This is a genomic window from Roseovarius sp. BRH_c41 (genome assembly GCF_000961715.1).
GTDB lineage: Bacteria > Pseudomonadota > Alphaproteobacteria > Rhodobacterales > Rhodobacteraceae > Roseovarius.
Map to the genome: position 1 here is coordinate 112,443 of NZ_LADY01000050.1, position 49,951 is coordinate 162,393.

The 49,951-nt window shown below is 61.0% G+C and carries 52 protein-coding genes, 2 pseudogenes and 2 riboswitches (1 of these 56 running past the window's edge); of the genes and pseudogenes, 7 read left to right on the top strand and 47 right to left on the bottom strand.

Going from position 1 to position 49,951, the window contains the following annotated elements; translation table 11 throughout:
- The 12 genes from VR71_RS14880 to VR71_RS14935 all read right to left on the bottom strand — a co-directional run.
- Positions 1–282, bottom strand: partial view of a DUF6878 family protein gene (locus VR71_RS14880; RefSeq protein ID WP_045685374.1) — the 5' portion only. It extends 105 nt beyond the left edge of the window; 282 of the gene's 387 nt are visible here — the first part of the coding sequence; its start codon is at positions 280–282; its stop codon lies off the left edge, out of view.
- 122 nt (positions 283–404) lie between these two features.
- Positions 405–4,667, bottom strand: a complete 4,263-nt coding sequence (locus VR71_RS14885; protein WP_045685377.1) for a strawberry notch family protein — start codon at positions 4,665–4,667, stop codon at positions 405–407.
- Between the two features lie 357 nt (positions 4,668–5,024).
- Positions 5,025–5,381: a YnfA family protein gene (locus tag VR71_RS14895; protein WP_037275584.1), complete on the bottom strand. Its 357-nt coding sequence runs from the start codon at positions 5,379–5,381 to the stop codon at positions 5,025–5,027.
- Between the two features lie 32 nt (positions 5,382–5,413).
- Entirely contained in the window at positions 5,414–6,652 is a 1,239-nt protein-coding gene (locus VR71_RS14900; protein WP_037275586.1) for an MFS transporter, read from the bottom strand.
- Complete coding sequence (locus VR71_RS14905) at positions 6,649–7,317, bottom strand: cytochrome c biogenesis protein CcdA (protein ID WP_037275588.1); 669 nt, start codon at positions 7,315–7,317, stop codon at positions 6,649–6,651. The genes VR71_RS14900 and VR71_RS14905 overlap by 4 nt, the downstream gene beginning before the upstream one ends.
- Before the next feature lie 129 nt (positions 7,318–7,446).
- Positions 7,447–8,799 (bottom strand): NAD(P)/FAD-dependent oxidoreductase, encoded by a 1,353-nt coding sequence (locus VR71_RS14910; RefSeq protein WP_037275590.1) that lies wholly within the window; start codon positions 8,797–8,799, stop codon positions 7,447–7,449.
- A 23-nt stretch (positions 8,800–8,822) separates the two neighbouring features.
- A complete protein-coding gene (gene merA, locus VR71_RS14915) occupies positions 8,823–10,253 on the bottom strand; it encodes a mercury(II) reductase (protein WP_037275592.1) in 1,431 nt (476 codons plus the stop codon).
- Position 10,254: 1 nt separating this feature from the next.
- Complete coding sequence (locus VR71_RS25110; RefSeq protein WP_157057501.1) at positions 10,255–10,392, bottom strand: hypothetical protein; 138 nt, start codon at positions 10,390–10,392, stop codon at positions 10,255–10,257.
- Positions 10,389–10,775 (bottom strand): mercury resistance system transport protein MerF, encoded by a 387-nt coding sequence (gene merF / locus VR71_RS14920; protein ID WP_037275593.1) that lies wholly within the window; start codon positions 10,773–10,775, stop codon positions 10,389–10,391. The genes VR71_RS25110 and merF overlap by 4 nt, the downstream gene beginning before the upstream one ends.
- Positions 10,772–11,026 (bottom strand): hypothetical protein, encoded by a 255-nt coding sequence (locus tag VR71_RS14925; RefSeq protein ID WP_045685387.1) that lies wholly within the window; start codon positions 11,024–11,026, stop codon positions 10,772–10,774. Before VR71_RS14925 ends, merF begins: the two co-directional genes overlap by 4 nt.
- A 17-nt stretch (positions 11,027–11,043) precedes the next feature.
- Positions 11,044–11,349 carry a heavy-metal-associated domain-containing protein gene (locus tag VR71_RS14930; protein WP_037275594.1) on the bottom strand — a complete coding sequence of 102 codons (306 nt, stop codon included), beginning with the start codon at positions 11,347–11,349 and terminating at the stop codon, positions 11,044–11,046.
- Positions 11,350–11,364: 15 nt separating this feature from the next.
- Positions 11,365–11,772 (bottom strand): mercuric transporter MerT family protein, encoded by a 408-nt coding sequence (locus VR71_RS14935; protein WP_045685390.1) that lies wholly within the window; start codon positions 11,770–11,772, stop codon positions 11,365–11,367.
- Positions 11,773–11,848: 76 nt separating this feature from the next.
- On the opposite strand from VR71_RS14935, the gene VR71_RS14940 reads away from it, so the two are divergent.
- Positions 11,849–12,262: a helix-turn-helix domain-containing protein gene (locus VR71_RS14940; RefSeq protein ID WP_172794922.1), complete on the top strand. Its 414-nt coding sequence runs from the start codon at positions 11,849–11,851 to the stop codon at positions 12,260–12,262.
- 269 nt (positions 12,263–12,531) lie between these two features.
- Here the strand turns inward: VR71_RS14940 and VR71_RS14945 are convergent, their stop codons facing one another.
- The 9 genes from VR71_RS14945 to VR71_RS14985 form a co-directional block, all read right to left on the bottom strand.
- Positions 12,532–13,050 (bottom strand): type II toxin-antitoxin system YhaV family toxin, encoded by a 519-nt coding sequence (locus VR71_RS14945; protein WP_045685393.1) that lies wholly within the window; start codon positions 13,048–13,050, stop codon positions 12,532–12,534.
- Positions 13,047–13,373: a type II toxin-antitoxin system PrlF family antitoxin gene (locus VR71_RS14950; protein ID WP_005668772.1), complete on the bottom strand. Its 327-nt coding sequence runs from the start codon at positions 13,371–13,373 to the stop codon at positions 13,047–13,049. Before VR71_RS14950 ends, VR71_RS14945 begins: the two co-directional genes overlap by 4 nt.
- A gap of 125 nt (positions 13,374–13,498) precedes the next feature.
- Positions 13,499–14,152, bottom strand: a complete 654-nt coding sequence (locus tag VR71_RS14955) for a hypothetical protein (protein WP_045685395.1) — start codon at positions 14,150–14,152, stop codon at positions 13,499–13,501.
- Between the two features lie 103 nt (positions 14,153–14,255).
- On the bottom strand, positions 14,256–14,849 hold the full coding sequence (locus tag VR71_RS14960; RefSeq protein ID WP_045685499.1) for a hypothetical protein: 594 nt from the start codon (positions 14,847–14,849) through the stop codon (positions 14,256–14,258).
- Positions 14,850–14,925: 76 nt separating this feature from the next.
- Positions 14,926–16,908, bottom strand: coding sequence for a ParB/RepB/Spo0J family partition protein (locus tag VR71_RS14965; protein ID WP_045685398.1), 1,983 nt, complete (start codon positions 16,906–16,908; stop codon positions 14,926–14,928).
- A gap of 156 nt (positions 16,909–17,064) precedes the next feature.
- Positions 17,065–17,454, bottom strand: a complete 390-nt coding sequence (locus VR71_RS14970; protein ID WP_045685400.1) for a DUF3768 domain-containing protein — start codon at positions 17,452–17,454, stop codon at positions 17,065–17,067.
- Between the two features lie 88 nt (positions 17,455–17,542).
- Positions 17,543–17,752 carry a DUF6330 family protein gene (locus VR71_RS14975; protein ID WP_005617043.1) on the bottom strand — a complete coding sequence of 70 codons (210 nt, stop codon included), beginning with the start codon at positions 17,750–17,752 and terminating at the stop codon, positions 17,543–17,545.
- 23 nt (positions 17,753–17,775) lie between these two features.
- Positions 17,776–18,717 (bottom strand): zincin-like metallopeptidase domain-containing protein, encoded by a 942-nt coding sequence (locus VR71_RS14980; RefSeq protein WP_045685409.1) that lies wholly within the window; start codon positions 18,715–18,717, stop codon positions 17,776–17,778.
- A gap of 40 nt (positions 18,718–18,757) precedes the next feature.
- On the bottom strand, positions 18,758–19,228 hold the full coding sequence (locus tag VR71_RS14985) for a hypothetical protein (RefSeq protein WP_274561124.1): 471 nt from the start codon (positions 19,226–19,228) through the stop codon (positions 18,758–18,760).
- A gap of 352 nt (positions 19,229–19,580) precedes the next feature.
- Here VR71_RS14985 and VR71_RS14990 point away from each other — a divergent pair, with 352 nt between their 5' ends.
- On the top strand, positions 19,581–19,874 hold the full coding sequence (locus tag VR71_RS14990) for a hypothetical protein (RefSeq protein ID WP_045685415.1): 294 nt from the start codon (positions 19,581–19,583) through the stop codon (positions 19,872–19,874).
- Positions 19,875–19,902: 28 nt separating this feature from the next.
- Here VR71_RS14990 and VR71_RS14995 read toward each other — a convergent pair whose 3' ends face one another.
- The 11 genes and pseudogenes from VR71_RS14995 to VR71_RS15040 all read right to left on the bottom strand — a co-directional run bounded on the left by VR71_RS14995 (position 19,903) and on the right by VR71_RS15040 (position 27,887).
- Positions 19,903–20,319: a hypothetical protein gene (locus VR71_RS14995; protein ID WP_274561254.1), complete on the bottom strand. Its 417-nt coding sequence runs from the start codon at positions 20,317–20,319 to the stop codon at positions 19,903–19,905.
- On the bottom strand, positions 20,312–20,566 hold the full coding sequence (locus tag VR71_RS15000) for a type II toxin-antitoxin system prevent-host-death family antitoxin (protein WP_233128170.1): 255 nt from the start codon (positions 20,564–20,566) through the stop codon (positions 20,312–20,314). Before VR71_RS15000 ends, VR71_RS14995 begins: the two co-directional genes overlap by 8 nt.
- Before the next feature lie 77 nt (positions 20,567–20,643).
- Entirely contained in the window at positions 20,644–20,772 is a 129-nt protein-coding gene (locus VR71_RS25115; RefSeq protein WP_274560804.1) for a hypothetical protein, read from the bottom strand.
- A gap of 495 nt (positions 20,773–21,267) precedes the next feature.
- Positions 21,268–21,405, bottom strand: a pseudogene (locus tag VR71_RS15005) (helix-turn-helix domain-containing protein); the annotation flags it as partial.
- A gap of 278 nt (positions 21,406–21,683) precedes the next feature.
- Positions 21,684–22,457 carry a precorrin-6A synthase (deacetylating) gene (gene cobF, locus VR71_RS15010; protein WP_045685423.1) on the bottom strand — a complete coding sequence of 258 codons (774 nt, stop codon included), beginning with the start codon at positions 22,455–22,457 and terminating at the stop codon, positions 21,684–21,686.
- Between the two features lie 66 nt (positions 22,458–22,523).
- Complete coding sequence (locus VR71_RS15015; RefSeq protein ID WP_045685426.1) at positions 22,524–23,195, bottom strand: energy-coupling factor ABC transporter permease; 672 nt, start codon at positions 23,193–23,195, stop codon at positions 22,524–22,526.
- A 32-nt stretch (positions 23,196–23,227) separates the two neighbouring features.
- Positions 23,228–23,448: riboswitch (cobalamin riboswitch) on the bottom strand.
- Between the two features lie 63 nt (positions 23,449–23,511).
- Entirely contained in the window at positions 23,512–24,231 is a 720-nt protein-coding gene (gene cobA, locus VR71_RS15020) for a uroporphyrinogen-III C-methyltransferase (RefSeq protein WP_045685429.1), read from the bottom strand.
- On the bottom strand, positions 24,228–25,571 hold the full coding sequence (locus VR71_RS15025; protein WP_274560798.1) for a cobyrinate a,c-diamide synthase: 1,344 nt from the start codon (positions 25,569–25,571) through the stop codon (positions 24,228–24,230). The genes cobA and VR71_RS15025 overlap by 4 nt, the downstream gene beginning before the upstream one ends.
- Positions 25,568–26,347: a precorrin-4 C(11)-methyltransferase gene (gene cobM, locus VR71_RS15030; protein WP_045685432.1), complete on the bottom strand. Its 780-nt coding sequence runs from the start codon at positions 26,345–26,347 to the stop codon at positions 25,568–25,570. The genes VR71_RS15025 and cobM overlap by 4 nt, the downstream gene beginning before the upstream one ends.
- Positions 26,344–26,712, bottom strand: a complete 369-nt coding sequence (locus VR71_RS15035; RefSeq protein ID WP_045685435.1) for a cobalamin biosynthesis protein — start codon at positions 26,710–26,712, stop codon at positions 26,344–26,346. Before VR71_RS15035 ends, cobM begins: the two co-directional genes overlap by 4 nt.
- Entirely contained in the window at positions 26,709–27,887 is a 1,179-nt protein-coding gene (locus VR71_RS15040) for a bifunctional cobalt-precorrin-7 (C(5))-methyltransferase/cobalt-precorrin-6B (C(15))-methyltransferase (protein ID WP_045685438.1), read from the bottom strand. The genes VR71_RS15035 and VR71_RS15040 overlap by 4 nt, the downstream gene beginning before the upstream one ends.
- Between VR71_RS15040 and VR71_RS15045 the strand changes: the two genes are divergently transcribed.
- Positions 27,886–28,644 (top strand): cobalt-precorrin-6A reductase, encoded by a 759-nt coding sequence (locus VR71_RS15045; protein ID WP_045685505.1) that lies wholly within the window; start codon positions 27,886–27,888, stop codon positions 28,642–28,644. The genes VR71_RS15040 and VR71_RS15045 overlap by 2 nt on opposite strands.
- On the opposite strand, the gene cobJ is transcribed toward VR71_RS15045, so the two are convergent.
- From cobJ to VR71_RS15080, 7 genes are read right to left on the bottom strand one after another with little or no spacing between them, the layout of a single operon-like run.
- Positions 28,605–29,354: a precorrin-3B C(17)-methyltransferase gene (gene cobJ, locus VR71_RS15050; RefSeq protein ID WP_045685441.1), complete on the bottom strand. Its 750-nt coding sequence runs from the start codon at positions 29,352–29,354 to the stop codon at positions 28,605–28,607. The genes VR71_RS15045 and cobJ overlap by 40 nt on opposite strands.
- A complete protein-coding gene (locus VR71_RS15055; protein ID WP_045685444.1) occupies positions 29,351–30,115 on the bottom strand; it encodes a precorrin-2 C(20)-methyltransferase in 765 nt (254 codons plus the stop codon). Before VR71_RS15055 ends, cobJ begins: the two co-directional genes overlap by 4 nt.
- Positions 30,116–30,117: 2 nt before the next feature.
- Positions 30,118–30,747 (bottom strand): precorrin-8X methylmutase, encoded by a 630-nt coding sequence (locus VR71_RS15060; protein ID WP_045685447.1) that lies wholly within the window; start codon positions 30,745–30,747, stop codon positions 30,118–30,120.
- On the bottom strand, positions 30,747–31,892 hold the full coding sequence (cobG, locus tag VR71_RS15065; RefSeq protein ID WP_045685450.1) for a precorrin-3B synthase: 1,146 nt from the start codon (positions 31,890–31,892) through the stop codon (positions 30,747–30,749). Before cobG ends, VR71_RS15060 begins: the two co-directional genes overlap by 1 nt.
- Positions 31,889–35,131, bottom strand: a complete 3,243-nt coding sequence (gene cobN, locus VR71_RS15070; RefSeq protein ID WP_045685452.1) for a cobaltochelatase subunit CobN — start codon at positions 35,129–35,131, stop codon at positions 31,889–31,891. Before cobN ends, cobG begins: the two co-directional genes overlap by 4 nt.
- Before the next feature lie 9 nt (positions 35,132–35,140).
- Entirely contained in the window at positions 35,141–36,175 is a 1,035-nt protein-coding gene (gene cobW, locus VR71_RS15075; protein ID WP_045685454.1) for a cobalamin biosynthesis protein CobW, read from the bottom strand.
- A gap of 1 nt (position 36,176) precedes the next feature.
- On the bottom strand, positions 36,177–36,533 hold the full coding sequence (locus VR71_RS15080) for a DUF1636 domain-containing protein (protein ID WP_045685507.1): 357 nt from the start codon (positions 36,531–36,533) through the stop codon (positions 36,177–36,179).
- A 94-nt stretch (positions 36,534–36,627) separates the two neighbouring features.
- Positions 36,628–36,865: riboswitch (cobalamin riboswitch) on the bottom strand.
- Between the two features lie 42 nt (positions 36,866–36,907).
- On the opposite strand from VR71_RS15080, the gene cobO reads away from it, so the two are divergent.
- Both cobO and VR71_RS15090 read left to right on the top strand, forming a co-directional pair.
- Positions 36,908–37,561, top strand: coding sequence for a cob(I)yrinic acid a,c-diamide adenosyltransferase (cobO, locus tag VR71_RS15085; protein WP_274560780.1), 654 nt, complete (start codon positions 36,908–36,910; stop codon positions 37,559–37,561).
- Between the two features lie 6 nt (positions 37,562–37,567).
- Entirely contained in the window at positions 37,568–39,013 is a 1,446-nt protein-coding gene (locus VR71_RS15090) for a cobyric acid synthase (protein WP_045685457.1), read from the top strand.
- A gap of 108 nt (positions 39,014–39,121) precedes the next feature.
- On the opposite strand, the gene VR71_RS15095 is transcribed toward VR71_RS15090, so the two are convergent.
- The 3 genes from VR71_RS15095 to VR71_RS15105 all read right to left on the bottom strand — a co-directional run bounded on the left by VR71_RS15095 (position 39,122) and on the right by VR71_RS15105 (position 41,912).
- Positions 39,122–40,036 (bottom strand): hypothetical protein, encoded by a 915-nt coding sequence (locus VR71_RS15095; protein WP_045685460.1) that lies wholly within the window; start codon positions 40,034–40,036, stop codon positions 39,122–39,124.
- Positions 40,037–40,105: 69 nt separating this feature from the next.
- The gene (locus VR71_RS15100; RefSeq protein WP_045685462.1) at positions 40,106–41,464 is read right to left on the bottom strand and encodes an ISKra4 family transposase; all 1,359 of its coding nucleotides are present in this window, start codon (positions 41,462–41,464) and stop codon (positions 40,106–40,108) included.
- A 13-nt stretch (positions 41,465–41,477) separates the two neighbouring features.
- The gene (locus tag VR71_RS15105) at positions 41,478–41,912 is read right to left on the bottom strand and encodes a hypothetical protein (RefSeq protein WP_274560519.1); all 435 of its coding nucleotides are present in this window, start codon (positions 41,910–41,912) and stop codon (positions 41,478–41,480) included.
- Between the two features lie 292 nt (positions 41,913–42,204).
- Between VR71_RS15105 and VR71_RS15110 the strand changes: the two genes are divergently transcribed.
- A complete protein-coding gene (locus tag VR71_RS15110; RefSeq protein WP_045685466.1) occupies positions 42,205–43,407 on the top strand; it encodes a Fic family protein in 1,203 nt (400 codons plus the stop codon).
- A gap of 212 nt (positions 43,408–43,619) precedes the next feature.
- On the opposite strand, the gene repC is transcribed toward VR71_RS15110, so the two are convergent.
- The 4 genes from repC to VR71_RS15130 form a co-directional block, all read right to left on the bottom strand.
- The gene (gene repC, locus VR71_RS15115; RefSeq protein WP_045685468.1) at positions 43,620–44,675 is read right to left on the bottom strand and encodes a plasmid replication protein RepC; all 1,056 of its coding nucleotides are present in this window, start codon (positions 44,673–44,675) and stop codon (positions 43,620–43,622) included.
- 238 nt (positions 44,676–44,913) lie between these two features.
- Entirely contained in the window at positions 44,914–45,882 is a 969-nt protein-coding gene (gene repB, locus VR71_RS15120; protein ID WP_274560524.1) for a plasmid partitioning protein RepB, read from the bottom strand.
- Positions 45,882–47,081 (bottom strand): plasmid partitioning protein RepA, encoded by a 1,200-nt coding sequence (repA, locus tag VR71_RS15125; RefSeq protein ID WP_045685473.1) that lies wholly within the window; start codon positions 47,079–47,081, stop codon positions 45,882–45,884. Before repA ends, repB begins: the two co-directional genes overlap by 1 nt.
- A gap of 341 nt (positions 47,082–47,422) precedes the next feature.
- The gene (locus VR71_RS15130) at positions 47,423–48,331 is read right to left on the bottom strand and encodes a recombinase family protein (RefSeq protein ID WP_045685476.1); all 909 of its coding nucleotides are present in this window, start codon (positions 48,329–48,331) and stop codon (positions 47,423–47,425) included.
- Positions 48,332–48,575: 244 nt separating this feature from the next.
- Between VR71_RS15130 and VR71_RS15135 the strand changes: the two genes are divergently transcribed.
- Positions 48,576–49,625, top strand: a complete 1,050-nt coding sequence (locus tag VR71_RS15135; RefSeq protein ID WP_045685478.1) for a hypothetical protein — start codon at positions 48,576–48,578, stop codon at positions 49,623–49,625.
- 173 nt (positions 49,626–49,798) lie between these two features.
- On the opposite strand, the pseudogene VR71_RS25120 reads toward VR71_RS15135, so the two are convergent.
- Positions 49,799–49,951 (bottom strand): annotated as a pseudogene (locus tag VR71_RS25120) (MFS transporter); the annotation flags it as partial.

Consider the following 49,951-nt stretch of genomic DNA (forward strand, 5'->3'; position numbering starts at 1 on the left):
CTCATTGTTCTCGAACCCCGGGTGATGGTGATAGGCGAGCGACCAGGCGAAGTCGCCAACCTCTGTGGCAAGTGGCTCCGGCAGGTTGACCTCTGCAGGCTGCACCGTCACATCCTCGACATTGCCGGAGTCGCCATAGCCTTCGTATTCGGCAGTGACCTCGCTGATGCCAAGCGCACGTAGTTGCGCGAGCAGCTCCGTTCGGGATGCCTTCAAGGTGGTTTCGCGCTCCGCGCGCCACTGAGCCGCCATTGTGGCATAATCGATCTGGGGATTGGTCATGGGTCTGTCCTCTCGTCTGAATTTGGGGGGACCGGGCGTGGCATTGGTCTGCACGCGCCCGGAAAGCGCAGACCGGTGAAACCCAGATCCGCGACGCCCGACCGGAAGCCCGCTTTGACTTTTCAGGCGGCTTGTTCTGCCGCTCTGGCGGCTCCCTGCCCGACGATCAGAGCCAGAATGCCGGCTGTGTCGATCCCGTCTCCGTGCGGCAGGAACACCCGCAACTGGAAGGCGATGATCTCGGTGAAGCAGCCGAGGGCCTTGAGGCCGTCGATCATGCCCCGATCCGCACCGCCCAACTCAAGGCGCATCTCGCCTGCGACCCGGCGACGGGTCAGGGTGAGACCCCGGCCCAGATCGACAGGTGCGGTGGTGCCGAGGGCGGCGGTCAGCATCTCCTGCGCTGTTTGCGGGTTGGACACGAGGAAGCGGGCGCGCAGCGCTGCCGCCCCTTCCTCGCTCAGCGTGCGCCCGATCATCGCCGTCGCCCCGTCAGGCGTGACCCGGTAGATGCGTTCATTGGTGGTCGGAATGTCCTTCCAGATCGGCAACAAGAGCCCGGTCAGCAGGTAGAGCTTGGTTGTGGTGGTTTTTGGCAGGGACGCTGCCTCGGCATCCCAAAGCTTTGCAAACTCGGGCCTTTCGATGTCTTCCCAGGCCGAAGACGTGAACCGCGCCTCCTCCAGGTAGCTCGACCCGTTTGGCCGCACAACCTTGCGCATCAGCGTGACGATGTCTTCGTCATACATCTGCATCGGGCGTGCCGAGATGAGCGCCGCGCGACCGGAGGCGCGATTGACCATCGGCAGCTTATCCGGATTGCGCGATATGGCCTCTTCAGCGCCCAAGACATGGACCGGGTCCGTCACCTCGAGCCCGATGATCCGCGTCACGGCGCCGGATTTCGGGCAGGTCCAGAGATCCTCTGTGGAGACCTGTTCGATCTTTTCGCCGCGCAGGGTTTCCACGCCGAGATCGAGTGTGCCCGCCGCGCGCGCCCGTTCGGTCTGATCAGCGATCCGGCGCATGAACTCGGCAAAGAGCGCGTTCTGCATATGGATGGGCAGGGCCAGAACCCGGTTGAGAAACCGCTGGATCGGCGGCAGCTCTTCGAGCAGCACCCCGTCCTTGTCGATCAGCCGCAGGGCTGTCCAATCGGTGAAACTCTCGTAGCTCATCGCCTCAGCGCGCCCGGCGGCAAGATCGGCGAAATACCCACGCAGCGCAGACCGGGCGATCGGGCTTTCGAGATTGTCCTCCTCACGGAACATGCCCTGCGAGCCGGTCTCGCGCTGGCCCTTGGTCAGGGCCCCCAGCTGGTCGAGGCGCTTGGCTATCGTCGAGGTGAAACGCTTCTCGCCATGCACATCCGAGGTGCAGACCCGGAAGAAAGGCGCGCTGACCTGGGCCGAGCGATGGGTGCGCCCAAGCCCCTGGATTGCCGCATCGGCGCGCCAGCCGGGTTCCAGCAGGTAGTGCCGCCGCCGCTTCTGGTTTTTCGCCGTCTTTGCGGCATGATAGGAACGGCCCGTCCCGCCCGCATCGGAGAAGATCAGGATATCCTTTTCGCCGTCCATGAAGGCCTGGGTCTCGGAGGAATTGCTGCTGGCGGCGCGCTTTTCGATGAAGAGATGGCCGTCCTCGGCCTTGAGGGGCCGGATCGATCGGCCCGTGACTTCTGCGACGGCCTCGTCGCTAAAGGCCCAGAGGATCTGGTCGAGCGCTGCGGGGATCGGGGCCAGCGTCATTAGCTCCATCATGGCCGCGTCACGCAGAGCGAGCGCCTCGCGCGAGACGACCAGCGCGCCAGTTTCATCGCGGAGCGGCTCGGCCACCATATTGCCGTCGATCTCGACCAGCTTTTGCGCATGGATTGGGAAGGCCTGTTCGAGGTAGCCAAGCACATAATCACGCGGCGTCAAGGCACCCTCAACGAGCTCATCCTCGGGGTCCATCGTTTCAAGCCGGCGTTTCAGCAGGCTCTCGCCTGTCGAAACCACCTGGATGACGCAGGCGTTGCCCGCCGCCAGATCATCCTCGATCGCGCGGATGATGGTCGGGGCCTTCATGCCCATCAGGAGATGGTTGAAGAAACGCTGCTTCGTGCTCTCGAAGCGGGACTTGGCCGAGGCGCGAGCGGCCGAGGCATTGGTCTCGCCAGAGGCGTCGTTGACGCCGGTCGCCGTCAGCGCGGCTTCGAGATTGTGGTGGATCGTCCGAAACGAAGCCGCGTATGCGTCGTAGATCTCGATCTGGGCCGGAGTGAGCGCGTGTTCGAGCACGTCATACTCCACCCCATCAAAACTGAGGGCGCGCGCCGTGTAGAGCCCGAGCGTCTTGAGATCACGGGCGACCACTTCCATCGCCGCGACACCGCCCGCCTCCATCGCCGAGACGAAGCTCTCGCGGCTTGGACATGGGTATTCGGGCCCCTGCCCCCAGAGACCGAGACGCGCGGCATAGGCCAGGTTGTGCACGCTCGTGGCGCCGGTAGCCGAGATGTAGAAGACGCGAGCGCGGGGTGCGGCGAGTTGCAGACGCAGGCCCGCAAGGCCCTGCTGGGAGGGTTTGACCCCCCTGCCCTGCTCGGACCCAGCCGCGTTCTGCATGGCATGGGCTTCATCAAAAGCCAGCACGCCATCAAAGTCTCCGCCCATCCAGTCGAGAATCTGGCTGAGCCGCGTGGTGCCGCATTTGCCCGCGGACCGCAGCGTGGCGTAGGTGACGAAGAGGATCCCGTCGCCCATCGGGACGGGCTGGTCCGGTTTCCATTTGGAGAGCGGCTGGATGTCGGCTGGCGAGCCGCCGAGATCGGTCCAGTCGCGGATGGCGTCCTCGATAAGCGTGGCGGATTTGGAAACCCAGATCGCCTTCCTGCGCCCGGAAAGCCAGTTCACGAGAATGAGCCCCGCGCATTCGCGGCCCTTGCCGCAACCGGTGCCGTCGCCGAGGAAATAACCAAGGCGATAGGCCCGTGCGTCTGGATCATCATCGGCGCGCGTCGGCTTGGTCTGGTCGTCATCGATGGTAAACCGACCGGGCAGATCACGCCCATGGGCATCATGCGCCATGATGATGGTCTCGAGCTGCGCCTCGGAGAGATGTCCCTCCTCGATCAACCGTGCGGGCAGGCGCAAGTCATCACTGCCCGTGTTTGAGGGCATGGGCGGGGCAACCGAGGCCATGGCGATGCTTTCGACCAGCGGCGTGGGATGTTCCTGCGCACCCGCGATCTCGATCCGCTGCGGACGGTAGCGCGCATAGATGTCCGAGATCGGCATGTTGTCGCGCGGGATATCAAGGCTCGTGAAAACTAGCGGGACAACGGCATTGGCCCTGGCTGTGGGGGCGGTGATAACACCGGCAGCGGTCTTGCGCGGGACAGATGATCGAACGGTCGGCCGAGCATGAGGGATCGCTTCAACCCGTTGGGCCGGGCTCATCTCGGTCCGTGTTGCGGCCACAGCATCGACATATGCCAAGGCTTCATCCAGATCCCGCACAGGGACGCGGATCATTTCGCCGTCCTCCTGCACCTTGTCGAAGACCATGAGCTGGGTTTCGACAGAGGTGCCGAGCTTGCGGTAGACCTGCCCCGGCATCGTCAGCGCCAATCGTGGCGTCAGGAGACCGCAGGCGCGGGACCAATGCGCGGCATCGCGTTCGGGCGTGAACCCCGGCGGCATGATCGCCACAAGCCGCCCGCCGGGTGCCAGACGCTTTGCAGCCGCGATGAGATGCTTGGCGGCGATGTGTTTGTCCCGGGCGCGATCGACCGAGGAGGCGAAGGGCGGATTCATCACCACGACGTCGGGTAGAACCGGCGTTTGCAGCAGATCATCGATATGCTCGCCGTCATGGCCTGTGACCTCGCCGCCGAAAACCGCGCGCAGGAGGCGCTGGCGAAAGGGGTCGATTTCATTGAGCACAAGCGTGGCACCGGCCCGGGCAGCGAAAGCGGCCAGGGCACCAGTGCCAGCCGAGGGTTCCAGCACGGTCTCGCCCTTGCGGATCGCCGCCGCCCGTAAGACCAGCGCCGCGAATGCCAGCGGCGTGGAAAACTGCTGGAGCCGGATTTGCTGCTCTGACCGGCGCGTTTCCGTCAGGAGCCGTGAGGCAAGCAGCTTTGCAGCGGCCATGTCACCTGCCGCGCCGTCCCCACGCAGCAGCACCTGGACAGCCGCGGCCTGCATCAGGTCATATGCCATGCGCCAGTCCCAGGCACCGCCGGCATCGCTGCCATGAAACGTCTCGCGCATGATGCGCGCGAGCGCTGAGCTGCGCAGGGGTTGGTGGTCGACCTCCGCGCCGATCTGCGCGATGGCAGAGACGAGATCAGTGTCGGAGATTGGGAATGCCGGGTTTGCCGGATTGGGCTTGGTCATGGGGGTTTCCTTTGGATCAGGGTCTGAGTTCCAAAGGACAAAAAGCCCGCTTTCGCTTTTCAGGGGATCCGGCCCAAAAGCTATTAAGAAGGGCGGGCCGTCAACGCAATCCGCCCTCCTCAGCAACAAAGAGAAAGCCACGCAGCAAAACCGCCGAACTTGTTGATCAATAAAGCCGACATTGAGGCGGCGCGCGGCGACCGGCCGCTAGGAGCCCACTTTGACCGATGCTGCACAAAGGATGTATGGCTGCTTTCGAGGGCGGTAGAAAACCTGCTTGATCGCTGCCGCGAGCGGAAGGAAAGCGCAGCCGATCTGTTGGAACGCGTGAAGCAGAAGGCGATCTAATCGAACGTTTCAGCGCTTCACCCCGTCTGCGGCCGCCTCTCTAATACTGCGCGGTGCCCAGAGAATAATACCTGCACCGACAAGGCAAATTACCGCTCCGATAACATCCAATTGATCAGGGCGATGGCCTTCCACACCCCATAGCCACAACAGGGACGATACGATGTAGATGCCCCCGTAAACAGCATAGGCGCGTCCCGCCTGGTCAGCCGGACTGAGGGTCAAAAGCCATGCAAAAGCCGCGAGGGACAGCATCCCCGGCACCACCCAGAACACGCTCTTGTCCAGCCGAAACCAAGCCCAGAAGGCAAAACATCCGGCGATTTCGGCCAGCGCGGCCACGAAGTAAATCAGAATTGTTTTCATTGGGTCAGACTTACGTATCCAAGCAATCGGGTCTATTCCTTAACATCCATTCGCGCGAGAATGATGGCTTGTCCAAATGCCGCTAACAGAGCAGTCGCGAAGACTATCCATGTTCCCAGTGCGGCGACGGCAAAGCCTCCGACGAGCGGGAGAACGAAAGCGGGTGCCGTAAGCGCGTTGAAATACCCGCTATAGGCTGGACGTTGGTCGTCCGGCGAGATCTCCATCAGCAGCCCGATGACGGCAATCGTCAGCCCATTCATTAATGCGCCGAGAACGAAGAATACGACAAGCAGGATTGGTACGAGTGCCTCCGCCGGAACGGGTATGAGCAAAAGAACCAGAAGGGCGATTGGCGGTGCGGTGCGGGCAACTGCGATCCCGCGCATCAGGCTCAGTTTGCCCCGGCTATCGCCCCACCAGCCCCAAAGTGGATTGCCCACGAGGGCCCCGATGGTCTGGGCACCGAGCAGAAGTGCTACGTTTTCAAACCCCACCCCAAGCTTGTCGGCGGCGACGATAAAGAACGGCGCTGCGATGAGAACTGCACCTCCGCACCATTGCGCAAAAACGAAGCGGCGGAACACTGGGTCTTCTCGGAAGGTCACAGCACCCTCACGCAGGTAGGCGGTAAAACTCCCGGCCACTTTGAGGGGTGTATTTCGCTCAGGCTCGCCCATCACGGTGAAGATGAATGACGAAAGCAACATCAGGATCGCCGCGATCCCCAGCACGGCGGCATAGGATGCTGGAAATTCAAGCGTCCGCAACAGCCTGTCTGCCAACGCCGCGACGAAAAGCGCTATGACCCCTCCGCCGAAGAAGCGGATCGAAAGCATCCTGCTCCGGTGTTCTGACGGGACGGATCGGGCAACGATATCATTGTAAGGAACACCGACGATGCCGCTGAGGAAAGCGTAAAGAACCCAAAGTCCAAGGGTCGCGGCACCGAGTGTGACATGAGCCCAACCAGCGGTCGCGCCAATCCAGAGAACAATTGCGAGGATTGCAATGGCCGCCGTCCGTCCAAACGCACCGACGACATAGAATGGCATTGAAGACGCACCGCGACCGGCGAAGTAGCCAACGAAGAGTTGGGGCAGAAGCCAGCCGAGGCGCAAAATCGTAGACACCGCGCCTACGGCGACCGAACTTCCAGTAAGTTGATAAACCAGCGCCGACATCACCGTTGCGCTGTCCACCGCCGCCGATCCTGCCTGGAACGCGGTGCCTGCGCCAGCTACGTGCCAGAAGCGACGGCGAGGCGTCATATCCCGCTCCAATTGATGGGCTCGACAAACAGACCAAACCAAACAGACCAGATGCCAAGCCCGACGAAGATCGCGCCCAATAGCCAACGACGCGGTCGCAGCCAATCGGCAAGCCGATCAAGGGGCCTGGCAAGGCTGGGAACAATAGAGAGTGGCAACAACGGGAGCGACAGCGCGAAGGCGAAGACCGCCATCATCACAAACCCGGTCATGGCCGACCCGCTTACAGTTGCGGCACCCATCAATCCAAACAGGATTGGGGCTGCGCAGGCCGGAATGTTAAGTCCGAACGCCAACCCCTGAACGAGCGGGTTGGATGCCGCCTTCCAGCGCTCCGGCGCGAATCCAATGCGGCGGCGCATCGATTTGTCCCACCCCGCGAAGATCGCAAGACCAAGGCCGAGGTAAATTGCACCAAAAATGAGCCACGCGCCAGTCTGTACACCGATAAGGCGTTGGCCCAGCACGACGATCATCCCGCCAAATCCCCCCATCACGACGAGCCTGGCCAGAAGAAAGGTCATCGCCGCGCCGAACCGCTGCCCCATCGGGCGAGACCTCTGGCCTCCCAGAAACAACATGTGAGCGCCGATCGTGCAGGGTTCGATGAAACCGAGCAGGCCAAGGCCAAATGCAAGCAACAGGGCCTGATAGGTGAGATCCATAAATGTCTTTCATTGTATGATAAGTTTGATGATGGGCCTTCCACCAACCATAAGGTCAAGCGCTGTTCTTGATGCCAAGCAGGCATTTGTATTTGACCGCGCGTTCAGTGGGTTCCGCCAACTTTCAAATCAGAGCAGCGAGCCCAAATCCGATCCGACGCTGGGATAGACGGCGGTCATCGACTTGAGCTGCTTTGCGGTCAGTCCCAACTTCATCGCCAAGCCGAAAAAGTTGATCAACTCACCATATTCCGGTCCGAATAGGTGTGCGCCGAGCAACTTGCCGTCCGACCTATCCACCAACACCTTTGCGGCGGCGGATTTTTCTCCAATTCGGTAGTTGGAATACCAGCCGCCCGTATCAGTGAACCGGACATCGACATCATAACCGGCCTCTTTGGCTTCAGCCTCCAACATGCCGACGCGGGCCAGTTCGGGTACCGTAAACACTGCGGTCGGGATGCCGGAATAATCCGGCAAGATCTTCTGATCCTTGAGCATGTTCGAGGCCGCGACCTTACCTTCGATCACGGCAACGGGCGTCAGCGGCATTCCCTTGGTATCGGCGGAATCTCCAGCTGCAAAGACGGCGGCGTTCGTCGTACTTTGCAGATGCGGAGCCACAACGATGCCCTTGTCGCCATACGCGACATCGGCGGCCTCAAGGTTCAGATCGGCAAGAGCGGCGATGCGACCCGCGCCATGCACGACCAGATCGGTCTCAATGGTCGTTGTGTTGTCGCCTGTCTTCACTTCAACGGCAAAACCCGCACCGGAGGTTGTGATCGAGACGATTTCGGTTTCTCGTTGCAGGTCCACACCAACAGCGGCACTGCGCGCGATCAGCATCTCGACCAGATCAGGGTCAAAAGCGTTCAGCGGGCGGGCACCGCGATCTACGATGACAGGCTCGGCCCCAGCACGTGCGGCGATATGCGCAAACTCAAAAGATACGAAGCCGCCACCGACAAACAGGATACGCTTGGGCAAAGCCTCAAGATTGAGAAAATCCGTGCTGTCGATCATCAGATCGGCACCGGCGAAGGTGACAGGTCTCGGGATCGCTCCAGCGGCGATAAGGAAACGTTTCGATTGATAGGACTGCCCGTCAACTTCGAGCGCGTTGGCACCGGTGAACCGCGCGGCACCGTGCAACGTCTCGACGCCGTTTCCGGTCAGACCCTTTTCCATCTTGTCCGGCACCGGATCGGTAAAACCACGTTTGTGAGCCATCAGATCGGACCAGTTGATCTTTAGTCCGCTGGGATCGATCCCTTTGCCGTCCATCAACCGTGCGGCATCGACGATTTCAGCGCCACGCCGCAATATTTTCTTAGGATCGCAACCACGCAAGGCGCAGGTGCCGCCGTAGGGCAGCGCATCCACGATGGCCACGCGCCAGCCTGCCGCACCGCATTTGTTCGCCGCCGCAACCCCGGCCATGCCCGCCCCGATAACGATCAGGTCATACGTCTCACTCATATTTAGATCCTTCTTACGTGTCTTTATCCGGCGCAGCAGCTAAGTTTTGCCACGTCCATATCGAAAGTCTGCGCGGCCAATTTCAGGCCCTCGACCGTCGTCAGATAGGGAAAGATCGTTGCGCCCAAGTCTTTGGTCGTCATGCCGAACTTCAACGCCATGACCAGTGTCTGGATCGTGTCCGATCCTTCGGGTGCGATGATTTGGCCACCAAGCAGTTTGTCGGTTTTCTTATCCGCCACAAGCTTGATCAATCCACGTGTGTCGCGGGCGGCAAGAGCGCGCGGGACCTGATCGAGTGGCACGACCGAAGTCTTCACGTCGAACCCTGCGTCGCGAGCCTGTTGCTCGCTCAGCCCGACCCCGGCAATCTGTGGATCGGAGAACACGACCCAGGGCATGGCAGAATTGTCATAGCGCTGATCATCGCCCAGAACGGCGTTCTTCACAGCCAATTTTGCCCCGTAGGCTGCCATATAGACGAACTGGTCGCGGTCTGTCACGTCGCCCGCCGCATAGATGCCGGGCACCGACGTCTGCATGTCGTCGCCGATGACGATGGACCCGCGCGCGTCGGTTTTCACGCCGACCTCGTCCAAACCCATACTGTCGGTATTGGCACGCCGACCTGCGGTCGAAACAAGATGATCCGCCGTGACCTCGACAGGCTCGCCGCCCTGCATAACCCGCAAGGTCACGCCCGACGCGTCACGTCTGACGTTCTCATAACTCAGGCCGGTCAGCAGGGTGATCCCCTCGGCGGCAAAAGCGTCCGTCAAAGCCCCGGACACTTCCGGTTCGGCACCGGGAAGCAGGTGTGACCGTGTCACCAGCGTGACCTTCACGCCCATCCGGCTCATCATCTGCGCCAGTTCCGCCCCGATGTAGCCCGCCCCGATAAAAATCAGACTTTCCGGCAGGGTTTCAAGCTCCAGCAAGCTGGTGCTATCGAGTGCGCCGACCTCCTCGATTCCGTCAATCGTCGGCAGGACCGGATGACCACCGGTTGCAATGATCATTTTCATTGCGGTCAACGTGCGACCCCCGACGATGACGCCACCCTCGATCAGCCGCGCCGGACCAGTATCGATATAATCGACACCCGCGTATTCCGGCAGCAGGTCTGCGTATTTCTTCTGACGCAAGGTCGCGACCAGATCGTCTTTCGACTCGATCAGCGTGTGCCAGTCATCGAGTTGTGCGTGACCGGACAGGCCAGGAAACCGCTTGGCGGCATGTGCGCCATGGATCGCCTCAGCGGCGCGGATCATTGCCTTGGACGGCACACAGCCGACGTTCACGCAGGTGCCGCCGATGGTGCCATGCCCGACAAGTGCGACACGTTTTCCCGCGTCAGCAGCGGTGATTGAAGCGGAGAAACCCGCCGAGCCTGCGCCGATGACGATAAGGTCGTATCCGCCATTTCCATCATCATTCTTGTTGATATCTTTCATTTCAGCGCGCCTCGTGCAGATCAGAGTTTTTTCGTTTGGCAACGACCAGATAAATGATCGCACCAATGGCTATGAGCGGTGTCAGCATGCCAAGCATTCCGAAGAACATGCCAATCCCTGTGCAAGATCCCATCATCATTGTGTCGCTTCCTTGGATTTCATTTTATTGAGGTAGAAAGCGTAGACGCCGACAGCCACGAAAGCGCCGACCGTAATGCGCAGCGCGAAACGGAACTCGATCCAGATGATGAGGATCGACAGAGCAGCGGCAATCGCCGTCGCCCAGAGTTTCGGGTTCGGCCCCACGCGCCCGGCGCGCAGCCAGAGCGCTTGCGCCACGACGGCAAGGCAAAAGAACAAAAGCGGGAACAGCGCGTAGTCGAGCCAACCGGTCAAAGCCGACAGGCCGACACCGGCCACAACGACGACCAGGAGGGGTGTGAAGCAGCACAGGGCCGCAAAGAGTGCGCCACCCAGCCCCCATTTTAGCAAGCGGTCGGGGTTCTCAATGTTCTGGGTCAAGTAGCGCTCTTTCTTTCTGGAGAATGATTGGAAATCGAGGTGCGGCCATTGGCGGACCGCCGGAATTCACGAACGACAAGGAAGGCGAGCGCCACAACCAGTGCGACGGCTATCCAGCCAAGCCCCGACATCCACGCTGCGAGGCCGCCGAACGCCGCAGCAAGCAGAGCTGTGCCGCCACCGCAGCACACGATCACGACCGGAGTCGCAACTCCGAAACCCAGTAGCCCGCCCATAAGGTTGTCACGCATTGCAAATTTCCCCGTGGTTAGGACGCCGTGTCCGGCAGAGCCTGGGCGGGGTAGCCATTTGCCGCCACTGCATCGATGATGCTGTCCACGCTGGTCTCGGCATCATCGAAGGTGACACTGTAAACGCCCTGTCCATACTCGGGACCGTCAACGAAGTCGTCGATCTGGACCGATGGAACGCCGCGCATCGAACTGGCAACGATGAACGAACAGGAGGGGCAGGTCAGTTCGCCGACTGCAATCTCGACGGTGCGCTCTTCGGCAAAAGCCGCTGGGGCAAACGCAGCAATGGCCAGCGTTGACGATAACAGTACGTGTTTCATGATTTTGTTCCTTGTTTAGAATTTCAGAATGAAGGGCGTGATGTAGGGAAAGGCCATCGCTACCGCGACGATTGCGGCGGCGGCCCAAAGTGTCACCCGCATCACAGTCCGGTTGATTGGCCGGGCACAGGTGCCATCGGCGCAGGCGTCCGTATTCACCGGCTTGTATGCCTTGTAGAACCCGTATCCGAGAAACGCGGCACTTAGCGCGAAAGTGTACCATTTGTAGGCATAGAACGCCCCGAGCTGCGCGATGAAGACGCCAGTCACGCCGAAACTCACCAGCACAAGCGGCAGAATACAGCACGAGGTCATCGCCAACGCACCGAGAACGCCGAAGCCGGTCGCACCCCAGCCTTTCGCGCTGTCATCGCCAACCTGACGCACGTGGCCGGATTTATGGTCTGAAATACTTTGCTCCATCGAATCGCCCTTGTTCTGTTCTTTCCATCGTTCTACGGTCTGTAGTTGATACAGGCTCAAGGGATTTCTGCGGATAATGGATAACAGAAGCGTGAAAGCACTCCGGCGGGTCGATCTAGCACGGGCCACGGGCTGCAATCTCGAAACCATCCGCTACTACGAGACGGTCGGTATCATGCCCGACCCACCGCGCACCGCAAAAGGGTATCGAAGCTATGATGATATTCATGTCAAACGGTTGAAGTTCGTCATGCGGTCCCGCGATCTCGGTTTCTCCCTGGAAGAAATTCGCGGGCTGCTCGGGTTGGTCGATGACCGGTCTCAAACCTGCGCTCAGGTCCAGACCGTTGCTGAGACGCATCTTGAAGATGTGCAGGCGAAAATAGCCGATCTCACGCGGATCGAACGTGTCCTGTCGGAAACCGTCGCTCGATGTACAGGCGACGCCGCACCAGAATGTGCGGTGATTGACGCACTTCTCGAAGGTTAGTCCACCCTGAAAAAAGGGAACAACGGACCTTCGTGCATCGCGCAGCGAAAGCCCGGAAAGTCCGCATCTTACCAGTTCGTACACGATGCAGCGAACGGCAGGTGTACGGATAGGGAGGGACTTCTGAGAATTTCATCGTACCAGCCATATGACACACCAATGTCGCCTCTTTCACTCGGCTCAAGGGTGACGGGAGATAATATCGCAGAACGAGCCCCTTACTGGCAGCCTTAGCGGGGGATTCTGCCCCCTCCGGAATTCGACCCCACTTACCGATCAGGCGCCGCTTCAAGGGACGTCTCGAACCGCTTGTCCGCCGCCACTGCTTCTTTCAAGAGCGCGTCGAAATTGTCAGGTGGATTGCCATCTTCCAGCATCCCTTTGAACGTCGCATAGGCATCCGTCTTGCTGCCGTAGGCGCGCAGGGTCTTGTCGTCATTCACCCATGCCACCACGATGACCTTCGCATCGCTGTTGAAGCGGTAGAACAACCGATACTGCTGGAAGAATTTCGCCCGGAACCAGTGCTTGCGGTGGTCGCCGAGTGTGCCGCCTTGCCGGAAGGCTGCGGCACCCGGATCTGCCGGTATGGCCTCGGTCACCAGCTTGAAGATGGCGGCCAGCCGTTTCGTGGAATTTTTCTTGCGCCAGGTCTTGGGATCGCGTGCCTTACGCGCCTCGACCTCCAGGGTCAGCCCTTCGAGCTGGTCCAGAAAGAGCGGATGCGCATAAATCGACCATCCGTTTACGACAAGGGGCGCTTGGGCGGGCACGCTATCGCCGCTCATTCATCCTCGAGCGATAGCGGCGCATCGAGATCGACGTCAACGTCTCCGACCAGTGCTGCAAGACGGTCATGCAAAGCCCCATCGAACGCCCGAATGCGGTCCGGATGCGCCTTGATATCGGCCTCGACAAAATCGAGAAAGGCTCCGAGCACGGGATCTTCCTCGTCGCTGCGCACGGGCTCGATATAGACCCTGCCACTCGGCTCGGTGCAGTAACGAATCTGGTCGCCCTTGCCCAGCTTGAGCTGTTTGCGCACACCCGCCGGCACGGTCGTCTGATACCGATCCGTGAGTTTCGAGACATCTTGTGCGAGCGCTGTCATGGCAGTCTCCTGAAAGAGAGGGATCTTTGCTGCCTGCGATAGGTAATGCATTTGCATTGCCTTGTCAAGACAAGCCGCAGCATCTGCTGTCGCCGGGCAGGTCGATGAACCGTCCGGCGCAGGACCTAATTTCGCCCCGCCAGGAACTCCGCCAGCACCGGGCTAGCCGCTCCTTTCGCGGAGCTGAGCAACTCCGAGCCCACAAGCGAGGCCCTTGAGAGCCGCACGAGCCCACCGGTTTCCTCGATGCGGTAGCAGCGGCGTTTTTGCCGCCCCCGCTTGTAGTACGTCGCGGTGACAATCTGGCAGGTGCTGCCATCGGTGAGCGTCACAGGTGCTGCGAGCTTGATCTTGTCGCCTTCCTCGTAGTCCGGGATCGACGCCCAATCCCGGCAGCGCTGACGCCAGTCCTGGGCGTAGCTGTCCGGGTCTTTCAGGTCGGAGAGGAGCACGATCAGCCCAAGGGGAGCACGAGATTCATTCGGGCCAGCGCTTTCCTCCATGTCCTTGTAGCCCCAGCAGCCGTCATCATATCGGGTAAGGAATACGGCGGCGAAAGTGATGGAGCCATCCGCATCGGTGACATAGGTCGTGTCTTCGACAGGGGTGCCGTCGATACTTGTGACCTTTGCCGCCGCGTACCAAGTCGAACCCACCTTGCAGGCCTTGACCAGTTCGGTTTTGCGCGTGTCGCCCTCGAACGTGCAGAGTCGGGCAATCTCCGCTTTTTCGTCTGCGTAGGTCTGGACGCGGCCATCGGTGTAGAAGAGCCATCCCATTTCAGAGTCCTTTCTCTCGTTTGGGAAAATTGTTGTCGCCAATGTCCCGAGAGGGCCGCAGGCCCGGCAGGGTATTGGCGATGCTTGTTTGAGAATGGGCGCGTTACGCCACCCTCCGGTCATCGATTTCCATCAGGGCATCGAGCGGCACGCGGTATGGCTGCATGGCGTCGAAATCCTCGCAATTGCCGCAGTTCTGCACGATCGCGAAGGTGTCGCAGGCATCCTTCAGGATGACCCGGAAGGTGCCGCCGAGGCCCGAGGGCACCTCGTAGGTCCCGCCGATGAGATAATCCGAGGCCCGGCGTACGAAGACGCGAATGCTGTGGCCATCGGTGGCGAGCCGGATCGCCCCCCGCCCCCGGTCGAAGAGCACCTGCACGTCATCCAGGATGTCGGTGTAGAACTGGCCGGTCAGATCACGAAACGCCATGCGGCGCTGCGCCATCCAGTCGGTGTCCCGAAACGGGTTCATGCCGTCGGCGAAGGCGAAGGAGGGATCGGCCTGCTCGGTGGTAACGATACGGGTGGTCGTGCCATCGATGCCGTTTGAGCGCAGATGCACACCATTGCCGACGATGAGGATCAGGGCCGGCCTGTCCACGGGCCCGTTCCAGTTGGGCAGGAAGGTCGTGCAGGCACGCGCATGTGCGATTTGCGCCGCAACAGCGGAGGCAGAGAACTTGAGAATAGCCATGGGGATGTCTTTCTGTTCGGTTTGGAAGGGTCGACCCGCGCGGGCGGCATGGTCCACGCGCGGGTCGCGTGAGGACTCAGGCCGCTTGCGCGATGTCGCCGTCAGGCTCCGGGGTTTCCGCAGCGGGCTCCGCCTCATCAAAGGCGACACCGGCGGTCTGCATCATGGGCGGACACCAGGCGGCCACGGCAGCGCGCTGCGCGTCCGTGAGCGTCGCGAAGGGATCGGCGAAGAGCTTGTCGCAGAAGGCGACGATCTCCTTCTTGCTCGACGAGGCGAGCGTCACCGCCTCCTGGGCCAGACCCAGATCCTCGCCGAGGATCTTCAGAAGCCAGGCCTTCTTGAAGCGGTTGAAGAGCGCCGCGTTCGGCGTCCAATGCGCGCGAATGTCGGGCATGATCTCAATCTCGAAATCATGCATCAGGCTGTCGCGCTGTCGGTCCCGCGCGAAGCAGGACTGCGTGGTGCTGGCCGTGGCATAGGCGACGAGCTTGGCCTTCTCCCCTGCCTCCAGCGCGCGAAACGCCGCGAACTGATCGGCGGGCGTGCGGGTGTCATCGAGCCAGGACGGATCAAGCGCATCATGCGCCGCCGCCACCTGCTCGAGCGAGGTCTCGTCGATCTCGTCCATCTTGGCATGGCTGCGGTATTCCTTGCGGGCCTCGACCTTGATCGCCTGCGTGACACTCATGCCGCTGGCCAGAACATCACTGACCAGCTTGAAGAGCGTCAGATCGAGCGTGGCTTCCGGATGCAGCGCCATCGCGGCCCCAAGCGCCATGGCTCGCTCGGTCTTGAGGTCCTCAGCCAGTGAGGCTGGGTAGGTGATTTCGCCGGCGTCCGGGGCCTCCTCCCCGGTCGGGCTAGCCGAGGAGCCGCGCGCGCCCTCCTCTTTGACGGTGTCTTCCTGGCGGACGAGACCAACATGGAGCGTGATCTGCCCACCCTGCCACGAGGCTATCACCCCAGATCGCGCTAGGTCCTCGGCGCTGTAGGCCTCCTGCAGGTCGCGGGCTTCCTCTTCCAGAGCGTCGACGCGGTCGTAAAGGGCATTGTAGGCACCGTCCTCGAGCCCCTCGTCCTCCATTTCGAGCTGCAATTTCTCAAGCTCGGCGGTGATTTCATCCACGCGCTTCTGGGCGGCCTCGTCGGGCTCGATCGGGCCGGGATAGACGCGGCCGTAGTCGGCCATTGTCGCGTAATCATACCGCACCATCGCATCGGCCCAGGCAAAGCCCAGCCTCGTGCGGGCCTCTTCGGCAGCCGCACCGAGCTTCTCGAGCAAGATGGTCTCGACCAGTGCTGCATCCTCGAGCACGGAATGTTCTTCCAGAAGATCGGCCGCGACGGCGCCGCCCCGCGCCTCGTAGTCCGCGCGCACGAAGGCCCCGATATCGTCGCTGACCTGCACGCCGCGGGATTTGAGCGCCTGTCGAACGGTATAGGCCTGCAGATAGCCTCCGTCCTTCGTGAGCGCCTCGAAGACCTCGCGCTGCGCCTCCTGGCTCGGGTGCTCGGCAAAGGCTTTCATCGTGTCGAGCGTGATCACCTTGCCCCGTGCCGCGGCGCGGATGTCGGGGTGGATAAGGCCATAGCGCAACCGGCCTTTCACGGCGGCCACCGTGGTACCGAAGGTCTTTGCGATGGTCTCGGGCGTCTGGTCGTCGACCTCCATCATCCGCGCGAAAGCCTCGAACTCGTCGATTGCGTTCATCGGTGCCTGCGTGATGTTCTCGGCAAGCGACAGCGCAGTGGTGACGTCACAGTCGTCAGGGACAAGGCGGCAGTCGACTTTGGTTTTCGCCATGAACCCCTTGGTGGCCTTGTCGGCAACCAGCTCCTTCAGCGCAGCATGGCGTCGGCCACCGGCGAGGACAGCATATTTGCCGTCAAGCTTCTGGACCAAGAGCGGCTGGAGCAGGCCCAGCACAGCGATGCTGGCCTTCAGATGCGCGATGTTCTCGGGATCATAGGTTTCCGGCGCGTTGCTGCGCACATTGGCAGGATGCGGGACCAGATCGCCGATGGCGACGGTGAGAGGGGCAAAGCTTGTGGTCATGGGATATCCTTCCAGGTGAGTGAGGTGAGGCCCGCGCGCGCGCGTGACCAATCCCCGGCTTCAGGGATCACCACGACAAAAGGCCCGCTTTGCCTTTTTGAGGGGCAGCGGGCCTTCATCGTCTCAGATGTCAGGGGGGAGGAGTCCCCTGCCCTTCTACCAGTCGCGCGCCAGCATGATGGTCAGCACGCGCATGGTGGTGGCAGGATTGTCCGGGGTCTCAGCCCCGTAGCGGAAGTCCGAGTCTGCTTCATAGAGATCGATCTTCCAGAACACGGTCTCTCCCCGGATCTCGACCGCCCCGAAATCGTGCCATCCCTCGGGATCATTCTCAGGCTCGAATGTGGCAAACTCACCGGTCGCCTTCACCGCCTCGGCCATGAAGCCGTCACCGGCCTCCACAAGCGCGCGGGTTACATGCATCCGGCCCTGGATGGGCTGCGCGGGCGGCACCCCAAGGCATGCAAGTTTGCGAAACGCGTCGTTCTGCACCGCGATCACGGTCGGATCCGGACGGTCTGGCTGGGGTTGAACATTCATGGACATGGGGATCTCCTTTGAGAGGTTTGAAACACCCTTCTCAAAGCCCGCTTTTTCTTTTCTGCTTGGCGTATGAATCGAGGCCGAAGCCGCCCTACCCGAACAGCCCTTTGGGTCTGTAATTCGGGTTGGGGATGGTTTCGATCCAGCCGCCTTGTTCTTTGATGCTCTCGAGCGCTGCCGAGAGCGGATAAGCGCCCTCGGCAGCGCTCCACCAATAGGCACCGCGCTTGAAGGTGATGATCTTGCGGCGGCCGTCGTTGAAGCAGGCCACCCGCAGCGTCTTGGGTTCCTTACGTGACATGGGAGTCTCCGTTCTCCGTGTGGTCAGGCGGCCTCGGCACTGCGCCCTGCCCTGCCCGTCTCCGATCTGGCAATCAGATAGTCGCAGGCTCGCTGCGCATCTGCTGCGTGCTTGAAGATCGCACCCTTGTCCGACCGAAGAACGCGCAACCAGTTGTGGAGATAGGCGGCATTCATCTCGAGCGTATGCGCCGTGAAGCCGAGCGTCTGACCCAGGAACACCGAGGTCAATTCCGCGACGATCTCCTCGCGCGCATAGGACGTGTTGCCAAACTTCGAGAACCCGAAATCACGGTTCAGTCGATGGGGTGCTTTCGTGGCATGGGCCAGCTCGTGCGCCCAGACCCCGTAGAAATTGCGCGGGTCCTGGAACCGCGTGATGGACGGCATGTAGACCTTGTCCACGGGTGGCAAATAGTACGCCTCCGTGCCCGTGAAGACGGTCGTGATGTCGATGGCGTCGAAAAACGCCTGCATGTGCGGGATGGGCTCTGACGGCGGATGCTCGGGCACGGGCTCCGGGTCGGGGAAGAAGCTGTCGGGCAAGCCCTCGATCTGGCAGGCATTGAACACGCGGTAGGATTTCTGGAAGCGGAAGATACGGGCTCCCTCGGAGTGATCATCCGCGTCGCTGCGGTCATGCTCATCGCCGCCGGCGTCCCTCCGGCTTTGACCGTAGTAAACGACGACAGAGGACTTCTCGCCCTTGCGAACCTTTGCGTCCAAGGCATTGGCCTGCGGCAACGTCATCCAGAAGGGAGAGCTGTGGCCCGCCATCACGGTCCGCATCGTCAGCAGGAAGTTGTTCACTCCCTGGTAGGGTTCTCCGCCCACGCGCAGGGGACGAGAGCTGCCACCTGCGGTCCATGGCTTGCGCCACGGCAGGACGCCGCGCTCAATGATACGGATGATTTCGTTTGTGATGACCTCGGAGGCATCGAATTTGGGCGTGCGGGATCGGGCCATGGCTGGCCTCCTTTCGAGTTTTGGTGAGAGGGAATGGTGATCAGATAGACGGACGGGGCCGCGGATCGTTGGCGATTCTGGCACCGAGGGCTTCGACCATGTCGATGTAGGTGGTCAGCGACACGGACCTGCCGGGGCCCCAGGGTTCAGGGTCGACTGATCCGTCCCGCGCCACCCGCGGCAGGTTCGCGAAGGCGATGACATCGGTGACGGGTCGGATATCGATGAACGGCGTGCCACATGCGACCGCAAGAGCGGCCAAGGGAAAGCGCTCAATCGGCGCGAAGGTTGAAACGGTGGTCCAACCAAGATGGAGGAAAGTCCCACCCTCTCCGCAAATCGCATGCGCGTGTGGCAATGCTGCCGCTTGCCTGAGATAGCCGAGATCACGCAGGACGGTCTCGCGCTCGAGCCGTTGTGCCTGCCCCGTCTGGCCGGTTCGGCGTAGTTCCTTGTGTCGCCACCACGAGGCAGCGGTCGCGCGCAACACGCGCAAGACACCTGTTTGCATGGGAATGCCCTTCATCAGGAACGGCAGACCGGAACCCGGCCCGGACCCATCTGAGGGACCCCAAAGGCCCTCATCCGTCAGTCACAAAACCCGAAGGACACTTTCACTCTTTAGGGATCTGATGCCAGAGAATGTTAAATACGAAGCTCATGAGAGCGCAGGATCCTGCACTTTCCGGCATCAGACCCCAATGAGGAACAGGATCAGGCCCGGACACCCTCTTTCGGGCATCCTCAGGCCTGACCTCCCCCGGCCCTCCTCTTCCTCTCAAACCCCATGATTTCCGCAGGTGGCTTGATTTTGTTCCTGTTATGTTCTATTCTAAGAACCACGCTAAGAAGGGAGATCCCCGATGGAAAGCACCACCTACGCCCTGCCCGCGACGCCCAAGCAGATCGCCTATGCGCGCGCGCTGGCCTTGCGCAACCAGACGCTTTTGCCGTGGGAGGTTCAGCAAGATCGGCGGTCCCTGAGCGCCTGGATCGACGCACAAGCCAAGTTGAACCCGGGCGCGCAGGACAGCCGCCCGACATCAAAGCAGGTCGCTTTTGCCGAGCGTCTCGCCCGCATCAAACGCCGCGCCGTGCCGGATGAGTGTTTCCGCGACAAGGGGCTGATGTCGAAGTGGATCGACGGGAACAAGTGAAGCTAGACAGACCCTGCTGTGATCGAGATTACTTCAGCCGATCGACAACGGATGCCCCGCCCGACCGAGCCAGCACGATCAGGCTGGACTGGATCTTGGATGTGAAGACGGAACTGAACGTGCCGATGGGCGTGCGGTCCTCCCAGACATAGGACCGCTCCAGAATATCGGTGTTGATCTCGTCCAGCATGACCCATTTGCGGACATGGGTATCCAACCCTACGCGCTGCGACTCGATCTGTGGTACCTCGATGAACTTGCGCGAGGGCAAAGGCGGCTGCGTCGTGATCGGCAGGATGAACACCACGGTCTCGCTATCGGACTTGGAGACAGTGACGGCGATGCAGACAGGCCTCGTCTTTCGACCCTCGATCTCGCCCGCCATCTGTTCTCGTTTCCATAGGAACGGGTAGCGGAACACCTCTCCCGCGCTCGGCTTAGTCATCAGACTGCGTCAAGTCCCGCTCGAGCCCTTCTATCATCAGCGCCTTGAGATCCTCGGGCATCTCGTCAACCATATGAGCCTGTTGCGTGGCCCCCCGCGCGAGCTGCTGGTACTGGTCCATGCTCATCAGCACGAATTTCGGCTTGCGGTGCTTGGTGATCGCGATCGGCGACCGAATGGCCGCGTCAAACAGGTCACTTGTGTGCCGCGTCAGGTCGGCCGCCTTGAACTCGGGAAGCTCATGCATGATCAGGGTCTCCATTTGTCCAGAATATACATACATTCTGGATATTCTGCAAGAGATGGGTTGAGCCCTTCCATGTGTCATCCGAACCGCCGCACGGTTTCAGTGTAGGTGTACTCATAGGCGGTGTTGCCGTCTTCAATGGACTCGTCCGAGGTCAGGTGGTCGTAGCCGCGAGAGACTGCCAACGCGCCGTAGCGGTCAAACATGACGAAGGCCCCTGCCCGTCCGATGTCTGTCGGATTGAAGGCTATCGGCCGGATTGTTGATCGGCGCGCACTGTCCGGATGTGAAAGGGTGCCAACTTACATCGACCCGCTCGCGAGAACCTGGTGAATCCTGCAATAGGAGAGGGCGCGTGCCGCTTGGCAAAAGAGATCAAGGCAGGGCCTCTGCTAGTGATGAAACGACCGCAACCGTTTAATGGTATGGTGACGCCCGAAGACGACCGCGACGATGGTTGCAGCCGACCTCGTGTATCGATCACAGTCTTAGATCGGCGGCTCTGTTCTTATCCGGTAGCTACGCAAACTTCGAAACCAGTTGTGGCGCGACTGCTGGCGAGATTTCTGGAGCCTGGTCCTGTTATATCAAAATGACTTTCCGGGCTGTGTTCGGCATGCTCGAGAGGCTCTTGTTGCTCCAGAGCGTTCCCGCGCTGCTCATGCTAATTTTTACTTCATCGATGCCAAGACGCGATCCGCGCGCTTCAGTTCGCGATAGACCGTGGACGGAGCACGACCCAGCCGATCCGCCATCTCTGGAACCGGCAATTTGGCTTCACGCCACTTGGCAAGCTTCCGGCGCTCTTCCAAACTCATGTGAGGGTAGCAGCGTCCCATTCGACATCCTCCATGCAACATTCTGTTTTGATACAGAATTTGCACTTCGGATGTGAATCCACCGCTACATATTAAGGATACGCATAAGGTTTATTATGTATATTTTATCAACCGTTCGGGTCGTTGGTCAAAGAAGGTGGGATCATAGTAAGCGGCCTGGCTGAAAGATCTTGCGGATCTGCTCAGCGCGTTGAGCGGCGAAAACTGGCAGCCGTATGGGTGCTTGCAGATTGTAGCAGATCCAGCGACGCCAGCGGCGGGAGTCATCGCAACCTTCCTTATACTGGCGTCGTAGGGATCCGGCGCAGGATGTAAATGTCCATGATCCAACCATGCGCAGCTTTGGCCTGCGCGCGCACCGTCTGGATCTGCTCTGCCACATCGGCAAGCGGTCCTTCAATACAGATCTCGTTCTGCATGCCGACGTAAGCGCCCCACCAGATATGGTAGTGTGGCATATACAGCGACGTGAAGGCACCGCCTGCATCGAGCATGACCACAACCGTGCCAGGCCCGTCTGGCCAGCCACCGTCTCGCAGCTGCCGCCCTGTCGTGATCATTACGGACGCGCCCAGTTCGTTTAACGGGATCGCATGTGCGGCACAAAGCACCTGGATTGAGGTCAGCCCGGGAATAACATCTAGCATTATGGGTATATCGCGGCCCACACGTGCCGCGATCCGCAGTGTACTGTCATAGAGCGAGGGATCACCCCAGACCAGAAGTGCGACACGCGGCCCGCCGCCCTGCTCCAGATGCGCGTTGATCCGGTCGCGCCAGACGGCCGCAATCGCATCATGCCAGTCGTTCACGCGTGTCAGATAATCGGGCGTGGCCCGGTCGCGCACGGGCAGATCAAACCCTTCGATTCGCGTCGCGGGATTCGTGACGCAGCTTTCGCAGATCGCCTGACGCAGACCGGCAAGATCCGCCTTGTCATCGCCTTTGAGCGGAATGAGGATCAGATCCGCCAAGTTCATGGCCCTCACCGCTTGTGCTGTGACGTGATCGGGATTGCCGGTACCGATACCGATCAGGGATACGGTGATCATCGTCGCCTCGTCGCAAAAAGGCGCGACCCTATCAGGGACCGCGCCATGTTCGACAGTTTTGTCAGATCAGGACGCGCTGTAAAGGCGCGGTGTGACCAGTGCGGACGGTGTCTTGCCACGCAGAGCTTTCGCACCCGCGAGCACGGCCAGATCGGCCAACGGCTCGAGGATGATGACAGCCATATAGGCAATCGCGAAGGTACCAACCGGCGCCAGCGCTTCGCTGCCCATGCCGTAGATCGCCCAGAAAGCCACCCATGCTACAACGCCGCCCTGATAGCAGACCGACAGTGCCAGAACCTGGCTGTATTTCAGGTCAACATAGGCGGTGTCCGGCGCGATAATCCGGCGCGCCATAGCGGTTAGCGCGAAGAGCGGCACCAGCAGCGTGGTGATGTTCATTGCGAATTGCGGCAGGTCGGAGGGCGAGAAGAACATGCCTTGGATTAGCAGACCCAGTGCCAGACCGATGGCTGACGGCCCCGCGCCAAGGATCAGGAAAAGGGTCGAACCAAGGATGAAATGCACCTCTGATACGCCAACGGGGAAGGTCGGTAGAACCTCGAAAAACACGAAGGTCAGAACGGCGGCAAGCAAGCTGCGGATCGCCAGCGAAACAGAGCCGCGCTCCATAATGGCGTGGCGCGCGTACCACAGGCCAGTGGCACCGGCGGCAGCGGCGGTCGCGTAGCTGAGAGTGATTTTTGCCCCGTCAACGAGGCCCGGTTCGATATGCATAGTGGTCTCCTTGCCGTCACACCCGACGGCGGATGGGTTACATTTGGCAAGGCCGGTCTCCTGGCTTGCGGGTCGACACGACCATCCACCTTCCCGGCCCGGTGAGTGGCCAGTGGCATTTTGGATGGCCGCTCTCCGCTGACAGTCGCGGGGGCGGCTGGGGTGGGGGCGCCGCGATTTGGTCCGCCCTTCCCCATTCCCGTTTCAGCCCCTTGCCTTTCCGGTTCGGAGCACCTTTGCAGCTTTTGTTGTGCGCCTAACTAATTCCTCGGTCAAGCCTGCTTACGACAGATCGACGCCTGAAAATACCTTGTGTTCAGAATTCGGCCAGCGGACCATAAAGGATCAGCGCCGGATGATCGCTGCGCGCCTCTGCAAGACTATCGGCCAATTCCGCAATCGTGCTGCGCTGCAAACGCTGATGCGGATGGCCGACCGCTTCGGCCAGTAGTGAGGGCGTGGATGCGGGCAGACCATGGGCCACCAGATCGGCGACCAGCGCCGGAAAGGTCCGTTTGCCCATGAAAACCACAGTTGTCGCCAGCGGATCGGCCAGTGCCGCCCAGTTCAATCCTTCAGGCAATTGGCCGGTTACATCCGCGCCCGTGATGAATTGCACCCGCCGCGCGGTCAGGCGCCGCGTCAGCGGAATGCCCGCCGCCGCCGCAGCAGCACAGGCCGAGGGCACGCCGGGGATGATCTCATAGGGGATACCAGCAGCCATCAGGGCTGCGATCTCTTCTTCAAGCCGACCGAAGATGCCGCTGTCACCGGATTTTAGCCGCACCACCTTTGCGCCAGTCATGGCGTGATCCACCAGCAGGCGGCTGACATGGTCCTGTTTGGGCGATGGGCGACCTGCCCGCTTGCCAACAGCGAGCAGATCGGATTGCGGCCCAGCATGGGCCAGGATCGGCCCCGAGGACAGATCGTCGAACAGTATGATATCGGCCCCGCCAAGACGGTTCACCGCCTTGAGGGTCAGAAGTTCCGGATCACCCGGGCCCGAAGACACGAAAGAGACAAAGCCGGTCATGTTTGAGGTCCATCCGTAAGACTTGATTCCGCGATTAGATGAAAGAACGTGCCGCTGACGCGCCCGCCGCTAGCACCATCGCGGTAAGATCCCGTTTCGGCAACATCTTGCCCGTTCGCATCAGTTACATGGGCCAAGGGCGCATCAGGCTGTGACAGGATCGTAGCATAGTGGAATTCATGCCCGCGCAAGCCCTGCGCCTGATCCATTCCCGGCAAAGGGCGTTGGGGCCGCGCAAGACGGTAGCCCAGATGCATGCGCCGCTTGGCAAAGCTGGTTTCCAAGCCTAATAGCCCCGCCATCCGGTAACGCGTGCCATCTGCGGCCACCAGCCCTTGCCCCAGCGCCATGTAGCCCCCGCATTCCCCGTGCACCGGACGTGTTTGTGCGAATGCAACGATCCCCGCGCGGAACCCCTCGCAATCGGCCAGTTGCCCTGCATGCAATTCGGGATAGCCGCCCGGCAGCCAGCAGACGGTGGCAGAAGGATCGGGCGCCTCATCCGCCAGCGGGGAGAATGGCAGGATCGTCGCACCCTGCGCGTGCCAATCGGCCAGAAGGTGCGGATAGATAAAAGAAAACGCCTTGTCCCGCGCCAGTGCGATCCGCTCGCCCGGTGCAGGGGTGGCTGTGACCTGCGCCACCTGCCCTTTCGTCATAGCCGCAACCGCGCGTATCACGTCAAGATCGCAATGTGCGGTCACAAAAGCCGCCGTCTCGGCAAGAATGGCCTCAAGCCGTGGCAATTCCTCAGCCTGCACCAATCCCAGATGCCGTTCTGGAAGGGCAATCTGGGGATTGCGAGGCAATGCACCCAGAACGCGCAGGCCCGCCGCCTCCATACCGACGCGGATCAGCGCTTCGTGGCGCGGCGATGCGACTTTGTTCAGAATCACGCCTGCCAGGTTCAGCCCCTTGCGGAACTGCGCCATACCATAAGCGACCGCTGCCGCTGTCTGCGCCTGACCGGATACATCCAGCACCACAATCACCGGCCAGCCCATCATCGCCGCCACATCGGCGCTGGCGCCATTGCCCGCCTCGCCAGCTTGCGCCACCCCGTCAAACAGTCCCATCGAGCCTTCCGCGATAACCAAATCGGCCCCTTGCGCCCGCACGGCAAGGTTTTGAAGACGCGCAGCGTTCATCGCCCAACTGTCCAGATTGAACGATACCCGCCCTGCCGCCGCCGCATGAAACGCGGGATCAATGTAATCGGGACCGCTTTTGAAAGGCTGCACGGTCAGACCCTGCGCACGGAACGCCGCCAGCAGACCCAGCGTTACCGTGGTCTTGCCAGTGCCTGACGCGGGCGCAGATATCAAAAGGCCGGGAATCATACGCTGTCCGGAAAACGCGGATTGGTGCCGACGGGGCGGTAGCGCCGGTCATAATCACCCGCATAAAGGCGGCTTTCGTCGAAATCCTCGGACCCGATCGCGTGGCCCACAAGGATCAGTGCCGTCCGCTCGCCCACGCCGATGGCAGGATCCAGCGTGGCCAGCGTCGCGCGGATCACCCGCTGGTCTGGCCAGCTTGCGCGGAACACCACAGCAACGGGGCAATCCGCGCCGTAATAGGGGTTAAGCCGCGCGGTCACTTCTTCCAGCAGATGCACTGACAGATGCAGGGCCAGTGTCGCGCCCGTGCGGGCAAAATTTTCGAGGCTCTCACCATCCGGCATCGCCGTGGCACGGCCCGATGTGCGTGTCAGGATCACCGATTGCGCGACACCCGGCAGGGTCAGTTCCGCCCCCAGCACCGCCGCTGCCGCAGCGAAGGAAGGCACACCAGGCGTCACGTCATAGGCAATTCCCAGCGCGCGCAACCGGCGCAACTGTTCGCCCATCGCCGACCAGACCGACAGGTCGCCAGAATGCAGCCGCGCCACGTCTCGGCCCGCTGCATCGGCGGCTTGTATCTCGTCCATGATCTCGTCCAGCGACAGCGACGCGGTATTCACGACCCGCGCACCGGCAGGGCAGTGCGACAGCAGCGCTTCGGGCACCAGACTGCCCGCATAAAGGCAGACCGGACAGGCCGCGATCAGATCGCGCCCGCGCAGGGTGATCAGATCAGGCGCTCCGGGGCCTGCGCCGATGAAATGAACCGTCATTCTACCTCTCCTTCACCTATCGCCACAGCGCAGGTCGCCATACCATCCACCGACGCCATCCGCGCCACGACAAGACGCGCGCCAGTGCCTGCCCCGGCTAGCGCCGCCGCTTCGGCCACCGAACCCGTGCCATGCAGCGCCATGATCCGCGCCGATTGCGTGGGCGTCGCCACCCCATGAACCGTAACCGCATGCACCGACAAGCCGCGTTCCGCCGCCAGCGTTCGCAATGCAGGCGCGCAGGCCTTGGCAGTCAGTGTCGCCAACGCCGTGACAGGCCCGCCTAGCAGCTCGACCTGCGCCAGCAGGTCACGCAGGCTTTCTATCGTGGCACCTTCACGAAAACCAAGGCCCGCAACCCTCATTTTACCACACTCCACTGCACAACGGGACGCGCAGCAGACCAGCCGCGAAACCCGCCCAAGGCGGTAGCCTCGGCCATATAGGCACGCAGCAGATGCCCGCCATACCGCGCATGGCAAGCGGCAAGCTGCGCCTCGGTCTCAAGGGTGACCCCGTTTGCAACAAGGCGGCAGCCGGCAGGCAGAAGCGGCCAAAGGGCTGCATATAGTGCCGCATCGCCACCGCCGCCCACGAAAACCGCATCCGGTGCAGGCAGGTCACGCAGGGCTTCGGGCGCGCGGCCCTCGACCAGCTGAATCCGCTGCGACACACCAAAACCATCTGCATTGGCACGGATATTGGCGACCCGCGTAGGCTTGGCCTCGACCGTGCAGGCCTGCCCCCCCGCCAGACACCATTCGACCGAGACCGAGCCAGATCCGCCGCCGATATCCCACAGCAGCAATCCGGGGCGCGGCGCCAGCGCCGACAGGGTCAACGCGCGCACCGGCCGCTTGGTGATTTGACCGTCATGCGCGAACAGATCATCCGGCAGCCCCGATGCGCGCGGCAGTCCTGCGTCACGGGGCAGATCGGCCCCGTCCAGCGCCACGGCAACAGGGGCAATGACATCATCCCAGGCTGCGCCCTGGCGTATCCGTTCACGCGGGCCACCCAAAGCCTCGCAGACAGTCATCCGTGTCGCAACAAAGCCGTTGTCGCGCAGCCAGATTTGCAGCCCCGTCACCGCCGCCGCGTCGCGCAGGGTGCAGATCACCCGCACACCACGCGCCAGAACCGGCCGAAGCCGCGCATAGGGCGCTGCATGCAAGCCAAGACAGATCACATCCTCAAGCCGCCAGCCTAAACGCCCTGCCACCAGCGAGAACGTCCCCGCCACCGGAAAGGTGTGCCATTCATCAGGCGCCAGATGCGCCGCAACCGATCCGCCAGCGCCGAACCAGAAAGGATCGCCCGACACCAGCATGGCGACAGCACGCCCGCGCAAGGCTAGCAAAGGCGCCAGATCAAAGGGCACCGGCCATGCCTGCCCCTTCGCCCCGACCTGCGCCAGTTCCAGATGGCGCGGCCCGCCAAAGACGATTTCCGCACGGTCCAGCGCGGCACGGCTTGCACCTGACAGCCCTGTCAGTCCATCCTCGCCCATACCGATGACCGACAACCAGGGCTCAGCCATGACACGCATCCTTCTGCTCGGCGGCACGACCGAGGCTTGCCATCTGGCGCAACGACTGGCGGACGGAGGCGCGGATGCGGTGTTCTCCTATGCGGGGCGCACCGACGCGCCCGTGTCGCAGCCATTGCCGACAAGGATCGGCGGCTTTGGCGGCGTTGATGGTCTGGTGCGCTATCTGCACGACAAGTCCATCACCCATGTCATCGATGCCACCCACCCTTTCGCAGCCCAGATGAGCCGCAATGCCGTGCAGGCCTGCAACCTGACAGGCACTTCGATGATTGGGCTGGAGCGTCCTGCGTGGCAGGCGGAAGCGGGCGACAACTGGACCCATGTGCCGGATATCGATGCCAGCGTGACCGCCCTGCCCGACCAGCCTGCGCGTGTCTTTCTGGCCATCGGCAAACAGAACCTTTCCGCTTTTGCCAGCAAGCCGCAGCATCACTACCTGTTGCGCCTTGTCGATCCCGGCCCGGTACCGCTGCGTCAGGCCAGCACGATCATCGCGCGCGGACCCTTTGACGTGGCGGGCGATACGGTGTTGATGCGTGACCATGCGATCACCCACATCGTCGCCAAGAATGCAGGTGGCACTGGCGCTGCGGCCAAGCTGGGAGCTGCGCGGGTGCTTCATCTGCCGGTCATCATGATCGACCGGCCCGCCCTGCCCCCGCGCCATCTGGCGAGCAGCGTGAACGAGGTTCTGGCGTGGCTGGCTCATTCCGGCACCGGATCGGGCACAGAGCGCGGGGTATAAAGCCAGCGCCCGACCTTCCGCGTGGCCGCATTGCCCACGATTACAACGGTCCTCATATCGGCCATTTCTGGCCCCGCCTCCGATAGCGTCACAGTGCGCAAGGCCTCGTCCGCTGTGCTGACCGCGCGGGCAAACAGGATCAACCGCGCCGGTTCGCATTCCTCGCGCAAGATATCCAGCACGCGGGAAAACTGGTGCGGGCGCGATTTTGAACGCGGATTGTAAAATGCCATCGCAAAGCCGCCACGCGCCGCATGACGCAGACGCCGCTCCACCTCGGCAAAGGGTTTGAGATTGTCGCTCAGATTGATTGCGCAAAAATCATGGCCCAACGGCGCACCCGCCCGTGCCGCCGCTGCCAGCATCGCGGTAATGCCAGGCAGGATACGGATATCTGTTGCGTGATACTCCGGCCTGCCTTCCAAAGCTTCGAACAAGGCCGAAGCCATGGCGAACACCCCCGGATCACCGGAAGAGACGATCACCACGTGGCGGCCTTCAGACGCCATTCGCAGCGCCAGTTCGGCGCGGTCCAGTTCCACACGGTTATCTGACGGATGCAGGGTCAGCCCCTCGCGCGGGGCCACCCGTGCGACATAGGGAATATAGCCGACGATATCCGTCGCCTCGGCCAAAGCCGCGTTGACCTCGGGTGTGACCAAGGCGTCAGAGCCCGGTCCAAGCCCTGCAACTGTTATCCACCCCGTCATTCCGGCCCGACCGTTTCAGGCCGCCGCCCCTGCCCGTGGACCAGCACAATCGCGAAATAAGGGCAATCGGAGTCATCAACCTCGGCGAGGCGGGCAATCCGCTGGTTAGGCATTGTGCCCCGTTCGATCAGCCATGCATCTTCAAGCCGTCCGGCTGTCGCCAAAGCGCGGCGCACCCTTGGCAGGTTGCGCCCTGTCTTCATGATAGCCAGCGCATCCGCCACCTGCATATGCCGGACCAGATCATCCTCGGGTAGCGTGCCCATCAGCACGGTCAGCACATCGTCGCCCCATGTGATGGGTTGGCCCGCGGCATTCCAGCAGCCGACCATGCCGGGGATCGCAGGGATCACATCAACCGGCACATGATCCTTCAGACGCGTGTAAAGATGCATGAACGAACCATAGAAAAACGGATCACCCTCGCAGAGCACCACCACATCTGCCCCGTCGGTCACTAGCGTTTTCAAGCGCTGCGCCCAATCGTCATAGAAGGCGGCCAGCAAGCGGATATAGTCGGGGCTGTCAAAGGGCAGTTCTGTCGTGACAGGATATTCCATCGGATATTCTACAGCATCCGCCGCCAGCATCCCCTCAACGATCCGGCGCGCCTGTCCGGGACGACCAGCCTTGCGAAAAAAGGCGATATGGCGCGCCGCACGGATCGCGCGGTCTGCCCTGACTGACATGAGTTCCGGATCACCGGGGCCAAGCCCTGCACAGATAATGCGGCCCTCAATATTTTCTGTCGGACTGTCCATGTTCATTCCTTGCGGCTGGCCAGCGCATTGACAGCGGCCACCGTAATCGCCGAGCCACCCAGACGCCCTGCAACAATCACCGATGGCACAGGCGGTGCAGCCATCAGCGCCTTTTTCGACTCCATGGCACCCACAAAGCCGACCGGACAGCCGATAATCGCCGCAGGGCGCGGGCAATCGGGGTCTTCCAGCATGTTAAGCAGATGAAAAAGGGCGGTCGGTGCATTGCCGATGGCCACTACAGCCCCCGCCAGATGCGGCCGCCACAGTTCCAGCGCGGCAGCCGAGCGTGTATTGCCCATCTTGGCCGCCAGCGTTGGCACCGCCGGATCGCGCAGCGTGCAGATCACTTGATTGGCGGCGGGCAGCCGCGTGCGTGTGATCCCTTCGCTGACCATATGCGCGTCGCACAGGATTGGCGCGCCTGCCTCAAGCGCTGCGCGCGCGACAATCGCCATACCAGGGGTAAAGCGGACATGCGCCTCAAGCCCTACCATACCTGCGGCATGGATCATCCGAACGACAACGATCTCTTCCTCGGGTGTGAATCGCGCCAGATCAGCCTCGGCGCGTATCGTGGCAAAGGATTGCAGATAGATTGCGGCCCCGTCGGTTTCATAGGTATGCGGCATCAGAACGAACCTTTCGCAATCACTTGGGCTGTTGTCAGGCCTCTGATATCAGCCGCATCCTGCGCGCAACCCCCTTGGATCAGGTCAAAGCCCTGCGGGGATGCGACCAAAGTAACATCCGCCCGCGTGGGATGAGCGCACCCCTTGGCGCAGCCCGATACATGAAGCAACTGCCCCTCAGCCAACTGCGGGGCAAGCTTGCGGGCTAGATCGCGCACGGGACCATGCGCCTGCAAACATCCGGGTGCGCCTGTGCAAGCCATAACGCGGCGCAACGGATCATCCGGCGTCACGATCAGCCCCGCGATATCCGGCAAAACCCTCAGCCCCTCGACCAGCAGCATCCGCCACGGCGTCACCCGCAGATCACCCAAGGCGGCAAGTGCTGTCAGCGTGTCAGCCTGCATCTGCCCGAAGGCAAAACCGACCAGCGCACCCTGTGCAACCAGTCCCGGTGCGGGGGATGCGGCCGCTGTCGCAGGGCGCACTGTCCCTGCCAGAATGCCCGCCGGCAATAAGCCGCGCCAGGCCAGTGCCGCCATCCGCCCGCGCCCATCTGTCACGCCGCCTGCATCTACAAACCACTGCGCCAAGGCTATTGCCAGCGCCGGAGCTTCGGCATCGGATACGCGTGCACCAAACTCCGACCCGTCACAACGCAGGATTAGCCCGCCATCCGCCGCGCGTTCTAGCCGGATATCGGCGGCAATATCCTGCATCACAGGGGCTGGCCCGCAGTCTACCGCAAAGCCGAATTTAGCGGGCAATGCAGGTGCGTCGCCTAGCGCCTGCCCCAGTCTTGCCGCTAGGTCATCGGTACCTGCATCCGAAAAGGGTGTCACCAGCACATTGCGCCGCGCCTCGGCCTGCGCGTCTGCATCTATTAGATCGAAGGCACGAAGATCGTCGATCAGCGGGCCGTGCGTCGCCTCGGACACGCCGCGCAACTGCACATTGCCGCGCGATGACAGATCAATCAGCCCGTTGCCATGCGCAGCCGCCGCCGCTGCGACCCCCGCCGCCTGCGCCTGAGTCAGCCGCCCACCACGTGGCCGCACGCGCACCACCAATCCGTCGCCCGACATCATCGGGCGCAAGGCTCCAGGGCACCAGCCCATCACGGCGAAATCCTTCGCGGCGCTCATGCATCCGCCTCCAGCGCAGCCGCAATCGAGTTGCGCCGCGTCACCCATAGCCCCGCACCGCGCAACCTGTGGAACACATCACGCATTGCAGCCAAGGCGGTAGGATTCTCGCGCTCCATGAAAGCCACCAAGTCCTCGCGGCCAAGAGTGGCCTCGTGATATGCATCAAATAAGTGCGGCGGCACGACGCCTCCCAGATGAGCGAAAGCAGCCATGTTCTCTAGCGTTGCGGTAATTTCGGCTGCTCCACGGAAACCATGCGCCATCATCCCGTCAGCCCAAGCCGGATTGCTGGCCCGCGCCCGCACCACGCGAGCGATCTCTTCGGTAAGCCCGCGCGCGCGCGGGCGGTCGGGCTGCGAGGCGTCCAGATGATAAAGCGCAGGCGCAGCCGCCCCGATCCGCGCCATGGCAGCGGCAAATCCAGCCTCATGTGCTGCATAGTCGCCCGCCAGCAGCAGATCACTTTCCGGCAGGTCTTGCGCATGCACAAAGCTGTCGGCCCCTTGCAACCGCGCCTCAAGCCCCGCGCGATCATCACGCGATAGCCCGTCCGCACCGATGGCCCAGCTTGACGCGGCAAGCCATGCCTCGCCCGCAGCCGCACGCGCCTCTTTTGTGAATTCGTCCATCGCAGCGCCCATTCCAAGGCCGTACTGTCCGGGCTTGGGGCCGAAAACGCGGGCTGCCTTGGCGCGGTAGGGGTTGAAATCATCAGCCTCGTCCCGTTCGGCCAAGGCCGCAGCCCCTGTTTCGAACATGGTCGCCAGCCCTGGAAACACATCCCGGAACAGGCCCGACACCCGCAATGTCACGTCGATGCGCGGTCGGTCCAGTAGCGCCAGCGGCACCACCTCGACCCCCGACACCCGCGCTGATCCCGCATCCCAGACAGGCGCCAGCCCCGCAAGATGCAGCGCCATCGCGAATTCCTCGCCCGCAGTCCGCATCGTGGCACTGCCCCAAAGGTCAATGACCAAGCCGCGCGGCCAGTCGCCGTGATCCTGCAAATGCTTGCGCAACACCTCTTCGGCCAGCTTGACGCCTTGGGCATGGGCCCCCCGCGAAGGCACGGCGCGCGGATCGACAGCATAGAGGTTGCGCCCCGTTGGAAGCACGTCCGAGCGTCCCCGCGCGGGCGAGCCGGATGGCCCCGCCGCCACACGCTTGCCCGCGAGCGCGCGGATCAGCCCGTCACGTTCCGCATCGCCACAAGCGCCGCGCCCCAGAACATGCAGCCCCTCTCCATATTGGCTTTCCTTAATATCGCAGACAAAACGGTCCAGCCGTGTCAGCGCCTCGGCAGGGCTTGCGCCTTCCGGCAGGCCAAGATCAGCCTCGACACCTGATGCCCGCGCTTCGCCCAGAATATCCCCGATCAAACGGTCACGCCGTGCAGGGTCCAGCCCGTCAGCGGTGGAAAACTCATCCAGAAGCCGCTCCAGCCGCTGCATCCCTGCCGGAATTTCAGTCTGCGCCAAAGGCGGCGGCAGATGGCCCAAGGTCAGCGCCCCAATGCGCCGCTTGGCCTGCGCCGCCTCGCCGGGGTCGTTGACGATGAAAGGATAGATGACAGGCAAGGTGCCGATCAGCGCCTCGGGCCAGCAATCGCCCGACAGGGCAACAGATTTGCCCGGCAGCCATTCCAGAGTACCATGCGCGCCCATATGGATCAGCGCATGCGGCGCTTGCGCCCGTAGCCAAAGGTAAAACGCTACATAGAAATGACGCGGTACCCGCGCGAGATCGTGGTAATCCCCGTCCCGCGTGACGACATCGCCGCGCTCTGGTTGCAGCGCGATCAGCGCATTGCCACGGCGCAGCGCGGCAAAGCGGAACACCCCGCCGGTGCAAGCCGGATCATCGGCAGGACCACCCCATGCCGCAAACAGATCGTCGCGCAAGGCTTGCGGCAAGCCCTCCAACGCTGCCAGATAATCGGCCAACGGCCAGTCCATCCGCGCATCCATCAGCGCAGCACCCAGCCCCGTCCCCGCCGCAACATCATAGCCCGCAGCCGCCAGATCAGCCAGCAAAGCCTCGGTCGAGGCCAGCGCATCCATACCGACAGCATGCGCCAGCTGATGTGCGCGCCCCGGATAGTTGGACAGAACAAGTGCCAGCCTCCGGTTATCTGCTGCCGTCACCGCCAGATCATGCCACGCCTTGATCTTGCCCACCACCACAGCCACCCGCGCCGCATCGGCACGGTGCGCGAAGCGCGAGAATTGCAAATCAGGATCGCGCTTGCCGGGGGATTTGAAGGATACAAGACCAGCAAACATGCGCCCGTCCACCTCGGGCAGAACCACATGCATGGCAAGGTCTGCAGGCGACAGGCCACGGTCCGACAAGGCCCAATCCTGCCTGCGCGCCGTGGACAAGGCCACCTGAAACACCGGACAATCCGCCATATCAAAGGGCGTTGTTCCATCCTCTGCGCGGGCAGAAAACGCTGTTGCATTCACAATCGCCACAGGCGGCGCCTGATCCAGCCAAGGGCGCAGCCAGTCGGCAAACCCCGCCGCCTTGAGCGACGGCGCGAAGACCCCGCAAGCCGCAAAGCCAGCGGCGCGCAATTCGCGGATCAACACATCCACGGGCGATGTATCCGCCGCTGTCAGGTAGGAGCGGTAAAAGCTTACCAGCACGAAAGGCCCATCCGCAGGCGGCGCGGCAATCACCCCCTGATCAGGATCATAGAACCCCATATCGGGCACGCGCTTGTTGCCGGGCACAGGCCCTGCATAAAGTCCCGCTGCAATGCACAACTGCGCCAAAGCCGCCTGCGCCGCCACAGCGCCACCCGCCTCGCACAACTCCGACAGACGCCGCAGGGTCGAAACCGGCAGGGTGGACAAAGCATCAAGCGCCGGATCGGGCCGCCCGTCCGCAGGCAGCACTGCCAGCGCAATTCCGCGCCTGCGCGCCAGATCCTGAATGGAGGCCAGACCGTAAGGCCAGTAAGCCTCCCCTCCGATCAGACGGATCAGGATCGCCTTTGCCCCCGAAAGGGTGTTCTCAATATAGGTATCGACCGAGACGGGATGTTTCAGCGCAACGATATTCTGCAGCCTAAGAGCTGGCAAAGCACCCGCTGCACGGTGCCAGCCCGCCGCGAACGCCCCGAGGTCACTGTCCGAGAAGGACAACACCACTAGATCGGCAGGGTCCTGCCCCGGATCGAACGGGGTTTCAGCCTCTTCCAGACCATGGGATTCGCGGAAGACGACGTGCATGATGTGCCCTTAGCCCTGCAAAACTCGGTGGATCGCGGCAGCGTCGATATTGTCATGCTCCGCGATGACAACAAGACGCGACTGGCGCGGGGTCTCTCCCCATGGACGGTCGAACTGATGGCGCACACGTTCCCCCACGGCTTGCAACAGAAGACGCATCGGCTTGCCCGTCACCGCGATATAGCCCTTCACCCGCAGGATATCCTGCTCGCGCGACAAACGCTGCACGCGGGCGACCAGATCGTCGATATCCGCGACCTCGTCCAGCGCCACGACGATGGAATCGAAATCCTCGTGCTCGTGGTCGTCATGACCGTCGTGATGGCTGGGGCGCGCATCCAAATCATCCTCGGCCGCCGCGTTCAGGCCGATGATCACCCGCGGATCGATCACACCGTCGGTCATGGCGATGATCGGCAGCTTGCGCGGCGTTTCCGCCTCGATCACCTTGCGCGCCGCCGCAAGACCGGCCTCGCCCGCCAGATCAGCCTTGGACAGCAGCACCACATCGGCGCAGGCGATCTGGTCCTCGAACACCTCGGAGAGCGGTGTCTCGTGATCCAGTGAGTCGTCCGCAAGACGCTGTGCATCCACCGCCGCCACATCGGGCGCGAAACGCCCCGCCGCCACCGCCTCGGCATCAGCCAGCGCGATCACGCCGTCCACGGTAATCTTGGAGCGGATCGCGGGCCAGTCGAACGCCTTCAACAGTGGTTTGGGCAGTGCCAAACCGGAGGTTTCGATGATAATATGGTCCGGCCGCTGCGGCATCGCCAGAAGCGCCTCGATCGTGGGGATGAAATCATCGGCCACAGTGCAGCAGATGCAGCCATTGGCCAGTTCGACGATATTCTCTTCGGGGCAATTCTCGTCCGCGCAGGCTTTGAGGATATCGCCGTCCACGCCCACGGTGCCGAACTCGTTGACCAGTATGGCCAGCCGCTTGCCCTGCGGGTTCTGCATCAGATGCCGGATCAGCGTGGTCTTGCCCGATCCCAGAAAGCCGGTGATGACAGTGACGGGGATTTTGGTCAGATCGGACATGTCAAAGCTCCATTTTGGGAAGGCGCGCAAGGCTCTGCTTGCGGAAGATCACGGGGCGTTCACGCCACGGCACGATACCGTCCTCGGTCTGTGCATAAAGCGCCGCGCCGCGCAGGATTTCATCGGTATCATCAGAGGTCATACGACCGTAGACATACGACCATGCGCCGGGCTTGGTCAGGGCGATGCTGCACCCGTGATCGCAGGCGGACAAGCATTCGACGGGGCGAATGGTCACACCTTCGGGCGCGGGCGCAGTCGACAGCGCCTCGAACAGTCGGGCACCGGCGCAAACCTCGCCCTCAAGCACCGGCTGGCCCGCGCGGCAGGTCATGCAGACATGGAGAACAGCACCCATCGCGTCACCTTTTTTGACTGCGGAAAACAGAGGCATGCGCCAACGGTCAGGCGTTATCGCCTGTGTCCGAAGGTCGCGGAACACCCCGTCCGCGCGTTTCAGTTCGTGCACTGGCAGGTCTCCCGGCTTGCGGATCTCGAAGCGGGGCTTGCACCTTGCTTCAGCGGTTCGCCCCCCTTCCCGAACCTTGCGGCCAGTGGCATGGGCGGACCTTTCCGGTCACGGTCGCGGGGGCGGCTGCGCTTCGGTCAGGCAACACGGGTGTGTCGCAAAACCTGTCGCATTCCCTTTTGGCCTGCCATAAGACAGGCACCAGCGCTCAATCCCCCTCATTTGACAGAAGGGCGGCGAGTGTCAAGAAAAAGGACAATACGATGTCAGATATTCAGAACACTTCCGCCGACAAACCAGCCCCCACATCCGAGGCGGAACTGGCGCGTCATGCCTCCAAGATGGCCAAGAAGAAAGCCGCCCGCGACCGGATGATGGCCGCTAAGGAAGGCGAGAAAGGGCTGATCATCGTCCATACAGGTGCGGGCAAAGGTAAATCCTCGTCCGGATTCGGGATGATCCTGCGGTCTATCGCGCATGGCATGCCCTGCGCCGTTGTGCAGTTCATCAAAGGTGGGTGGGATACCGGCGAGCGGCGCCTGATCGAGGGCCAGTTCACGGAGCTGTGCCAGTTCCACGCGATGGGCGAAGGTTTCACATGGGAAACGCAGGATAAGGCGCGCGACATTGCCGCAGCCCAAGCCGGATGGGAAAAGGCCAAATCCCTGATCCGCGATCCCGAAATTCGGTTTGTGCTGCTGGACGAGATTAACATCGCGCTGCGCTACGACTATCTGGATATCGACGAGGTGCTGACCTTTCTGTCCGAGGAAAAACCCCCGTTGACGCATGTCTGCCTGACTGGCCGCAACGCCAAGGAGGCGCTGATCGAGGCCGCCGATCTGGTGACCGAGATGACGCTGGTCAAGCATCCATTCCGCTCCGGCATCAAGGCCCAGCCGGGCGTGGAATTCTGATCCCCGATGCCCGCGATCATGATTCAGGGCTGCGGCTCGAATGTCGGCAAATCCATGCTGGTGGCGGGGGTGTGCCGTGCAGCAGCCCGCCGTGGCCTGTCCGTGGCGCCGTTCAAGCCGCAGAACATGTCCAACAACGCTGCCGTCACCGCCGATGGTGGCGAGATCGGACGGGCGCAGGCCTTGCAGGCGCTGGCCTGCGGGCTGGAGCCGGTCACGGATATGAATCCGGTGCTGTTGAAACCCGAGTCCGAGGTGGGCGCGCAGGTGATCGTGCAGGGCAAAAGGCTGACCACGGCACGGGCGCGCGATTATGCGGCGCTGAAGCCCAAGCTGATGGCCTCGGTGCTGGACAGTTTCAACCGCCTGCGCGACACCTATGATCTGGTTATCGTGGAGGGCGCGGGCAGCCCGGCCGAGGTGAACCTGCGTGCCGGTGATATCGCCAATATGGGCTTTGCCCGCGCCGCCGATGTGCCGGTGATCCTGACCGGCGATATCGACCGTGGCGGCGTGATCGCGCAGGTCGTGGGCACTCAGACGGTGATTGATCCGGCTGATGCTGCAATGATCAAAGGATTTATTATTAATAAGTTTCGTGGCGATCCTCGTCTGTTTGACGATGGGTATGTCATGATCGAGCAGATTACCGGATGGCGCGGTTTCGGCGTGGTGCCGTGGTTTGTACGAGCCAATCTGCTGCCCGCTGAGGATGCGCTCGATCTGGCCTCCGGCCCTGCCACAGACGGCGTGACCATAGCCTGCCTGACCTTAAGCCGGATTGCCAATTTCGACGATCTGGACCCGCTCAAGGCGGAACCCGGCGTCAATCTGGTGATGGTGCGCGCAGGTCAGCCGATCCCCGGTGATGCGCGTCTGGTGATCATTCCCGGATCAAAGTCGACTCGCGGCGATCTGGCATTTCTGCGCGCGCAGGGCTGGGACATAGATCTGAATGCCCATGTTCGGCGCGGCGGGCATGTTTTGGGCATTTGTGGCGGCTATCAGATGCTGGGGCAAAGCGTGAGTGACCCTGATGGGATCGAAGGCCCTGCAGGCGAAACATCTGGGCTAGGCCTGTTGAATGTAGCCACCGTGATGACGCCGAACAAGCGCCTTTCACGCGTGAAAGCGACCCATTCCGCCAGCGGGCTGGAAGTGGCGGGCTACGAGATCCACATCGGACAGAGCAACGGCCCCGATTGCGCGCGCCCTTTCGCCCGGATTGAAGGGCGGGCCGAAGGCGCTGTGAGTGCAGACGGACGCATCATCGGGAGCTATCTGCACGGGTTGTTCGCCTCGGACGCGTTTCGCGCCAACTTTCTCTCCGCATTGGGCGTAAATGCCTCGACACTGGCGCACAGCGCACTAATCGAACAGACGCTGGATGCGCTGGCCGATCACGTAGAGGAGCATTTGGATGTTGAGGGTCTTATAGATTTGGCGCGTTAGATATTCACATAGCGCGCCGCATTGCGTCGCGGTGACGGTTCGGGCTCAAGGCGTCGATGAACAGCGAGCCGCCAACTACAGCTTCGAGCTGTAAGCGCGCCACTCTTACTAAAAGGCAACGCGGAATCCCATAATAGCTGCTGTATCCTGACGCCCGGTGATATGACCATGGTTAAACGCATGGATAGCGCCAACAAAGACCTCAGCGCTTTGTCCCATGGGTGTTCCATAAGTAATCGATAGATCAATTTCCCGGGCTTGCGGTGCATAGTTGATCCCTAAATCTTGGTAAGACACACCACCTGCGCTGCGAGCAGCCGGTAGCGCAATTTGAGTGCTACCGGAGGTGACAGCGATAGGCATAGATACTCCGAGGCTCAGCCGGTCCCCTTTCCGCAACACACCAGTTTGTCCAGCCTCTACACGCATGGCATTGAAGCGCACATCCGAAGTGTTTGACATCCCGATGCCTGTGGAACCCGGCGACATCCCAAAGGTTCCGCCAAGTTCTATGAAGCCGGCTGATCCGATCTTTTGTGAAAAACCCACTTCCAATGCCGCAAAAGTGGAACTTGTTCCTTCCAAGCCAGGCAGCACCGAACCGTCATCGCGGCCAAGGTTCAAACCAATGAAAATCGCGCCGCCTGCTGCTTCAAACGATTTGCCAATTGAAGCAACAGCAGCAGGCTCAGATCCGTCCCCGGCGGTTGACCCATGTGCAGTGTCGGGACTCAGCATAGCCAATTCGAATGTATCATGTGTCAGAGTGATATCAGCTCCACCGTATTCTTGCATCAAACTGTGGCGGGGTGCATTGCCGAACATTGCGCTCCACAGCTTTTCAGAAACGGGAGCGGCTGGCGCCATAGCCGCAAGTGCCGTACCAGGCATGGTAAAGTCGCCACCCAGTAAATCAGTCACGAGCACCGGAACAGCCTCCAAGCTGCGGGTGATCGCATCACCTGTCGCACCTCCTCCATTGATGAGCGGTTGCTCAACGCTGAGCGCAGTGCCATCTGCCATCTGCCATCGTTGCAACCGGGGTCCCAATGGGCAACAGGGCTGCGCGGGGGAGTGGGCAAAACTTGGGGGTCATGCGGCTGCTCTTTGGTAGGCTCCGGTTAGCCGACCGTCGAGAACGGCGGCGCGGACAACAGCCACGCGGTGGGCTCCATTGGGCGACCATCTCATGCGGCGGCGCTTGCCCATGCGGGTGTTCCCGATGTCGTCCACGCAGCCCTCTGCCCGGGATGAAGAAATCGGAAAACCCGTGCGGTACCGCCGACCATAGTCGGTCAGGCTGTCCATGTTGTTCGCAAGGTAGGAATAGAGGTCCGGGCACCGGGCTTGCACGCGTCGGGCTGCTTCAGCCGCCATGCGATCATCTGTATTCAGCCGCGTGCAATCGACGATCAACCATTGCAGACTGGTCGTGGCCGTTAGAACTTTCCCATGCCAAAGGTACCATCGCAGTGTTTCGGCCGGACGTTTGAACAACACTGGAATGCCGGAGAAACCCCTGCTCTGCAGCAGGCCTTTTACGGCGTTCTCGACGTGCTGAATACGCATCGAGATATGCCACCAGTCGAGGATGTGGCGGACCTTTCCATCGACGGCATTGCGGACGAGGTTTGGCAGGGCTGGTTCCCCGTCCGAAATTACCGTGACGGTTTGTTCGTGATCCCAACCGAGAGCCCTCAAGTGCTGGCGAAGCTGACTGGCAGGTGACAGGACCGCCTGTTGCACCAAGCCGAAGCGACGGCACCTATCGTGGCCTTCAATTTTACCGACCACAACATCGAGGTGTCGCTTCTGATATTCCGGCCTGCATCGGATATGCGCACCGTCCAGGAAAACCGTCAGCGCAGGCGCCTCTTCGGCGGCTGAAGGAACCAGCGGCTCATTCTGCTCGCTGTCGCAGATTTCCCGGGCAACTTTGCCCAGTCGATTGCGCACCGATGTGTTCACCTGCTTCGCGCAAGGCAGAAAGGTTTCCAGAATACGCACCGCTTCCCGAAAGGAATGACGCGCTCCAAGTTCGGCTTGAAGGCGTCGCAGTTCCGGGGTCGATCGATCCGGGAAAAAGTGAGCGAGAGGCGAAAGCGGTCCGCCCAAGACAACATCGGATTTTGCATTGCAGGCGCAACGCCGAATGCGCGGCGCTTTGACCTCGAACCTGCCGAAGAGTGTGTCGAGCACCCGCGACCGATAATCATGTATAGCCCGGACCCCGTCGCAGTCCGGGCAGATCCGGCTGGCTTCGGAAATTTCCTCGATCTGGTCGTGCAGGATCGCACTTTGCAATTGCCCCAGGATCGTCTTCGCATCTTCGAGCAACAACCCGAACCCCTCAGGCTGCGTGCGTCGAAACGGGCGGGACAAACGGCCGAGACGATGCCTCTTTGTGGTTCCGTTCTCAAAGGTCGTCTCGACAATAATCCGCACTTCCATGGCAGTTCCCTTCTCAATGAACCACCAACATACACAGACACCCCCAAGTTTTGCCCACTCCCGAACTGCTAGGGCCCCAGGGTTCAGGGTCGACCGATCCGTCCCGCGCCACCCGCGGCAGGTTCGCGAAGGTGATAACATCGGTGACGGGACGAATATCGATGAACGGGGTTCCTCGTGCGACCGCGAGGGCGGCCAAGGGAAAGCGCTCGATCGGCGCGAGGGTCGAGACGGTGGTCCAACCGAGATGGATGAACGTGCCGCCCTCTCCGCAGATCACATGGGCATTCGGCAGCGTCGCCGCCTGCCTGAGATAGCCGAGATCACGCAGGACGGTCTCGCGCTCGAGCTGCAGTGCCTGGCCCGTCTGGCCGGTTCGGCGTAGTTCCTTGTGTCGCCACCACGAGGCAGCGGTCGCGCGTAACACGCGCAAGACACCTGTTTGCATCGGAATGCCCTTCATCAGGAAAGACAGACCGGAATCCGGCCCGGACCCATCTGAGGGACCCCAAAGGCCCTCATCCGTCAGTCACACAACCCGAAGAACACTTTCTCTTTTTCCGGCCCCTTTGGGCACACAGCAAAACCGAAAAGCCCGGCACATCTGCGGAAGCCATTGATTTCATGCAGCAATTCTAGATCGGCACCCAAGATCGGCAACGCATATCGGCAAAACCTTGCTCAAAAGTACGAAATGTGTTTATTTTTCAATTACTTTGCAAACATGGAAGATCGGCAAAATGCTGGAAACACCCGCCAGGATCGAACCCTGCTTCTTCGAGGAGCATATTCCTACAGAACTGGCAGACCTTTCGGTCGACATCCAGAGGGAAGCCACCGGGCTGGGACAAGGGCTGCATCCTGACAGCGCCGCCGAGCTTGCCGATCTCGTCCGTGTGATGAACTGCTACTACTCCAACCTGATCGAAGGACACAACACACGCCCCCGCGACATCGAAAGGGCGCTGGCTGGTGCCGAGCTTGAGGAAGAAACCCGTCCCCTCGCCCTTGAGGCCCGGGCGCACGTCATCGTTCAACGGGCCATCGACGAGATGCATCGCAAGGGCACCCTGCCCCGCCCCACATCCGTCGAATTCCTGACTTGGGTCCATAAGAGCTTCTACGACGAGATGCCGGATGAGTTTCGGGTCATCGAACATCCCGACGGCACACAAGAGCCCATCGTTCCGGGACGCATGCGCCAGGATGATGATCGGGAAGTTGCGGTCGGGCGCCACCTACCTCCTTCATCGTCGCGCGTCGCGGCATTCATGGACCATTTCGACAAACGATTTCAGATTGCGGCGCGGTCTTCGAGCGGACGGATCATCGCGATCGCCTCTGCGCATCACCGGCTCAACTACATCCACCCTTTCCCAGATGGTAACGGCCGTGTCAGCAGACTGATGTCTCATGCCATGGCCCTCACAGCGGGGATTGGTGGCCAAGGGCTCTGGTCCGTATCACGTGGGCTGGCCCGCGGGCTAACCGATCGGGGCGAGTACAAACGGATGATGGATCTGGCTGACAGTCCACGCCGCGGAGACCGCGACGGACGGGGGAACCTGTCAGAAGCGGCACTGAAGACGTTTAGTGAATGGTTCCTAAAGGTGACGCTCGACCAGATCACCTTCTCAGCAAGATTGTTCGATCTCGGCGGACTTGACCAACGGTATCGTCGTCTTGTTGCAGATACCATCGATGACAAGCGAGCGCCGGAACTAATCTCGGCGGTTCTTCGGCATGGGGCACTGGAACGAGGCGATGCGCAGATTGTGCTCAAGACGTCCGAGCGTACTGCTCGCAACACGCTGAGTAAACTGACCGCCGCCGGATACATGACGTCCGCCTCGCCGAAGACGCCGGTTCGGTTGGCGTTTCCGTTGGATTATCGAGAGCGGCTCTTTCCAAACCTCTTTGGAGACGGTGACCTCCCACAATAACTTTAGGCATTTAGGGTGTAATGCCTGGCCGCCGATTTCTTCCATGGGCGGCCAGATTTTCATCAAGACTTGCTCGTGTGTCACTTGTCCACCGCGGTGGACATCTGCTGGTCTGAGATGAACTGAAGAACCACCACGCGCCGCTAGGTGCGTTTGGACAGTTTTGGTTGCCACAAGCGCCGCTTCTCGTTCGAAGTCCACCGCGGTGGACATTAGACAGTTCGCTCATTGTTTTCGGACAGTCGCTTGATCAAAGCTAATGGATCAAATTGGTTTTGCCTTTGACCCAGGGTGATACTGTGAAAATACGCTCCAAAATCCCTGATGCGTTTTCCAAGCTGTAGCATGATGAAGATCGCGCATGACGCTTTCTGAGCTCCTACAGCATTCTTGGCTTTCTCGAAAGTCTCTGGGTGAATGCCCATCATGGGTGCAAGTGTTCGAGCATGGTTTTCAATGTCCAACCAGTTTCTAAGTCTCTCTGTGGAGAACAATGTCGCCTGATCGCAGACTGAGGTCAGCAAGTCTGGTTTCAGGGCTTCATGGCCTATGTTGCTATCTAAATCTTTTTCTTCTTCTTCAGACTTAGATTGATGCCGGACAGTTTGTCCGTCATTGGCGGGCAATTTCATAGTTTCAGGTGGGTCATCCGGGGTAGACAAACTCTGGCATTCTGTATCTGTATTGGCGAGCAGAGCGTGGTATTCGGGGAGGCTCAGCTTCCTGCGTAGAGCTTTCCGTGCGTGGTTGATGAATGCGTTGCTAGGATCGTGCTCTTCCAAATGGGCGAGCTTTGTAAGGATCTGTTTGCGGACAAATATCCGATCTCGCCGGTTATTCTCCATCTCTTGCGCGATGGCTATAAGCTCGCTCGCACGTTGGAGCAGGGGGGTGAGAGACAATCCATAACTGATGCACTCCCCGCCGGATGAGCGAACGCGGTAGCGCTTTCGGTTCGAGCTGTCGTTGCGCTTGATGAGTCCAAGTTCAACGAAGCGGTTGATGTGCCTGCGGAGTGTCCGTTCGTCGATTCCGCCAACGCGCTGGCAAAGTGAATTGTTAGACGCAAAAACCGTTTCGCCATGGCCAGGTTTCAGAAAACTGAGCATTGCTTGAAGTGTCTGTATGTGGCCAGGACGTAGACCAAACACGCTGCGTGCATCTCTCAGGGCTCTGAAGATGGTCCAGACGTCGGTTTCAGATGGGGGAAATGAGCCGCGGGTTGCATCAGCACCGGCGGCTTCGATCGAGAGTTTTGTAAATGCCATGGCTTGTTCACGACGACCGTTCGGCCCACAACTTCCCCGTCTCTTTCCTCGAATTTTCGCGGAAAAAGGCAAAAAATATCAGTCCACCGAATCGGTGACTCTTGACCGGTATGCTGGAGGTTGCTACATCAAAGATGCTAATCAGATGATGAGGGCTCTCCAGGGGAAACTTTGGGGGGCTCTTTTCTTTCGGGTCTTCGCTTTTCTCCTCTGCTCGTGTTGCTCTGTGTGGCTTGGGTTAGGACCCAGAGCCTCTCTCATTCCGCCACTGTACGAAGAGTTGCAAAAGCGTAGCTTCCGCGTGCTCTTCGAGCCATTGGCCGAATTCTGGATTGTCCTTCTTGGTGACCTTGAGCGCGATCGCCTTCTCATCGATTGTCAGCGTGCCCAATGAACTGCCGTTCTCATCATTGATGACCGAAGTCAGCCCACGATTGGGTGGCTTCTTGTCGCTACGTGCTTTGCTCGAGCACGCCGAATAGACCGCTTGGAACTTTTCGGAACTAGGAGTGTCGTCGGGCAGGGCGGCGAGCGCCTCTTTGGCGATGTCCACCAAATCTACCTTCACCGACAAGGCAGCTAGATCACCCCACTGCCGCCGGCCGATCCCATGTGCTGGCCCGATGAGTTGAACAAGACCGTCTGGCAGTTGTTCTATGACGACCCTGTGGTTGGATACGCCTTGCCGGGTCAGACCTAGAGCATCTTGAATGACACCGGATTTGTACCCGGATTCTTGCATCTCTTTGATAAAAATAGACTTTTCTATAAAAGACGGATCAAGCCTGAGGTTGTTCTCCTGGCCTTGAGCGATCAGAGATGCGTCATCGTCCAAGGTTCGAACAATTGCCTTGACCGTTCCACCGACCTTACGGATCGCCGCAAGCCTGCGGCGGCCGTAGATGATGCGGTATCTGTCCGGTTGGGCTGATGGACGGACCATGATGGGCACTTGTTGGCCATGCTTGCGAATGCTCTCGGCCAACTCATCGATACTGGAATCTTCCAGCACCAACCGATCGCGCAGCCCATCCATGTCAATCTGATCGGGTTCGATATCGCGAATCGAGTTTGCTGTGATCTCGCGCAAAGAGTCGCGCAATCCTCCAACAGATCCCGGCAGCTTTGCCGCTTTTGGCGGGGTAGGGGAGGGGGCTCCGCTCTCCGTCTCATTCCTTGGAGGCTGGTTGAAGATGTTTCGGGCCATCAGCGACGCCCCCATGCCATTTGGATCGTCTGCTCTAGCTCATCGCCAACGCCATTCACGCTGGTCAGGGCGCGATCAATTGTCTTTCTGATGAATTGGCTTGGATCGACTTCGTAGACGGTCTGCTGGGTCATCCCCGCGTCGGAGATCGCCGTAGACTTCAGCATCGGCTCTGTCATGACCTGACCTGCCAGAATTGATCTCAGGTAGCCTGCCATTTGGGTCTGCGGACCGTCCGACGGTTCATATCTGGTAATCAGGAATTTGACAAAATCCCATGTGACACGCCGACCGATGGCTTCCTCCACGGCCTTGACCGTTTCTGAAGCAAGCTTCAGGAATTGGCTCATGGATGCGATGTCAAGCATACCAGGTACCACGGTAACCAAAAGCCCCGTCGAGGCTGCCAGCGCAGTCAGGGTTAGAAACCCAAGCTGAGGCGGGCAGTCGATCAGGACGATGTCGTAGTTTGCCTCAACCTCTTCAAGCGCCAAGGCGAGGCGCTCTGCAAAGATGGGCTGTACGCGACGGGCGAGAGCGTTTGCGGTCTCGGTTTCGTACTCCGAGAGCATCAAACCGGCGGGCACCATGTCGAGCTTATGGAAGTAGGTCTTTTGGATGACGTTCGAGAGAGGAACTTGGTCCTCATATCTCAAAGCATCATAGATTGTGCCGCCATCGGCGAACTCAAGCTCGGGCCGAAAGCCGAAAAACGTAGTCAAACTTGCTTGCGGATCGAGGTCTAGGACCAGCACGCGGTAACCGCGCAAGGCATACCTTTGCGCAAGATGAATCGTTGCAGTAGTCTTTGATGAACCGCCTTTGAAGTTGACGACGGATATCACCTGGAGACGATCGCCATCACGTCGACCTGGGCGGTAGCTTTCTGCGTTCTTTCCAGTGCGTCCAAGAACATCGCGCAACTCATCAATCTCTTGGGCTGTGTAGAACCGGTGTCCGCGGTTGTCTGTATGCACTTCCGGGAAGCTGCCGTCCTTGTGCCGGTTGCGCAGGTTAGATGTGCTTACGCGCAGGAGGCCGGCAACTTCGGTGGAACTGAAGCGGCGTAGGGACTTTCGTTCTTCGGGTTCGAAAGCGATCTTCATCTGGCGATCCAAAGACTCAGCCAGATTGTCGGCAAATGCTCCGATATCGGAAGAGCCTATGCCTTGCGTGTATCCAATGTTACGATAATCCATGTCCTGCCGCCCACTCTCGGCCTCTGTTGAGGCTCTTAGTCATTCTGACGGCGTACAGCGTGTCTGACGCGTTTTGCCGTCAGAATGGGAATGCCACGATCCAGTGAGTCCGGCAAGAAGAATCTAAATGTAGTGTGAAAGTTATCCACAACACCTATAGGTGTTGCAGCGTAAGAAACTCAGCAAGTCATTGATATAGATATATTAAATGCAGATCTAACCGAATCGAGCCGCTACTCTGTTGAGTTGGCACATTAGCAGCTAACCCCAAGCAACTAATGGCACTTTCTGCCTCCTGCGGAGTTTTCTCCCGGTGAAATTCTTTGGATTCGGGTCAGAAGCTACATCTGATCTTGGCTCGATTCGTACGGCATGAGGCCAAGTCGTTCCGCCCGCTCCAACAGCATTTTCACCGAAGACGGCTGCCATCTTGTTCGGCCACGGGGCGTGCGTTCGCGCATAGATTCCAGCCGTTCACAGATAGCTTGAAGCGTGATGTCGGGATCTGCGCCCTTGATGCCAGCAATAATGGCGGGCAGGCGATCGTCCGTTTCGCGGCGCCCGGCGCGGGCCAGCACCTCGGTAGGCAGGAAGCCGTCGCGGACATAGGCCTTCACAGCGCGCAAGAGCCGGCTTTGGGTCCAGCGACGCGCCTCGGGCAGGGGGCCGTTGATGATGCGCACAACGTCTTCCCAGGCCAAGTCGGGGCGCAACCGGCGCACATGGGGCACCCAATCTTGTGCCGTCTCGTTCAGACGCTCCATGTAGCCGTCTTGCCGCGCGAGCCGCACCTTGCGTAGCGCCGCTGGATCGCGGGCGCGTAGGCCCGGGTTCCCGCCGACCCGGCCCTTAGTACGGGCACTCGCCAGCCCCGCCTTGGTACGTTCGCGGATCAGCGCCCGCTCAAACTCGGCCGCGGCGCCCAGAACCTGAAGCGTGAACTTGCCTTGCGGGGATCCGGTGTCGATCGGGTCCTGAATGGAACGAAAGAACGCCCCCTTGGCCTCCAGCCGTTCGATCACCTCCAGCAGATGCGACAGCGACCGCGCCAGTCGGTCGATCCGAACGACGACCAGCGTGTCGCCTTTGCCGATGCGTTCCAACACCCGCGCCAACACCGGCCGCGCACGATTGCCGCCCGAGGCCTGTTCTTCATGGATCTCGGCGCAACCCGCGGATTTCAGGGCCTGCGACTGGGGCAGGGGAGTCTGATCTTCGGTCGATACGCGGGCATAACCGATCAGGGGCATCAAAACAGTCTTTTTGCAGTTTCATACATCGCTACTAAACGACCGTTTGTAAACGAATGCAAGGGCGTGCACTGTGGCGCTGCTCAGCAGAGAACCCTTGGTTTCCATACGCTGAGCGCGATCAGCGAGCTCTCGCAGACCATCGCGCGCCCGTGCTATATAGGGTGTGCAGGCGCACCCTGACAAAACACTTGGGTAAAATGCAAAAGTGCCGTATTTTGCACACATGAAGACTCAAGTATCTATGCAGTATGATAGTTTTTACGATCCTCTAGTGGATGCGATGGGGCTTGAAGAGACGTCTGAGGACGACCTGTGGTTCCTGCCCGGTCCGATAGAAGAGGAGCCGGATTTTCTGCCGCCCAGACCAAGGGCAGAGTTGCGTGAAACTGAAGTCCTCGACGATTGGCGATGCGCTGAGGCGGGCAGTGCCGCCCGTCTTGCCCGCGTGGCTGGCCGGATCGGCGCGCTGGACGACCGGCTGCGCCGTGGCCCGAAAGGTTGGCGGCACAGGCTCGCGCTGATGGAGGCGGCAGACCTCAGCTGGTTTGTAGGCGACCGAATTGGCCCGGATCGGCTGGCGCTCTGGAAATCCATGCGCTTGTCCGGCGTGCAGGACGACACCGCGGCGCTCGCGCGTGTCGGATGGGCAGTGCGGCGTCTTACAGGCGGCCCTGGACCGGAAGTGGACCTGTCCGCCTTCCTCGACCGCCGCGACCCCGAGAACCTCGGCGTCGAAGCCGAACCCTTCGCGGATCGCGCGGGCGGTTGGCTCGATCTCATGGCGCAAGCCGCCGATCTTCACCCAATCACGCGCGCTTGCATGGGCTTCCATCTCTGGAGTCTCGCGGGCCTCGGGCAGCACGGCGACCGGATGGAAGCGGCGGTCACAGCCGCACGGATCGTGGCCAGTGAGGGCAAGGGGGCACTCTTCGCGCCTTTGGCCATGGGCGGGGCAGGAGGATTGCGCTTCGGTGGCCCACCCGCTGACCGTCTGTCTCGTTGGCTTGACGGGATGGAGACCGCATGCCTGACCGCAATGCGTCACCTCGATGATATCGAGGCATGGTCGGCGAGGGCGGAAGCCGAGATGAGCCCGCTTTCAGGCCGCACGCCCCCGGCCTTGTGCGCGGTACTTACCGAATGGCCGCTCGTGTCCGCTCCGATGGCCGAGGCCCTGATCGGCGCCAGCCGGGCTGCCGTCCAGCGCAACCTTGCTTGGATGGAAGCGCGTGGTCTGATCCACGAGATGACGGGGCAGGGGCGGTATCGGATGTGGAGGGTCGCAACTTAAGCCGTGCTCTTTGTCGGGGGGCCGACAGTTTATGTTAGAGTCAACGCTTCTGTCCGCCAAACTTGCAGAGAATTCGCGCATCTAGCCCAGTTTGACGAATGTTGCTCGAAGCACGAATGTCCGCACAGATGAAAACGAACCGCCCGTGTCCAGTCTTCGTCTCTTGCTGCGGCTTATAAATGCGTGGCCCAGCGAGGATGGCTCTCGTCAATGATCAAGGCATGGCTGTGCCTGCGATGTCCCCTTAGGTGGGGATGGTCGAGTGGCAAATTATCGTGGGTGTGCTCAAGCTCAACGGGATCGCCGGACGGCCAGAGTTTCAGCGC

Bases quoted from the DNA above. Each gene is read 5' to 3' on its own strand.
- repA (WP_045685473.1), bottom strand. From the start codon at position 47,081: ATGGATTATCGTAACATTGGATACACGCAAGGCATAGGCTCTTCCGAT.
- VR71_RS15000 (WP_233128170.1), bottom strand. From the start codon at position 20,566: ATGCATGAGCTTCCCGAGTTCAAGGCGGCCGACCTGACGCGGCACACA.
- VR71_RS15080 (WP_045685507.1), bottom strand. From the start codon at position 36,533: ATGGGTGCTGTTCTCCATGTCTGCATGACCTGCCGCGCGGGCCAGCCG.
- cobN (WP_045685452.1), bottom strand. From the start codon at position 35,131: ATGCACGTCGTCTTCCGCGAATCCCATGGTCTGGAAGAGGCTGAAACC.
- VR71_RS15135 (WP_045685478.1), top strand. From the start codon at position 48,576: ATGCAGTATGATAGTTTTTACGATCCTCTAGTGGATGCGATGGGGCTT.
- VR71_RS14955 (WP_045685395.1), bottom strand. From the start codon at position 14,152: ATGGGATGGCTCTTCTACACCGATGGCCGCGTCCAGACCTACGCAGAC.
- VR71_RS14935 (WP_045685390.1), bottom strand. From the start codon at position 11,772: ATGGAGCAAAGTATTTCAGACCATAAATCCGGCCACGTGCGTCAGGTT.
- cobG (WP_045685450.1), bottom strand. From the start codon at position 31,892: ATGAGCGCCGCGAAGGATTTCGCCGTGATGGGCTGGTGCCCTGGAGCC.
- VR71_RS15060 (WP_045685447.1), bottom strand. From the start codon at position 30,747: ATGCCGCATACCTATGAAACCGACGGGGCCGCAATCTATCTGCAATCC.
- VR71_RS14895 (WP_037275584.1), bottom strand. From the start codon at position 5,381: ATGAAAACAATTCTGATTTACTTCGTGGCCGCGCTGGCCGAAATCGCC.
- cobO (WP_274560780.1), top strand. From the start codon at position 36,908: ATGTCAGATATTCAGAACACTTCCGCCGACAAACCAGCCCCCACATCC.
- VR71_RS15055 (WP_045685444.1), bottom strand. From the start codon at position 30,115: ATGGACAGTCCGACAGAAAATATTGAGGGCCGCATTATCTGTGCAGGG.
- VR71_RS15130 (WP_045685476.1), bottom strand. From the start codon at position 48,331: ATGCCCCTGATCGGTTATGCCCGCGTATCGACCGAAGATCAGACTCCC.
- VR71_RS14980 (WP_045685409.1), bottom strand. From the start codon at position 18,717: ATGGCCCGATCCCGCACGCCCAAATTCGATGCCTCCGAGGTCATCACA.
- VR71_RS15015 (WP_045685426.1), bottom strand. From the start codon at position 23,195: ATGCATATCGAACCGGGCCTCGTTGACGGGGCAAAAATCACTCTCAGC.
- VR71_RS15110 (WP_045685466.1), top strand. From the start codon at position 42,205: ATGCTGGAAACACCCGCCAGGATCGAACCCTGCTTCTTCGAGGAGCAT.
- repC (WP_045685468.1), bottom strand. From the start codon at position 44,675: ATGGCATTTACAAAACTCTCGATCGAAGCCGCCGGTGCTGATGCAACC.
- VR71_RS14995 (WP_274561254.1), bottom strand. From the start codon at position 20,319: ATGACTAAGCCGAGCGCGGGAGAGGTGTTCCGCTACCCGTTCCTATGG.
- VR71_RS14945 (WP_045685393.1), bottom strand. From the start codon at position 13,050: ATGAGCGGCGATAGCGTGCCCGCCCAAGCGCCCCTTGTCGTAAACGGA.
- VR71_RS14905 (WP_037275588.1), bottom strand. From the start codon at position 7,317: ATGGATCTCACCTATCAGGCCCTGTTGCTTGCATTTGGCCTTGGCCTG.
- VR71_RS14965 (WP_045685398.1), bottom strand. From the start codon at position 16,908: ATGACCACAAGCTTTGCCCCTCTCACCGTCGCCATCGGCGATCTGGTC.
- cobF (WP_045685423.1), bottom strand. From the start codon at position 22,457: ATGATCACCGTATCCCTGATCGGTATCGGTACCGGCAATCCCGATCAC.
- merA (WP_037275592.1), bottom strand. From the start codon at position 10,253: ATGAAAGATATCAACAAGAATGATGATGGAAATGGCGGATACGACCTT.
- VR71_RS14885 (WP_045685377.1), bottom strand. From the start codon at position 4,667: ATGACCAAGCCCAATCCGGCAAACCCGGCATTCCCAATCTCCGACACT.
- VR71_RS14990 (WP_045685415.1), top strand. From the start codon at position 19,581: ATGGAAAGCACCACCTACGCCCTGCCCGCGACGCCCAAGCAGATCGCC.
- VR71_RS14960 (WP_045685499.1), bottom strand. From the start codon at position 14,849: ATGGCTATTCTCAAGTTCTCTGCCTCCGCTGTTGCGGCGCAAATCGCA.
- VR71_RS15025 (WP_274560798.1), bottom strand. From the start codon at position 25,571: ATGATTCCCGGCCTTTTGATATCTGCGCCCGCGTCAGGCACTGGCAAG.
- repB (WP_274560524.1), bottom strand. From the start codon at position 45,882: ATGGCCCGAAACATCTTCAACCAGCCTCCAAGGAATGAGACGGAGAGC.
- cobM (WP_045685432.1), bottom strand. From the start codon at position 26,347: ATGACGGTTCATTTCATCGGCGCAGGCCCCGGAGCGCCTGATCTGATC.
- VR71_RS15095 (WP_045685460.1), bottom strand. From the start codon at position 40,036: ATGGCAGATGGCACTGCGCTCAGCGTTGAGCAACCGCTCATCAATGGA.
- VR71_RS14950 (WP_005668772.1), bottom strand. From the start codon at position 13,373: ATGACAGCGCTCGCACAAGATGTCTCGAAACTCACGGATCGGTATCAG.
- cobW (WP_045685454.1), bottom strand. From the start codon at position 36,175: ATGTCCGATCTGACCAAAATCCCCGTCACTGTCATCACCGGCTTTCTG.
- cobA (WP_045685429.1), bottom strand. From the start codon at position 24,231: ATGACCGGCTTTGTCTCTTTCGTGTCTTCGGGCCCGGGTGATCCGGAA.
- VR71_RS25115 (WP_274560804.1), bottom strand. From the start codon at position 20,772: ATGTTTGACCGCTACGGCGCGTTGGCAGTCTCTCGCGGCTACGACCAC.
- VR71_RS14940 (WP_172794922.1), top strand. From the start codon at position 11,849: ATGGATAACAGAAGCGTGAAAGCACTCCGGCGGGTCGATCTAGCACGG.
- VR71_RS15040 (WP_045685438.1), bottom strand. From the start codon at position 27,887: ATGGCTGAGCCCTGGTTGTCGGTCATCGGTATGGGCGAGGATGGACTG.
- VR71_RS14975 (WP_005617043.1), bottom strand. From the start codon at position 17,752: ATGTCACGTAAGGAACCCAAGACGCTGCGGGTGGCCTGCTTCAACGAC.
- VR71_RS14900 (WP_037275586.1), bottom strand. From the start codon at position 6,652: ATGACGCCTCGCCGTCGCTTCTGGCACGTAGCTGGCGCAGGCACCGCG.
- VR71_RS15045 (WP_045685505.1), top strand. From the start codon at position 27,886: ATGACACGCATCCTTCTGCTCGGCGGCACGACCGAGGCTTGCCATCTG.
- VR71_RS15035 (WP_045685435.1), bottom strand. From the start codon at position 26,712: ATGAGGGTTGCGGGCCTTGGTTTTCGTGAAGGTGCCACGATAGAAAGC.
- VR71_RS25110 (WP_157057501.1), bottom strand. From the start codon at position 10,392: ATGATGATGGGATCTTGCACAGGGATTGGCATGTTCTTCGGAATGCTT.
- VR71_RS15100 (WP_045685462.1), bottom strand. From the start codon at position 41,464: ATGGAAGTGCGGATTATTGTCGAGACGACCTTTGAGAACGGAACCACA.
- VR71_RS14925 (WP_045685387.1), bottom strand. From the start codon at position 11,026: ATGCGTGACAACCTTATGGGCGGGCTACTGGGTTTCGGAGTTGCGACT.
- VR71_RS15090 (WP_045685457.1), top strand. From the start codon at position 37,568: ATGCCCGCGATCATGATTCAGGGCTGCGGCTCGAATGTCGGCAAATCC.
- VR71_RS14910 (WP_037275590.1), bottom strand. From the start codon at position 8,799: ATGAGTGAGACGTATGACCTGATCGTTATCGGGGCGGGCATGGCCGGG.
- VR71_RS14985 (WP_274561124.1), bottom strand. From the start codon at position 19,228: ATGCAAACAGGTGTCTTGCGCGTGTTGCGCGCGACCGCTGCCTCGTGG.
- VR71_RS15105 (WP_274560519.1), bottom strand. From the start codon at position 41,912: ATGCAAACAGGTGTCTTGCGCGTGTTACGCGCGACCGCTGCCTCGTGG.
- VR71_RS14930 (WP_037275594.1), bottom strand. From the start codon at position 11,349: ATGAAACACGTACTGTTATCGTCAACGCTGGCCATTGCTGCGTTTGCC.
- cobJ (WP_045685441.1), bottom strand. From the start codon at position 29,354: ATGACGGGGTGGATAACAGTTGCAGGGCTTGGACCGGGCTCTGACGCC.
- VR71_RS14970 (WP_045685400.1), bottom strand. From the start codon at position 17,454: ATGTCCATGAATGTTCAACCCCAGCCAGACCGTCCGGATCCGACCGTG.